60 protein-coding genes and 1 riboswitch (2 of these 61 running past the window's edge) are annotated in these 56,397 nt (G+C 55.5%); of the genes, 20 read left to right on the top strand and 40 right to left on the bottom strand.

The window, feature by feature from the left end; translation table 11 throughout:
- The 5 genes from ACR0CW_RS10550 to ACR0CW_RS10530 all read right to left on the bottom strand — a co-directional run.
- On the bottom strand, positions 1–878 hold the 5' portion of the coding sequence (locus tag ACR0CW_RS10550; protein WP_480787739.1) for an ABC transporter substrate-binding protein. Its footprint begins 403 nt before the window's first position; the window shows 878 of its 1,281 coding nt (coding positions 1–878); its start codon is at positions 876–878; its stop codon lies beyond the left edge, outside the window.
- 43 nt (positions 879–921) lie between these two features.
- Positions 922–1,845: a 3-hydroxyacyl-CoA dehydrogenase family protein gene (locus tag ACR0CW_RS10545; RefSeq protein ID WP_480787738.1), complete on the bottom strand. Its 924-nt coding sequence runs from the start codon at positions 1,843–1,845 to the stop codon at positions 922–924.
- Between the two features lie 3 nt (positions 1,846–1,848).
- Positions 1,849–2,634 (bottom strand): SDR family NAD(P)-dependent oxidoreductase, encoded by a 786-nt coding sequence (locus ACR0CW_RS10540; RefSeq protein ID WP_480787737.1) that lies wholly within the window; start codon positions 2,632–2,634, stop codon positions 1,849–1,851.
- Between the two features lie 11 nt (positions 2,635–2,645).
- Positions 2,646–2,990: a cupin domain-containing protein gene (locus ACR0CW_RS10535; RefSeq protein ID WP_480787736.1), complete on the bottom strand. Its 345-nt coding sequence runs from the start codon at positions 2,988–2,990 to the stop codon at positions 2,646–2,648.
- Positions 2,991–3,051: 61 nt separating this feature from the next.
- A complete protein-coding gene (locus ACR0CW_RS10530) occupies positions 3,052–3,888 on the bottom strand; it encodes a cyclase family protein (RefSeq protein ID WP_480787735.1) in 837 nt (278 codons plus the stop codon).
- 217 nt (positions 3,889–4,105) lie between these two features.
- Here ACR0CW_RS10530 and ACR0CW_RS10525 point away from each other — a divergent pair, with 217 nt between their 5' ends.
- Positions 4,106–4,852 carry an IclR family transcriptional regulator gene (locus ACR0CW_RS10525; protein WP_480787734.1) on the top strand — a complete coding sequence of 249 codons (747 nt, stop codon included), beginning with the start codon at positions 4,106–4,108 and terminating at the stop codon, positions 4,850–4,852.
- A gap of 8 nt (positions 4,853–4,860) precedes the next feature.
- On the opposite strand, the gene ACR0CW_RS10520 is transcribed toward ACR0CW_RS10525, so the two are convergent.
- Genes ACR0CW_RS10520 through ACR0CW_RS10475 form a run of 10 tightly spaced genes read right to left on the bottom strand, consistent with a single transcriptional unit; the run spans position 4,861 to position 13,071 of the window.
- The gene (locus ACR0CW_RS10520) at positions 4,861–5,985 is read right to left on the bottom strand and encodes a cytochrome-c peroxidase (RefSeq protein ID WP_480787733.1); all 1,125 of its coding nucleotides are present in this window, start codon (positions 5,983–5,985) and stop codon (positions 4,861–4,863) included.
- On the bottom strand, positions 5,982–6,359 hold the full coding sequence (locus ACR0CW_RS10515; protein WP_480787732.1) for a FixH family protein: 378 nt from the start codon (positions 6,357–6,359) through the stop codon (positions 5,982–5,984). Before ACR0CW_RS10515 ends, ACR0CW_RS10520 begins: the two co-directional genes overlap by 4 nt.
- Positions 6,356–7,162 (bottom strand): amidohydrolase family protein, encoded by an 807-nt coding sequence (locus ACR0CW_RS10510; protein ID WP_480787731.1) that lies wholly within the window; start codon positions 7,160–7,162, stop codon positions 6,356–6,358. The genes ACR0CW_RS10515 and ACR0CW_RS10510 overlap by 4 nt, the downstream gene beginning before the upstream one ends.
- 21 nt (positions 7,163–7,183) lie before the next feature.
- Entirely contained in the window at positions 7,184–8,050 is an 867-nt protein-coding gene (locus tag ACR0CW_RS10505; RefSeq protein WP_480787730.1) for a dioxygenase family protein, read from the bottom strand.
- A gap of 10 nt (positions 8,051–8,060) precedes the next feature.
- Positions 8,061–9,365 carry a TRAP transporter large permease gene (locus ACR0CW_RS10500; protein WP_480787729.1) on the bottom strand — a complete coding sequence of 435 codons (1,305 nt, stop codon included), beginning with the start codon at positions 9,363–9,365 and terminating at the stop codon, positions 8,061–8,063.
- A complete protein-coding gene (locus tag ACR0CW_RS10495; protein ID WP_480787728.1) occupies positions 9,362–9,913 on the bottom strand; it encodes a TRAP transporter small permease subunit in 552 nt (183 codons plus the stop codon). The genes ACR0CW_RS10500 and ACR0CW_RS10495 overlap by 4 nt, the downstream gene beginning before the upstream one ends.
- Before the next feature lie 30 nt (positions 9,914–9,943).
- Complete coding sequence (locus ACR0CW_RS10490; RefSeq protein ID WP_480787727.1) at positions 9,944–11,017, bottom strand: C4-dicarboxylate TRAP transporter substrate-binding protein; 1,074 nt, start codon at positions 11,015–11,017, stop codon at positions 9,944–9,946.
- A 33-nt stretch (positions 11,018–11,050) separates the two neighbouring features.
- Entirely contained in the window at positions 11,051–11,506 is a 456-nt protein-coding gene (locus ACR0CW_RS10485; RefSeq protein ID WP_480787726.1) for an OsmC family protein, read from the bottom strand.
- Positions 11,507–11,524: 18 nt separating this feature from the next.
- Positions 11,525–12,190: a malonic semialdehyde reductase gene (locus ACR0CW_RS10480; RefSeq protein ID WP_480787725.1), complete on the bottom strand. Its 666-nt coding sequence runs from the start codon at positions 12,188–12,190 to the stop codon at positions 11,525–11,527.
- The gene (locus ACR0CW_RS10475) at positions 12,187–13,071 is read right to left on the bottom strand and encodes a fumarylacetoacetate hydrolase family protein (RefSeq protein WP_480787724.1); all 885 of its coding nucleotides are present in this window, start codon (positions 13,069–13,071) and stop codon (positions 12,187–12,189) included. The genes ACR0CW_RS10480 and ACR0CW_RS10475 overlap by 4 nt, the downstream gene beginning before the upstream one ends.
- Before the next feature lie 83 nt (positions 13,072–13,154).
- Between ACR0CW_RS10475 and ACR0CW_RS10470 the strand changes: the two genes are divergently transcribed.
- From ACR0CW_RS10470 to ACR0CW_RS10445, 6 genes are all read left to right on the top strand, one after another.
- Positions 13,155–13,541: a YciI family protein gene (locus ACR0CW_RS10470; RefSeq protein ID WP_480787723.1), complete on the top strand. Its 387-nt coding sequence runs from the start codon at positions 13,155–13,157 to the stop codon at positions 13,539–13,541.
- A gap of 51 nt (positions 13,542–13,592) precedes the next feature.
- Entirely contained in the window at positions 13,593–14,249 is a 657-nt protein-coding gene (locus ACR0CW_RS10465) for a GntR family transcriptional regulator (RefSeq protein WP_256372824.1), read from the top strand.
- Between the two features lie 900 nt (positions 14,250–15,149).
- Complete coding sequence (locus tag ACR0CW_RS10460; protein WP_480787722.1) at positions 15,150–15,893, top strand: S41 family peptidase; 744 nt, start codon at positions 15,150–15,152, stop codon at positions 15,891–15,893.
- Between the two features lie 290 nt (positions 15,894–16,183).
- On the top strand, positions 16,184–16,513 hold the full coding sequence (locus ACR0CW_RS10455) for a hypothetical protein (protein WP_480787721.1): 330 nt from the start codon (positions 16,184–16,186) through the stop codon (positions 16,511–16,513).
- Between the two features lie 313 nt (positions 16,514–16,826).
- The gene (locus ACR0CW_RS10450) at positions 16,827–17,828 is read left to right on the top strand and encodes an autotransporter domain-containing protein (protein ID WP_480787720.1); all 1,002 of its coding nucleotides are present in this window, start codon (positions 16,827–16,829) and stop codon (positions 17,826–17,828) included.
- Positions 17,829–18,293: 465 nt separating this feature from the next.
- Positions 18,294–18,596 carry a hypothetical protein gene (locus tag ACR0CW_RS10445; protein ID WP_480787719.1) on the top strand — a complete coding sequence of 101 codons (303 nt, stop codon included), beginning with the start codon at positions 18,294–18,296 and terminating at the stop codon, positions 18,594–18,596.
- Between the two features lie 289 nt (positions 18,597–18,885).
- On the opposite strand, the gene ACR0CW_RS10440 is transcribed toward ACR0CW_RS10445, so the two are convergent.
- From ACR0CW_RS10440 to ACR0CW_RS10345, 20 genes are all read right to left on the bottom strand, one after another.
- A complete protein-coding gene (locus ACR0CW_RS10440; protein WP_480787718.1) occupies positions 18,886–19,968 on the bottom strand; it encodes an FAD-binding oxidoreductase in 1,083 nt (360 codons plus the stop codon).
- 5 nt (positions 19,969–19,973) lie between these two features.
- Complete coding sequence (locus ACR0CW_RS10435; protein ID WP_480787804.1) at positions 19,974–21,227, bottom strand: aromatic ring-hydroxylating oxygenase subunit alpha; 1,254 nt, start codon at positions 21,225–21,227, stop codon at positions 19,974–19,976.
- Positions 21,228–21,309: 82 nt separating this feature from the next.
- A riboswitch (cobalamin riboswitch) is annotated at positions 21,310–21,513 on the bottom strand.
- A gap of 318 nt (positions 21,514–21,831) precedes the next feature.
- Positions 21,832–23,334: an AMP-binding protein gene (locus ACR0CW_RS10430; protein WP_480787717.1), complete on the bottom strand. Its 1,503-nt coding sequence runs from the start codon at positions 23,332–23,334 to the stop codon at positions 21,832–21,834.
- The gene (locus ACR0CW_RS10425; protein WP_480787716.1) at positions 23,246–24,091 is read right to left on the bottom strand and encodes a hypothetical protein; all 846 of its coding nucleotides are present in this window, start codon (positions 24,089–24,091) and stop codon (positions 23,246–23,248) included. The genes ACR0CW_RS10430 and ACR0CW_RS10425 overlap by 89 nt, the downstream gene beginning before the upstream one ends.
- Positions 24,091–25,419, bottom strand: a complete 1,329-nt coding sequence (locus ACR0CW_RS10420; RefSeq protein ID WP_480787715.1) for a hypothetical protein — start codon at positions 25,417–25,419, stop codon at positions 24,091–24,093. Before ACR0CW_RS10420 ends, ACR0CW_RS10425 begins: the two co-directional genes overlap by 1 nt.
- The gene (locus ACR0CW_RS10415) at positions 25,416–26,516 is read right to left on the bottom strand and encodes a BtaA family protein (RefSeq protein WP_480787714.1); all 1,101 of its coding nucleotides are present in this window, start codon (positions 26,514–26,516) and stop codon (positions 25,416–25,418) included. Before ACR0CW_RS10415 ends, ACR0CW_RS10420 begins: the two co-directional genes overlap by 4 nt.
- Positions 26,506–28,965 carry a PEP/pyruvate-binding domain-containing protein gene (locus ACR0CW_RS10410; protein WP_480787713.1) on the bottom strand — a complete coding sequence of 820 codons (2,460 nt, stop codon included), beginning with the start codon at positions 28,963–28,965 and terminating at the stop codon, positions 26,506–26,508. Before ACR0CW_RS10410 ends, ACR0CW_RS10415 begins: the two co-directional genes overlap by 11 nt.
- Complete coding sequence (locus ACR0CW_RS10405) at positions 28,962–29,873, bottom strand: UbiA family prenyltransferase (RefSeq protein WP_480787712.1); 912 nt, start codon at positions 29,871–29,873, stop codon at positions 28,962–28,964. Before ACR0CW_RS10405 ends, ACR0CW_RS10410 begins: the two co-directional genes overlap by 4 nt.
- Positions 29,870–31,108, bottom strand: a complete 1,239-nt coding sequence (locus tag ACR0CW_RS10400) for a hydroxymethylglutaryl-CoA reductase (protein WP_480787711.1) — start codon at positions 31,106–31,108, stop codon at positions 29,870–29,872. The genes ACR0CW_RS10405 and ACR0CW_RS10400 overlap by 4 nt, the downstream gene beginning before the upstream one ends.
- 822 nt (positions 31,109–31,930) lie before the next feature.
- Positions 31,931–33,064, bottom strand: a complete 1,134-nt coding sequence (locus ACR0CW_RS10395; RefSeq protein WP_480787710.1) for an alpha-hydroxy acid oxidase — start codon at positions 33,062–33,064, stop codon at positions 31,931–31,933.
- Positions 33,064–33,618, bottom strand: a complete 555-nt coding sequence (gene comE, locus ACR0CW_RS10390; RefSeq protein WP_480741139.1) for a sulfopyruvate decarboxylase subunit beta — start codon at positions 33,616–33,618, stop codon at positions 33,064–33,066. The genes ACR0CW_RS10395 and comE overlap by 1 nt, the downstream gene beginning before the upstream one ends.
- Positions 33,615–34,121, bottom strand: coding sequence for a sulfopyruvate decarboxylase subunit alpha (comD, locus tag ACR0CW_RS10385; protein WP_155150217.1), 507 nt, complete (start codon positions 34,119–34,121; stop codon positions 33,615–33,617). The genes comE and comD overlap by 4 nt, the downstream gene beginning before the upstream one ends.
- Positions 34,122–34,159: 38 nt before the next feature.
- Positions 34,160–34,570: a universal stress protein gene (locus ACR0CW_RS10380; RefSeq protein WP_170332085.1), complete on the bottom strand. Its 411-nt coding sequence runs from the start codon at positions 34,568–34,570 to the stop codon at positions 34,160–34,162.
- Between the two features lie 30 nt (positions 34,571–34,600).
- Positions 34,601–35,581: an alcohol dehydrogenase catalytic domain-containing protein gene (locus ACR0CW_RS10375; RefSeq protein WP_480787709.1), complete on the bottom strand. Its 981-nt coding sequence runs from the start codon at positions 35,579–35,581 to the stop codon at positions 34,601–34,603.
- A complete protein-coding gene (locus ACR0CW_RS10370) occupies positions 35,578–36,339 on the bottom strand; it encodes an SDR family NAD(P)-dependent oxidoreductase (protein ID WP_480787708.1) in 762 nt (253 codons plus the stop codon). Before ACR0CW_RS10370 ends, ACR0CW_RS10375 begins: the two co-directional genes overlap by 4 nt.
- Positions 36,332–37,639, bottom strand: a complete 1,308-nt coding sequence (hisD, locus tag ACR0CW_RS10365; protein WP_480787707.1) for a histidinol dehydrogenase — start codon at positions 37,637–37,639, stop codon at positions 36,332–36,334. Before hisD ends, ACR0CW_RS10370 begins: the two co-directional genes overlap by 8 nt.
- Before the next feature lie 12 nt (positions 37,640–37,651).
- Positions 37,652–38,980, bottom strand: coding sequence for a TRAP transporter large permease (locus ACR0CW_RS10360; protein ID WP_480787706.1), 1,329 nt, complete (start codon positions 38,978–38,980; stop codon positions 37,652–37,654).
- Between the two features lie 12 nt (positions 38,981–38,992).
- Positions 38,993–39,505 (bottom strand): TRAP transporter small permease, encoded by a 513-nt coding sequence (locus ACR0CW_RS10355; RefSeq protein WP_170332094.1) that lies wholly within the window; start codon positions 39,503–39,505, stop codon positions 38,993–38,995.
- A 110-nt stretch (positions 39,506–39,615) separates the two neighbouring features.
- Positions 39,616–40,761 (bottom strand): TRAP transporter substrate-binding protein, encoded by a 1,146-nt coding sequence (locus tag ACR0CW_RS10350; RefSeq protein ID WP_170332096.1) that lies wholly within the window; start codon positions 40,759–40,761, stop codon positions 39,616–39,618.
- A 22-nt stretch (positions 40,762–40,783) separates the two neighbouring features.
- The gene (locus ACR0CW_RS10345; RefSeq protein ID WP_480787705.1) at positions 40,784–40,969 is read right to left on the bottom strand and encodes a hypothetical protein; all 186 of its coding nucleotides are present in this window, start codon (positions 40,967–40,969) and stop codon (positions 40,784–40,786) included.
- 131 nt (positions 40,970–41,100) lie between these two features.
- Between ACR0CW_RS10345 and ACR0CW_RS10340 the strand changes: the two genes are divergently transcribed.
- Positions 41,101–42,129: a LacI family DNA-binding transcriptional regulator gene (locus ACR0CW_RS10340; RefSeq protein ID WP_480787704.1), complete on the top strand. Its 1,029-nt coding sequence runs from the start codon at positions 41,101–41,103 to the stop codon at positions 42,127–42,129.
- Between the two features lie 341 nt (positions 42,130–42,470).
- Here the strand turns inward: ACR0CW_RS10340 and urtE are convergent, their stop codons facing one another.
- The 5 genes from urtE to urtA form a co-directional block, all read right to left on the bottom strand.
- Positions 42,471–43,166, bottom strand: a complete 696-nt coding sequence (urtE, locus tag ACR0CW_RS10335; RefSeq protein ID WP_480787703.1) for an urea ABC transporter ATP-binding subunit UrtE — start codon at positions 43,164–43,166, stop codon at positions 42,471–42,473.
- A 3-nt stretch (positions 43,167–43,169) separates the two neighbouring features.
- Complete coding sequence (urtD, locus tag ACR0CW_RS10330) at positions 43,170–43,910, bottom strand: urea ABC transporter ATP-binding protein UrtD (RefSeq protein ID WP_480787702.1); 741 nt, start codon at positions 43,908–43,910, stop codon at positions 43,170–43,172.
- On the bottom strand, positions 43,907–45,136 hold the full coding sequence (gene urtC, locus ACR0CW_RS10325; RefSeq protein WP_480787701.1) for an urea ABC transporter permease subunit UrtC: 1,230 nt from the start codon (positions 45,134–45,136) through the stop codon (positions 43,907–43,909). The genes urtD and urtC overlap by 4 nt, the downstream gene beginning before the upstream one ends.
- Positions 45,137–45,139: 3 nt before the next feature.
- On the bottom strand, positions 45,140–47,092 hold the full coding sequence (gene urtB / locus ACR0CW_RS10320; RefSeq protein WP_480787700.1) for an urea ABC transporter permease subunit UrtB: 1,953 nt from the start codon (positions 47,090–47,092) through the stop codon (positions 45,140–45,142).
- Between the two features lie 62 nt (positions 47,093–47,154).
- Positions 47,155–48,435 carry an urea ABC transporter substrate-binding protein gene (gene urtA / locus ACR0CW_RS10315; RefSeq protein WP_480787699.1) on the bottom strand — a complete coding sequence of 427 codons (1,281 nt, stop codon included), beginning with the start codon at positions 48,433–48,435 and terminating at the stop codon, positions 47,155–47,157.
- 473 nt (positions 48,436–48,908) lie between these two features.
- On the opposite strand from urtA, the gene ACR0CW_RS10310 reads away from it, so the two are divergent.
- From ACR0CW_RS10310 to ACR0CW_RS10255, 12 genes are all read left to right on the top strand, one after another.
- A complete protein-coding gene (locus ACR0CW_RS10310; protein WP_480787803.1) occupies positions 48,909–49,646 on the top strand; it encodes an urease accessory protein UreD in 738 nt (245 codons plus the stop codon).
- Position 49,647: 1 nt separating this feature from the next.
- Positions 49,648–49,950: an urease subunit gamma gene (locus ACR0CW_RS10305; RefSeq protein ID WP_480787698.1), complete on the top strand. Its 303-nt coding sequence runs from the start codon at positions 49,648–49,650 to the stop codon at positions 49,948–49,950.
- Positions 49,951–49,963: 13 nt separating this feature from the next.
- Complete coding sequence (locus tag ACR0CW_RS10300; RefSeq protein ID WP_480787697.1) at positions 49,964–50,125, top strand: peptidase M23; 162 nt, start codon at positions 49,964–49,966, stop codon at positions 50,123–50,125.
- Positions 50,122–50,427: an urease subunit beta gene (locus tag ACR0CW_RS10295; RefSeq protein WP_480787696.1), complete on the top strand. Its 306-nt coding sequence runs from the start codon at positions 50,122–50,124 to the stop codon at positions 50,425–50,427. The genes ACR0CW_RS10300 and ACR0CW_RS10295 overlap by 4 nt, the downstream gene beginning before the upstream one ends.
- Positions 50,427–52,136 carry an urease subunit alpha gene (gene ureC / locus ACR0CW_RS10290; protein ID WP_480787695.1) on the top strand — a complete coding sequence of 570 codons (1,710 nt, stop codon included), beginning with the start codon at positions 50,427–50,429 and terminating at the stop codon, positions 52,134–52,136. Before ACR0CW_RS10295 ends, ureC begins: the two co-directional genes overlap by 1 nt.
- Positions 52,137–52,257: 121 nt before the next feature.
- Positions 52,258–52,482 carry a hypothetical protein gene (locus ACR0CW_RS10285; protein WP_480787694.1) on the top strand — a complete coding sequence of 75 codons (225 nt, stop codon included), beginning with the start codon at positions 52,258–52,260 and terminating at the stop codon, positions 52,480–52,482.
- Between the two features lie 28 nt (positions 52,483–52,510).
- Positions 52,511–52,963, top strand: coding sequence for an urease accessory protein UreE (gene ureE, locus ACR0CW_RS10280; RefSeq protein ID WP_480787693.1), 453 nt, complete (start codon positions 52,511–52,513; stop codon positions 52,961–52,963).
- A complete protein-coding gene (locus ACR0CW_RS10275) occupies positions 52,947–53,600 on the top strand; it encodes an urease accessory protein UreF (protein ID WP_480787692.1) in 654 nt (217 codons plus the stop codon). The genes ureE and ACR0CW_RS10275 overlap by 17 nt, the downstream gene beginning before the upstream one ends.
- Positions 53,597–54,226, top strand: a complete 630-nt coding sequence (ureG, locus tag ACR0CW_RS10270; protein WP_480787691.1) for an urease accessory protein UreG — start codon at positions 53,597–53,599, stop codon at positions 54,224–54,226. The genes ACR0CW_RS10275 and ureG overlap by 4 nt, the downstream gene beginning before the upstream one ends.
- 272 nt (positions 54,227–54,498) lie before the next feature.
- Entirely contained in the window at positions 54,499–56,013 is a 1,515-nt protein-coding gene (locus tag ACR0CW_RS10265) for an FAD-binding domain-containing protein (protein WP_480787690.1), read from the top strand.
- On the top strand, positions 56,010–56,147 hold the full coding sequence (locus ACR0CW_RS10260) for a DUF2256 domain-containing protein (RefSeq protein WP_480787689.1): 138 nt from the start codon (positions 56,010–56,012) through the stop codon (positions 56,145–56,147). Before ACR0CW_RS10265 ends, ACR0CW_RS10260 begins: the two co-directional genes overlap by 4 nt.
- On the top strand, positions 56,144–56,397 hold the 5' portion of the coding sequence (locus tag ACR0CW_RS10255) for an FAD-binding domain-containing protein (RefSeq protein ID WP_480787688.1). It continues 979 nt past the right edge of the window; 254 of the gene's 1,233 nt are visible here — the first part of the coding sequence; its start codon is at positions 56,144–56,146; its stop codon lies beyond the right edge, outside the window. The genes ACR0CW_RS10260 and ACR0CW_RS10255 overlap by 4 nt, the downstream gene beginning before the upstream one ends.

Raw genomic sequence — 56,397 nt, 5'->3', positions numbered from 1 at the left:
CCGTCACCACGGTCGCCCAGCGATTCAATGACCGATGGGAACAGCAGCGCCTTGCCAATTGTCACAACCTTCGGGTTGAAACCTTGTTGGGCCGCCTGGCTCCAGAAAGTCGCGAAGTCCGGTGGGATCATGTTGCCAGTGACGATTTCACAGCCGGCAGCCTTGAACGCTGCGATCTGGTTTGAGAAGTCGTCGGACAGAGGCTGATAACGACCGGGATCGGTGAGCGTGTATCCGGCGGCGGCGAGCGGTTTAGGCAGTCCCAGTTCCGCATCGCCCCAAGCATTGCCGTCGGCATCGTTGGGGAAGAGACCGCCAACAGTCTTGGTCACGCCCGTTTTGTCCCACATGTCGAGGAACGCGGCGATCACATCTTCAAGACCCCAGAAGAAGTGATAGGTGGTTTCAAAACCTTCACCCGGAATACCATTGCGACCAAAGAAATAAGGCTGCCAGGGGCAGTCGGTCGTGATGCAGGGAACTTCGTTGATCTCTGCCTGATCAGCGACAGGGTTCACCGTGTCTGGCGTTGAAGCCGCAACGATAATATCGACCTCGTCACCTAGGATCAGGTCGGCGGCGACCTCGGCTGCGCGGTTCGGGTTGGACTGGCTGTCTTTTGAGATGATCTCGACATTCCAGGTCTTTCCATTGTTGTCCAACCCGGCCGAAAAGACCTGCTGTATGGCTTGAAGCACGTACTCGTCGGCCTCAGCGAAACCAGCCAGTGGACCGGTACGTGGGCTGACATTGCCAATCCTTAGCGTCGGGTTTGCGGCATAGGCGCGCGTTGCCCGGAGGATGGCCGGAGCAGCGATTGCTGCAGTGGCTCCGGCCAGGAAACTGCGCCTTGTGGCCGTTCTGTAAATCCTTGTCATTGCGTCCTCCCTTCACCGGCCTCCCGCCAGTGTTTGATTGATCTTACAAAGTCTTCTCGAGATTTTTCAGATGTGTCGCGACGCGCTGGCGAACTTGGTCTGCCTCGCCCTCGGCCCACTTCCTGAACCCCTCGCCGGATTTCATGCCCAGCTTACCCGCTTCGACAAGCGACTTCAGGTAAGATGAAGGGCCCTTTTGCGCCTCAAGATCGTGCAGCACGTTTTCGTGGATATCGAGCGTCAGATCGGTGCCAACCAGATCCGCGTTTTCCAACGGACCGAGGACCGCCAATCGCCGCCCAAAGCTGGACTTGATCACAGTATCAACAGCTTCCGCGTCACAGATTCCATTTTCCACCAGACTAACCGCTTCGCGCCACAGCGCATGCTGAAGGCGGTTGCCGATAAAGCCGGGCACGTCTTTCTCGACCATCACCGGAGTTTTCCCGGCATCCTTCAACAAATCGAACATCGTCTGCGCGATCTTGGGGTCGGTCCATTCTGTCTTGATGACTTCGACCAAAGGGATCATGTGCGGAGGGTTCCACCAATGCGTTCCCAACGCGCGGCTTTTCAGTCGCAAACCGGACATGATCTGAGTGATCGGCATGACCGAAGTATTTGATGCGAGAATGCAGGTCTCTGGTGCATGCGCTTCAATCTCAGCAAAAATCGCTTGCTTAAGCTCCAGTTTTTCGGGCGCGGCTTCGAATACAGCGTCAGCATTTCGAACCGCACCTTCAGTCGTCGCAAAGATCTTAATCATCTTGAGGGTTTTTGTGATTTTGACCTCGTCATCCCCCATCGCGGCCATGCTGGCTCGGATGCGGTCAGTCACGGCGGCTCGCGCCTCCACAACGGGGTCTGTGATGGCGACATATTGACCTGCTTTTGCCAAGGTCAGTGCGATACCGTGCCCCATAAGCCCCGCGCCAATTACCGCTATCTGCTGCTTCTTGCGCACCATTCTTTAACCCGCCGTGTATCCGCCATCAGCATGAAGGATATGCCCGGTGTAAAAATCAGATGCCCGCGACGCGAGAAACAGGAGCGGACCTGCAAGGTCTTCTGGCTCACCCAGTCGTCCTTTGGGAACACGGGTCAGGAAGCCATCGCGCACCGCCTTCGCTTCGTCGGTTTCTTCGAACATCCAAGCGGTCAAAGGCGAACGGAATACCGTCGGCGCGATCGCGTTGACGGTAATCCCTGTTGGACCCAGCTCACATCCCAAGGCTTTGGTTATCCCGTTCACGGCAGCCTTTGACGCGCAATACGCCGTGTAACCGGCTGGGTGGCCCAGGATACTACGAGCGGAACTGACGAAAATGATCTTGCCATATTCGCTCACCTTCATGTGCGCCGCCGCCGCGCGCGCTAAAAGCCAGCTCTGGTTCACGTTGGCATCCATCACTGCGTCAAAGGTTTCCGGCGCCATTTCGTTGATCGGCGCAACTTTGTTCATACCGGACGCGACAACGAGAATGTCGAGTTTACCAAAGTTGTTGATGGCTTCATCGACCAAGGCCGCACATGACGCTTCATCAGTCGGTCGTGTGTTTATTGCAACGACCGTTGCACCAAGTGCCTCGCACTCTTTGGCAATCTCATCGAGCGCATCTTGGTTGCCTGCAGCCAGTACCAGATTGCAACCAGCCCCGGCGAGGACACGCGCGGCCACCATCCCGAAGGCACCCGAGGCTCCGGTGATCAGCGCGACGTTTCCCTTTACGTCAAACATCTTGAGTGGATCAGACATTCTTTTCGTCCTCAGCTTTCTGGCGGATACGGAATGACCACCAGCATTTTGCAGGTGTGGTTGGTGCGGTTTTCAATTTTGCGTTTTTCGCCCGGTGCGATCGTGCAGCTATCCATGGGCCCAAGAATGGCTTCTATGCCGTCAACGATGACGGTCATTTCACCTTCCAGAACGACGTAGACTTTCTCAAAAGGGGTAGAGTCCGGCCCTGCGCCACCGCCTGGTAGGAACTGGCTGAAGCCGATCCACTGATTTGTCGGCCCGCCTTCCTCAAACCCCTGCAAGCGAAGCCCATGACATCCAAAATGGTTCGGGGCTTCGTAGGGTCGCGCGTCTTGAAAACGCTTCAGATGCATGTCCGTCTCCGCTCGAGTCTAATGGCGGCCGCCGGCGAACCGGCGACCGGTCCGTGAGTGTTCAGAATTCTTCGCCGGCTTCGATGCGGTAGGACTGGTTCTTGTCGATCATCGCAACCAGTCGGATGATGCAGCCGTCGCCACGGTCCCAATTCCACGGGAAGAACGCGAAAGTGCAACGCTTGCCAGTCACCGCATCCAGATCCCCACCGACATTTTCAATTCCGAGAATACCTTTGGAGAACAGCATGTTGTGCACCGGCTCCCACTCTGGGAAATCAACCTGCCACGGCGTCCCGCCTGACCATTCAAGATACTCTTTTTCGAGATGAGGCATGATCGGACCGTTTCGCTGCGGACCGATGGCAGTTGCCAGCGGGTGATCGTTCGCCTGGGTATCGTGGCCAACGACTTTCACGCCTTTCTCAATCATCCACTCAGCAGCGGAAGGAACGAGACCCGGGCAATAAGCAAAGTAGTCGCCATCTTCATACTGCTTGTGCCAGCCGGTGTTGATAATCAGCACATCGCCTTTGCGGATTGCGTGACCACAAGCCTTCTCCAGATCATCTCCGGTGATTTGCTCCCACTTCTTCTTGGGAACCGAGACGACCAAACCCGAACCGAAGAAATGCGGCAGCGGCACCTCGTCGATGAACGGTGTTCCCTGAACGACATGCGCTGGCGCATCAATATGCGTGGTCACGTGCATCGTCGTGGTAATCGTCTGAGACAATACGCCGGACTTGGCCATATAGTGCTTTCGGTCGATCTGGACGTCCTTGAAATACGGCCAGTTGGGGCACTGAAACCCGTATCTGTGGCTGAGGTTGTAAAACTCGAGCCCCATGTCGTTGTCGGTGTTGCCCTGGAACTCGATGCCGCGGATTTCAACCATTTGGCATATCTCCTCTGTTCGCCGGTGATGCGGCGTTTTTTTCATTTCCAATTGTCTGGGTGGCCTCCCCACCTGTCCCGAATGATGATGCATACGCACCGCATTACGGTCAACTAAAAACTCACTATACGGTTGACTTGCATCGTATTGTGATACACCTTGCAAAAGGTGTTTGATACCCGGAACGGCACCGTCAAGAAACGATAGGGAAGCGTAAATGTCTGATAAAAATGACAAAGGTGGCATTCAAGTCATTTCGAGAGCAGCTTCGATTCTACGTGTTCTGAAGGAAAGTCAATCTGGGATGAGCCTGGGGAAAATTGCCGAACGCGTTGGCCTGCCCCGATCTACGGTACAGAGAATCACAAGCGCCCTCGCGGAAGAGAAGTTTGTTATTGCCGACGCAAATGGAGGTGGGTTGCGACTTGGCCCTGAATTGAGCGTCCTCGCAGGTGCGGCTCACTACAACATTGTCGAACACTGCCGGCTTCTGTTGACAGAGCTGACGCAAAAGACCGGAGAAACGACAGACCTCGCGGTTATGCGTGGCATCGGTATGGTTTTTCTGGATCAGGTTCCCGGTGTTTATCGTTTGACGACGGTCTCGCAAGTTGGAGAAGTTTTTCCATTGACCACCACGGCGAATGGTAAAGCGTGTCTCGCACAGCTCGACAAAGAGGATGCGATCAAGCTGGTTCGAAATGAATGGGACCGGAATGGCGTACAGAGGAACTTGGATGAGTTCTTGTCCGAGCTGGACGTGATCCGGGAAAACGGCCTCGCTTATGATTTGGACGAACATTCTGCCGGAGTGTCGGCAATAGGGTTCTCTTTCTTCGATTGGGTCGGGGATCTGCACGCGATCTCGATACCGGTACCAACGACACGGTTCTCAAGGCAAAAAGACACAATCGAACAAGCGCTGCGAGAGACGGCCGCCAATATACATCAAACATTTCAATAAGACTGGTGCTAAGGCGAGCTCGACAGTGTTCTAAGAAATGCAACTAAGTCTACAATCTCCTGCTCAGACAAATTAAGTTCGGCAAGTACGGCTTCACCATCAGCGTGCAACCTTTCCGTATCGATCTCGCTGTAGTGCCTGATGACGGCATCCAAATCGACCAGACTGCCGTCATGCATGTAAGGCGCAGTTTCGGCCACTCCACGCAGGCTGGGCGTACGAAAGGTTCCAAAATCAGAATGGCTTCTGCGCACGCTGCGAACCGCCCACGCGCCTTGCTTATCTGGATCATCGCTCCATACGCCGTCCAAGGCGTACGGGCTGGATAATAAAAAGTTCAGCCCACCAAACCTCCCTTCGTCGACTTCGGTTTCGTTCAAAAAATAGGGCACGCCGACGTCGTGGAACTCGTTGTTGGAAAATCTTGGGCCGTTATGGCAAAACACACAATTCCCGCGCCCTAGAAAGAGCTGTAAACCTCGCTGGGCGGCTTCGGGATAGTTCGACGCTGCCGCCAGATTACGTTGTTCCAGGGCATCACGAAAGTCGTCAAATCGGGTCCGGTCGGTAGTTAATGTCTCCAGATAGGCCGATATGGTTTTGGCAGTATTGACCAGCACAAGTTCTGGCTCTTGGTTCTGAATATTACCGAAAATGGCCTCAAAACCATCAATATTGGCACTCTCAGAAATGGCCGATTTTAAACTCTCTTTACTGTGCGCCATCTCTTGTTCTTCGATGATCGGATGCAAACTGGCTGCCCAAAGATTGTCGCTCTTGCCGCCCCATCCATACCAGCGGAGACCGGCAAGGTTCCGCAGAGATGGTGAATTCCTATCTAACAGGACACGACCAAGCGCCCGGGCCTCGGACGTGGTAAATGCCTGCCCAGGATCGTGACAGCTCGCGCAGGCAAATGCTCCGTCGACGGACAACACCGGATCATTGAACAATGCCTCTCCGAGCGCGATCGCTCTGACATCGTTTGAAACCCTGTTGCTTGGATCCGAGGAGACGGATGGTGGCCATGGCCCGAAGGACAGCGTTTGTTGAATTTCGTCTTCAGTCAACAGGACTTCTGCGTGCACTGAACCCGTCAGGACTATTAGCGCAGCTGTCAGCAACACCTTCATTTCAACTCAACTTCGGACGTGTACGATACCGGTTCCCCGCCGAAGCCAACATCAACTTGCAGCTCCCATAAACCCGGCATGTGAAACAACATGTCATCGACACGGAACAACCCGTCGCCTAACTCTGTGACCTTAGAGACGTAGTTCATCCCGTGTTGGTGAGCAGGCATGGTTGCATCGACACGAACCGTTTCGACAGCAATGTCATCGCAGATTGAAATTTGAAGCGAAAACGGTTGGGCCAAGGGAATTTCGTCCACCACCATATGCACTTCGGGCGCATCTTGATTTTCCGAATTCAAGCGCTGCCCTGTCGCTTCACAAGCAACAGCCGCGGCAGATGATGCCAGCAACCAGGCAACCCAGCGGATCATTCTGATGCCAGCAAACGTTCTGCATTGGCATATGCAATGTTGTCTGCGATCTGGTCCGGAAGCAAATCCAACCATCCGCGCGAAAAATCGGCATGAGGGCCTACGTAATACCAACGTTCCGGTGCGAACGTATCCGTTCCGACCATGAACCGATCAGGATGGGCTTCGAACGCAGCTTTCCAATTCGGGTCGATATTGCCTCGTGAGACCATGTCTGAACGAAATGCCAGATCGGCCCAAAGCCTGGGATAGGTATCTAGAGCATCGACAACACTGGCTGGGTCGTCAAAGCCAGAATGGGCCCACAGTACCCGAGCTTCTGGCCAAGTTTCGAAAATCAAGTCGACGGCCTCGCGATCACCGTGGTGGTGCAGGATTAGGTTCTTCTCCTTTGCAAGTGCGATCATGCGTTGGATAACCGGCGTTTTGATGTCGTCTCCATAGGCGTGGAATTCACCGATGGCTTGGTATTCGTTCTTGGACAGATTTGCTTCCAGATAGTCGATTACAGTTTCATCGTGCATCCAGGTGTTGATTTCACCGCGACGACGATAAGGGCGCAGTGCCGGAACAACGATATCGGGCGCTGCGGCCAACAACAGTTGAGTGCCATCGTCGTCCGAGCTGGAAACCAATGCTTTACGCACGCCCGCATCCCGAAGGATTTTGGCCACCTGTTCAGGAGGAACCAGTTTGACGGCGTCGTGGCTGTAGTGAATATGCGCGTCGAAGATCGGTCGCTCGTCTGCGATGGCAGTACTGCAAAACAGCACGGCACCTAAAATGAAGATATGTTTCAGCACCTCAAGCCTCCTCAATATCGTTCAACCTCTGGCAAGCTTCACATCGAACTTCACGTGCAAGAAAGGTTCAGTGATCTTACCAGAAAGTTCCATGCCATCAGGGAACTCCGACGCCGGCTGTTCAACATAGGTCATCACCAGATCATCCCGAACACCAAACACCGTATCCTGATCCAGATAAGGATCATCGTCGGGGAAAATCTCGGTCACCAGAGATCGGTACCCCGGAGCCTTGACGATGTAGTGCAGGTGTGACGGTCGCCAGGGATGGCGGCCGCAGGCGCGCAGGATGTCCCCGACAGGCCCATCTGACGGTACCGTGTATTCAACTGGCTTGACGGTAGTGAATGCATACTTACCGTCGTCACCGGTAGTCATAAGGCCGTGAAAAGAATAGGTATCCTGCTCTTCATCCTGACTTGCATACATTCCATTTGGCGCAGTTTGCCAGATGTCGAGCTCTGCTCCGGCAATGGGATTGCCTTCAACGTCTCGGATTACGCCTTCGGCGAGTAACACCGACCCACCATAATGGCGCTTCATATCCCCACCGAATGGCAGTGCGGGCGCGCCGGATACGTGAAAAGGTCCAAGTACAGATGAACTTGTTGCTTCCGGACTGGAATGTAGCATGTCCACCAATGAGGACAGGCCCAACACGTCCGAGGCCAACACGAACTCATGCCTGTCCTCGGATTCCACGGCGGCACATCCCTCCAGAAACGCAATCCCGGCGCGCCACTCGTCATGCGTCAGGTTGGTTTCCCGCGCGAAGTCGTGGAGGTGTTTAACCAGGGAGCTCATGATTTCACGCATCCGCGGATCGGTGTCCTTGGACAAGTACCCCATGAACACGTCGGTGATATTGTCTTTAGTGACAGAGCGCATCTTGGCCTCCTTAAATCAGGGCAAGGCTGAGGATCGGGAACTCGATCAGAATGAACAGGACGATCAGCATCACAAACGCAAAGGGAAGTGCGCCCATGAAAACGTCCTTGAGCGATATCCGGTCATCGTTAATTGTCGATTTGATGACGAAGCAGGATATGCCTAGCGGCGGGGTCAAAAGTCCAATTTCGGCTCCGACCACGGTGATGATCCCAAACCAGATCAGCGACATGTCCAGCGCCTCGGCCATGGGCAGGAACAGCGGTACGACAATCAGAATGATCGACGCCGTGTCGAGCAATGTTCCCAGAAACAGCATCAACAGAACATAGAGCAGCATGATCGACCAGAAAGACGCGGAATTCCCCGCAAGCAGATCCTGCAGTTGATTGGGCAACCCCGCCAGTCCCAGCATGCGGCTGTAGATTGAAGCCGCCGTGATCAGGAACAGGATCGCCGCTGTAATATGCCCGGTTTCCAGCAACGCGTCCCAGAACGCCTTGGGCGTCATGGACTTGCGTATGACTGCGATGATCAACGCGACCAGTGCCCCGGCTGCTCCCGCCTCGACTGCGGTAAGCCAGCCCGTGTAGATCCCACCCAAAACGATGGTGATTATGAACAATGTCGGCAGGGTTTTAGATGCGATCTCGCGCCCTGACATCCATTCGGTGTCCGCGACGACGCGGCCGCCGACGAATGCCGGTGTGAAACGACCCATGACCCAAATCGCGCCTACATAGGCTATTGCCAGCATGATCCCCGGAATAACCCCCGCAAGGAACATGTCCCCTACGGACTGTTCGGCGACAAAGGAATAGATGATCAGCATCGCCGAGGGTGGAATAATCATCCCCAAAACCGACGACCCGGCCACAACCCCAACCGCAAAACGTGGATTATATGCCTGCGCCATCATTTGCGGGACCGAGACCTTGGCAAACACAGATGCGGACGCAATTGACGACCCGGTCACAGCGGCAAAGACGGCGTTGGCTCCGACGGTTGCCATCCCGATACCGCCTTTGACCTTGCGAAACCGCATGGTCATGACTTCGTAGATGTCCCTGCCTAACCCGGCCTTTGAGACGATCAGCCCCATAAAGGTAAACAGCGGGATCGTCGCGAAACTGTATTCCATCGCGCTGTCGCCGACCGCCACCTTCAAAAGGTTGAGCGCAAGTGTGAAGTTGTCCCGCATCAGCCAGATCGACACGAACGAGACCACGCCCAGAGCAATCGGAATGTAAACACCTGCGTAGATCAGGAAGACGATTGCAACAACCGAGATCAGACCAATCTCAATCGGCGTCATTCTGCGGCCTCGTCATACTCTGGGGTGCGAATAAGTTGCGGGCGGTCCTGCGCCGTGACGACCTTGAGCAGGAAGATCACGCAGGCAAGCGCAGTACCGCACGCGATGACCAGTTTGACCGGCCACCATGGCAGCGTGAAAAGACCGGGCACTCCGAAGTAGTCCTGTGTCTCCCACATATGAAGAAATTCTGGGAAGGTTACATAAGCAATCAAAGCCATAAAGATTGCCGATATGGCGTTGATGATGCGCCGCAGGCTGGCTGTCAGACCTGGGCGGCGATGATGCAGCAGATTCAGGAACCCGTCTGAACGCGTTAGTCGATCAACTCTGACCACGTCGGCCAACTGCAAGAACACGATCATCACGACTGAAAACTGGACCATTTCGTAGGTCCCACGCAGAGGGGCCGAAAACAGTCCACGCGCAATGACGTCGACATTCAGAATGACCACCAACGCAAGGACAACGAGCGTACCCAAAGCGTTGGCAGCAATTGCAAGCGAATTGGCGACCCGCGACAGGCCAGCAACTGCGGTCTTCAGCATGAAAGGCCCCTTTCGTGGATCGCCGGACAGTTATTCAGCCGTCCAGTCACGCACGCCGGTGAACCCGGCATCCTGAAGCTTGCCAAGATAAGCGGCCAGCATCTCTGTGCCCTGCTCGCCGTTATCGTTCAGCGTCGCGGCCCATTCCTGCGCGACATTCGGCATGGCGTTTGCCCAAGCGGCACGGTCTTCGTCCGAAACTTCAACGATTGTTCCTCCCGCTTCAACGTAAGCATCCCGCGAAGCAGCGGCGCGGTCCATCGCGATGCCAGCGACGTGGTCACGGTAGTCAATAGCGACGGCCTTCAACACGTCTTTGACCTCATCCGGCAAGGTTGCCCAATAGTCGGCATTGACTGTAATGGTTTTGGAATTCACAGCACCCAGATCAGCCTTGAGCATATAAGGCGCCACTTCCGCAATCTTGAACGTTTTCGCGGCTTCGGGCCAAAGCATGCCGCAATCGACGAGGCCGGTTTGAAGCATATTATAAAAATCGGTCAGGCCTCCGCGCACGCCTGCCGCATCCTTTATACCTTCAAGGTAACGCAAGTTCAGACCTGCTCCCGCGATTTTGCGGCCCTCAAGATCGGCAATCGAAGAAACAGGTTCCGTGCAGAAAATTTGATAGGTGTCGAGCACAACGCCCGTGGCAAGGTAAACTTGGTTTTGAGCCGCAAACTCATTCTGCATCGCAGGATACTCGCGTGCAATTTCATCCACGGCCTTGGCCACAGCGCGGGAATCCGACGCCACGAAGGGTGTCGAACCCGAAATGCCCTGACTGGGCAGTTTCGAGGAATGGAAGATGGTTGTGACGATACCTATATCACCAAGGCCAAGCTGGATCCCTTCCAGAACGCCTTTCGGCTTTACGATCGAACCGCCGTAGTTCTCTTGCCAGTTCATTTTATAATTGCCGGAATCGCCCAGCCGTTTGTCCACTTCTGGAATGAAAAAGTTGCTGAATTCCTTCACCCACAACGCCCGGTCTGGGTAACCATCGATCACGACTGCGGAAATGGTCTCCTCCGCCGCCAGAGGCATCGCTATGACGCCTGCCAGAGCAGCTGCCACAAGGCCGCGTTTGGTCCAGTTTTTCATTTCTCTCCTCCCAGAAAGTTGGGTCTCTTGTCTTTATTTGTTTGTTTTGACCCAGTTGACGGTCAGGTCAGTGCCTGCCGCTTCGAACAGTTTTGCAATGGCGCAATACTTGGCTGTCTCCTCGCCCACGCGCGTCAGCTCTTCCTGACTGGCGGGCGTCTCACAATTTACGGTGAGTTCGATTTCCGGAAACGGAACATCGATCTCTTCCTCCATCAGCACACCGCGTCGATCCAACCTGCATTTTGCGTCAATCGTCACTGTGCCAAGATCAATTCCCAGGCGATGCGCGTTCTTGTGCCCGATGACGTTTGTACAGGCGATCAGGGCTGCCATTGCGGTTTCGGTCGGAGACGGGCCTAGATTTGTTCCACCCCGTTCGACAGGCTCGTCGACAATCACATCCAGATCGCGAATTGGAATCTCAGTCCGCGCATGTGTCGGGCACTGAGCTGTTGTACGGTAAGTGACGACAGGTTTCACTTTCATGGCCACAGCACCACCTCCTCAAGCATAAGAGCACACCTTTTCGAATGGGAAGCGCGGCAGCTTGTGAAACAATCCTGTTTCATCTGCGTAACCCAGATTGCACAAAAAGTTCGACTTGAGCGTTGTACCCGCGAAGAACTCATCATCGACGATCTTGTTTGAAAAGCCTGACATGGCGCCGACGTCCAACCCGACGGCTCGGGCCGCAATCATAAAGTAAGCGCCCTGAAGCGTGCCATTTCGAAAGGCCGTGTCTGCCACGTAGTCGGGTTTGTTTTCGAACAATGGTCGGCGATCTTCGTGCGGGAAAAGGAAGGGCAGTTCCTTCCAGAAGTCCATGTCATAGGCAATGATCGCCGTGACCGGAGCATCCATCATCTTTGGTACATTCTTCGGCTTTAAAGACTTTGCAAGCCGCTCTTTCCCTTCAGGACTTTTCACGAAAACGAAGCGTGCGGGCAACGTATTCATGCTGGTCGCGCCGTTGATCGTGATGTCGTAGATCTCTTCAAGTATGTCGTCAGAAACAGGCTTGTTGGTCCACGCATAGTGCGATCTGGATTCGCGCAGGATCAAGGCGATCGCGTCATCCGACAAGCGTGGAATGCGCTCACGCAGATCGCGATGATCTTGCTGCGCCTTGGCGCGAAGTGCCTCCAGCTCTGCTCCGGTTGGTGCGCTCATGCTGCGGCCACCTTGGACTTGGCGTCTTTTTCGTCAATGATTGGGCTGGCGCAAATTCCGATGCCTTCAATCTCGACCTCAACGGTTTCGCCGGGCTTCAACCATCGGGGATTGGGCTTTTTGGCGTGTCCGACACCGGGTGGCGTACCCAGCGCAATAAGATCCCCCGGCTCCAGAGTAGTATATTCCGAGATCGTCGCGATGACCTGACGAACGCCCCAGATCATATTGGCCGTGTTCGAGCTTTGCAGGATTTCGTCACCCACACGGCTTTCGATCTTCAGACCTGATGCTCCTACGGGCAGTTCGTCTGGCGTTACGGTGAATGGACCGATCGCACCTGTGTCATCAAAGTTCTTGCCGGGCGTCCATTGAACGGTTTTGCGCTGATAATCTCGCAGTGACCCGTCATTGAACACGGTGTAGCCAAAAACATAGTCCAACGCAGCATCTTCCGAGATATGGCGACCGCGTTTTCCGACGATCAGCATAAGTTCGGCTTCGTAGTCGAGCTTCTCGGAACAGGCAGGCCGCACCATAGGTTGCCCTGCCGCCATGATCGAGTTCTTCCCACGCATGAATAGCGTTGGATATTCCGGGATATCGTATCCGCCTTCTTTGATGTGGTCCGTGTAGTTCAACCCCATGCAAATGATCGTTCCAGGAGCGGCAACGGGCAAGGCCGGTGTGATGGAAGACACGGGCACAGTGTCTGCGGCGTCAATTTTTCCGGCAAGTGAGTCGGCCAGTTCGGGCTTGGCTATCAAACCCATCAAATCCGAACCGACAGCAGGGTCCAAAGCCGTTAGATTCACTGCGTTTTCGCTGTTAACAGCAAAAACCGCTGTGCCTTCCGAAGTCTCTCCCACCAGGTATTTCATTTTCACCATCCATCTCAGTTCGCTTGATTTTTGCCGACTATTTTGCATTATGTCAAATAATATCGATATTTTGGAGAGTGCCGATGGTCGCCTGGTCAGACTATAAATCAGAAGCAAAAAACCGTGGTGCACTTGCTTTAGAGCTTTACGTTGCACACAGCACTCCGGCCAAAACCCCGGAAGATGTAAAGGCTTCGCTTCCAGATCACTTGGCGTATCAGGCGCAGCTTGAGCGTTCAGGGCAGCTGGCTTTTGCCGGACCAATGTCGGATGAAACCGGGGAACATATGCAGGGGATGGGCTTGATCATCTATCGCGCCGACAATCTTGAAACCGCCCGAAAGCTGGCCGAGGACGACCCCATGCACAAAAGCGGAGCGCGCAGCTTTGTGCTTCGACGTTGGATGATCAACGAAGGCTCGCTGAACGTTTCAATTGGCCTATCGACTGGAACGAGTGCCCTCAGTTAAGAGCACCCAAGAGTTTGCGCTGGTTAAAAGGAACAGCCGGATATGGATCCCATGCTTGATACAGAGGGCAAAGAAACATCAGCCACTCATGGTGCGTATCGTAGGCTGCGCGAGATGATCCTGACCGGCGAGCTACCTCCTGGACAAAAGCTCAAGATCGAGCAGCTTCGCGGGTTACTGGATACCGGCGCAAGCCCGGTTCGCGAAGCACTTAGCCTTTTGACTTCGGACATGTTGGTCGAGCGGATTGATCAGCGCGGATTTCGGGCAGCGCCAGTCAGCAAGTGTAATTTCGAAGAAATCCTGCTGTTGCGCTGCAACCTTGAGGAAACCGCGTTGCGCGCCTCCATCGCCAATGCGGATGCGGCCTGGGAAGATCGGCTTGTCCTGCGTCACCACCATATGAAAAAAGCTGGCCAGAACGAGGCGCACGATTTTGAAGATGCTCACAAGGCCTTTCATATGGCCTTGTTAGCCAATTCAAAACTGCCGCTACTGCTAAGGTATTGTTCGCAGCTTTACGACCTGAACATTCGCTACCGCTATCTGGCGGCCGGCGGTTCGAGCTACAAAAAGCGAGACATCGCCGCCGAACACCAGCAAATCCTGGACGCGGCATTAAATCACGACGCAGATAGCGCAACTCAGCACTTGATCGATCACTATCGTAGAACAGGTGAGTATCTGAGTAGTCAGATGAATTCTTAATGTGCGACGAAGTTGGTTTCTGAGCGATCTGTTGAACCAATTGTTTGACCGCCCTAGCCACAGGCCTAGACTAGACGACAAACGACCAATTGAAGAGCTTTGGGAAGCACTATTTTCGGCCGAAGGTGAAATATCCGACTCCCGGCTCACTTCCGCAGTTCTTGGTCGTTACCAGACCTTGAGCGACCCGGTGAAGCTGGTTTTTTTACCTATTTGAATACCCAACACCCGTAGATGCCTTCATTGGCAGTTTGACGTCCATTGGGTGTGTGTCGTCGTTGCAGCGAACTGAAAAATCTCTGAAGGGGTGTAATGCGAAGCGCTCTTTGATTGAGTGCATCCCTAATCTGCAGATCAAATGATCCATCGTTTCACCTCGTCAGATAGCCGCCAATGATCCTGCATGTAGAGAACGTCGATTACGAACCTAATATGGACATTGACGAGCGGCTATGCGCACCTTGAAACATGTCGCTCACGGAAGACCTGGACCTAATTTTAGAAACTGCCCTGCCAACCGATCCCAGCTTTCGGCAGATCGAAAGGGCCGTGATAGACAACTGCATTAGCGAAACCCGGCGATACGCTTCGGAGGGCTCTATCGAAGCCTTTCTGATGTCCGCGATGCGCCTATTGGCGCTTCCCCAAAATGGACACACACGGCTGATCCCGAATGATGCGATCTCGGTGCTACCGCTGCGGTTCGTAAGCGTGGGACGTTCAGTTCATGTTATTGGGGCGGCACCAGGGATAACTGCACCGCGAGGAGAGTTGATTGCAGTCAATGGTGCAGCTGTGAGCCAAATCCAAGCTACTGCGGAGAAATTTCTGGCGGGAACGTGCCAAAGGAAACGGGTTATCGGACCGATACTTCTGGCTTGGCCCTACGCTCTGAAACGTTTGGGTTTTTCGTCAAACGGCGGCACGACCGAGTATCGTGTGCAGGACGAAAATGGGCAGATTACAAATCTGAAAGTGGAAAATAGAAATACTGCCCCCGGCTCGATGCTCTACCCAAGAAACGAACACGGCAAGGCTGATCCGGCCTGGGAACCCGAAACCTTTGTGGAGACTAAGGACTGGCAAGATCTCGGGCTATCAATAGCATTGCCAAGTTTCTTTGATCCGAGCGAAAGCGCGCTGCCCAAAGCCATCTCAGCCGCAGTGGAACGCGTGCGCGCCCGCCCGGACAAAACCCTATTAATTGACGTTCGTGGAAACACCGGTGGCGATTTTCTTTTGACCATGCCTTTAATCGATGCAATCTCGCACAGCGCAAGTAAGCAGGTTGTTGTGCTTGTCGATAAATTTACGTTTTCCGCAGCGATAGTGTTTGTAGCCATCCTTAAAAATCGTTTGGGAAACAGGCTCAAACTCATCGGGGAGGAAATGGGCGACGAGTTGACGTTCTTTGCCGAGGGCGGATTGCTCGATTTGCCGATGAGTGGAGTGGTCGTTCGATACTCATCAGCCTTTCACGACTGGAAGAATGGAACGTCTGACGAAACCACACCGCCCGACATCGCGCGACAAATCGTACCTGCAGGAGAACTGAATTTGGACCGGGAATGGGTCGCAAGGCCTGCAGTTGAGGATGCACATGGCGCGTTCTATCAACGAATTCTCAAAGGCATAAATGGTTAGGTGTAAAGAAGATCTACAATAATGTCGGTGTATCGAATGCTGCGCAGGCACAAACGACAATAGTGCGTATTCTGTCGACTTCCATCAATTCAGTTTTGCGGGATGCTGTCGCAAATTCAGTGTTGGCTTGACTGAGGTCTAGCCTATTTCAGAAGCCGTCACAAACCAGCGTTAGCTTGATATCTTTCCACAAAAGCTTGACGTGTCAGCGCAATAAATCTGAACCGCAGATTGCCAGATTGGTCTCACACACAGCGTATCAACCACGCTCAACTGAAGGGGACCAAGAAATGAAGAAGACACTGATTACATCCGTCGCCGCGCTCACCATTGCTCTGAGTGCTGGAATGTCCATGGCCGGTCCGCTGCGTGACCACGGCCAACGCAGTTTTACGGGGGAAGCCCTCAAAACCGCTGCAAAAAGAAACAGCAAATACAAGAAGGCAGATATGTACTATGAAGACTTTACATCATCCACATCGTCTGGCGCGAACTGGAGCTCGGAACTGCCTTATGTTGTAGTCATTCCGGTTGAGGACAATGGCAATTACACTTGGATTTTTGGCAAGACGACGGGTTCCGACCTGTCTGATCAGCTGATCTGGATGAACTACCGGTAGCCGAGTGTTGACCCAGGCAAATCTGCCCTAAAAAAGCGACGTGTCGCTATATAACTCCGGGCCCCGGTCTTTCACTCCGGGGCTCGGCTGCGCTTGTCAACGTCAACCTATTCTGGTTCGAGGGGGGCGTAACCTCATCTATCCGACAGCGACCGTCCCACTGCTAAAAATGCGAGCGGGCGCTAGATTGATGCCTTTTCTCAAAGCCTTGACGTGCCAGCGCAATCAATCTGAGCCGCAGATTGCCAGATTGATTGCACACACAGCCTACCAAACAGGTTTAGCGTAAAGGCACTAAGAGATGAAAAACGTCATGATCACATCCGCTATGACACTCGCCATTGTCATGAGCGCCGGAATGTCCATGGCCGGTCCGTCACGCGACAGCCTAAGCGGGTTTGCACAGGATATTCGTCCATCAGAGAATAGCATCAAGCAGTTCCGCACTGCGACGCAAAGCAACGGTTCCAAAGTCCTCACCGCCGGCCAGGCGCTGCCTGAGTTGTCGACAACCCCAGGACCAACGTTCTGGGTTGAGACCAATGGTGAACGTGACAGCTATGATGTCGGTGCAGGAGAGATGACGACGAACAGCGGCAGCCTGCGTTATGGTGCGAATTTGCCTTTGGGTGAGGTCGCAGGCGGACAGGTGTTCGGCGGGCTGGAATTTGGCATCGGTAGCCTGTCATCGGACGTTGGATCCAACTTTGCCAACGCCGATATCTCGGCCGACGCTTACGATGCAACCCTTAGCGCGCTTTGGGTAGCGGATAGTCAGTTCTATGTCGAAGGGCAGCTTCGCTATGGGTATTTCGACGGCGAGATACGTCCCAACGGCGGGGCAGCCGTGGATGCCGACGGCAGTGGGTATGAGATATCTGTTGAAGTGGGTAAGCCCTTCAAGCTGCAGAACGAATGGACGCTCATCCCGCAAGTGCAGGTCACGTACAGCGATATCGACATGGACGATGTCCCTGATCGGGTCGAGAGTGGTCGGATCGGATCCCTGGTGGAAGGCGACACGTTAACAGCCCGGGTCGGACTGCGCGCTGAACGTGCCATTGCAAACAACTCAATACTCTACGGTCAAATTGATTTCTACCATACGTTCGGCAACACGACTTCGGTGGTATTTGGGCAAAATACAGTATTCACCGAGCGCGGTCAGGACACAGCGGCCCTGACCTTAGGCAGCAATGTTCCTCTGTCGGACCACGCACAGCTCTATGCTGAGATCACCAGTGGTAGCGGATTGGGGAGCAGCTCGGATGACTACAGCTTCGGCTGGAACATCGGCTTTGAGGTCCAGTTCTAAAGCGAAATGGTGTTCAGGCGTCAGCTTGATGTCTTTTCTCAAAACCTTGACGTGACAGCGCAATAAATCCGGGCCGCAGATTGCCAGATTGGTTTCACACACAGCGTATCAAGCACGCTCAATCAAAAGGGACCAAGAAAATGAGAAAGACTCTGATTACATCCGTCACCGCATTCGCCATTATTCTGAGTGCTGGAATGTCCGTGGCTGGCCCGTTGCGCAACCACAGTCAACGCGGGCTTGCACAGGATGTTCGTTCGTCAGTTTCGCAAACATTTGACGTTGCTGGCACAACTGCCAACAACAACCAAACAGACAAAATGTCTGCTTCTGTCCCCGGTTCTGTGTTTATGTGTTCTCGCGGCGGACCCAACAAAGCTTTCGGCTCTGACCATCGCTGTTCATTCGACTTGTATCCGAACATTCCTGGGCACTGATCAATCATCGAACCCGTGTGAGAAAATTGTGCTGATCCAAACACGCTTAACCGAAAGGGACCAAGATATGAAAAAGACACTGATTACATCCGTCACAGCGTTCGCCGCTATTCTGAGTGCTGGAATGTGCATGGCTGGCCCGTTGCGTGACCACGGCCAACGCAGCAATGCACATGATGTTCGCTCAGCAGTTTCACAAACCCGCACGCAAGGTGATACAAAACCCAAATATCACCAAACCATCAAAAAACCTGCCCGCGGTTACGGTTCGACCTCAGAAAACTCGATTGATGAAGATTGCGTTGATGCATGCACTGATGCCTTGTCATAACCACACAGAAGTCTTTCCGGCGGATGCTTGAAGTTGCGTTTCATCGACAAGCATCCGCGCAAAACTCGAATAACTTGGTGATGATGGTAATACCTGAGATCATTTCGCGATCATCTTGGCAGGCATACAGGGACTGTCCGGCTCCCACCTTTGTTGGATTTATAGATATTGAGATCACCCAAAGCCGTTCGAACACTGCCTGAAGAGTTGCCTGTCCAGACTCGAAGCAACGCATCGAAACCGCAGCAAGTGCCAGGCTCACCACGGTTTCGATCGTGACACGATCCACTCAAACCTCGACTTCAACCTTGCCTATAGCGTTCGAACAGCAGGCCAGAATGTAACCCGCCTCGATGTCGTCTTCCGAGATTCCGCCATTGTGAACCATGTGAACTTCGCCAGAGGTTTTCTTGACCTTGCAAGTTCCGCACACGCCGAAAGTACATCCCGACGGAATGTTCAAACCAACCGAGCGCGCGGCGGCGAGGACCGTATCGGTTTCGGCTACTTTGGCAGTCACACCCGAGGTCGCGAACAGGATCTCGGCATTGCTGTCATCGTCGAGGACAACGTCATCCAACTCAGGTAGATCCGCCTCAGTTTCCACCGGCGCGCCAAAGCTCTCCTGATGGTAGTTGTCCATATCAAAGCCAAGACCAGCCAGAGCGTCCCGCACCGCCTGCATGAAGGGCTCAGGGCCACAACAATAGACCTCGCGCTCAAGGTAATCAGGCGCCATCAGACCCAGCATCAACTGGTTGAACTGACCCTGATATCCCGTCCACGGACGGTAGCGATCCGGCTCTTCAACAACGAATTTCAGATCCAAACCATCAGTACGGCTGGCCATCTGCTCTAACCGCTGCCGAAAGATGATCTCGGACGGTCGTTTGGCGCAATTGATGAAAACGACATCCAGATCACGACCTTCATCCCACATACAGGTGGTCATCGACATCATCGGGGTGATGCCGGAGCCAGCCGAGATAAACAGGTACTTTCCTGCCTGGCTTTGGGCGTTGGTAAACAGCCCCCCAGGCCCAATGGCTTTGAGACGCATACCGGGTTGAAGGTTGTCCAGCATCCAGCGCGTGCCGATACTGTCGGCTTGCGCTTTGGCAGTGATGGTTATCGACCGTGGCCGCGACGGCGATGATGAGATCGTATAGGTGCGATGAACGACCCCTCCGGGTTGACTCGGAGCTGGGATTTCGAGCGTCAAGAACTGACCTGGATGATAGGCGAACTGCGCCCCAGACGGGGCACGGAATGAAAAACTGGCGGTGTTCGGCATCTCGGGCACGACAGAGACGCATTCCAGCATTTCGCCATCCTGCCAGATGGCCGAAGAGAGCGTGTTCAGATCTTTCATCAGCCTTACTCCGCCGCCATCGTGTCCGGCGCCAAGCGAGCCGACAACGTGTTGCAATACCAATCCACGAACTGCAGCACGCCGGATTCCTGAATGGGTGAATATGGACCAGGTACATAGGCCGGACTGTTGATACCCTGCTGGTTGTCCTCGACCACCTGCCGGTCTTCGTCATTCGTGGCGACCCAGACTTCGGTCAGACGTTTCACGTCGTAGTCAACGCCTTCAACCGCGTCCTTGTTGACCAACCATTTGGTAGTGACCTCAGTCTCTGTCGGGCTGATCGGAGTGACTCGGAAAACAAGCGAGTGATCGGCAAGGAAGTGGTTCCACGTGGTCGGATAGTGGAACTTCAAAAGCGATCCCGCATCGGCAAAGGGCGACCGGCCCAACCAGCGGCGCACGGCAGACTTTCCGTCCATCGTATAGCTCTCAGCGCCTTCTTTCAGCGGCATACGCGCCAGACGGTATTGACCATCATCACTCAGATAGAACTGCGATGGCATACCCGCAGCCTGACACCGGTCGAAATGGGTCTGCATGTGGGCCGGGGTCTCACCGCCTTCGATCCCTGTAACGCCCGGATCGTCGGGAAAAGTCCGGCACAGAGCAGGATGGTTGCCGCCGCAGTGATAGCACTCGCGGTTGTTTTCCCAAACCAGCTTCCAGTTGCCGTTCTCGATGATTGAGCTTTCAAAGGCGACCTTGGCATTCCCCAGATCATGCGGCTCAAGATACGGGCGCGCTGTATTGGCGAAGGTGTCGAAATCTGGCGCGTCATCCGCAAGACATATATAGACCAACCCGGCAAGCTCGCGGCAATGGACAGTCTTCAATCCATGCTGTTTGGGATCGAAGTCCGACCCCATGTCACGGGCCCATAGCAATGAGCCGTCAAGTTCGTAGGTCCACTGATGATACGGGCAAACCAGCTTCGGCGCATTGCCTTTTGCAGCCTTGCAGATGATCGAACCGCGATGACGGCACGTGTTGTGAAACGCCCGTATCTGGTCATCGGAGCCGCGCACAATAATCACTCGGTAGGCACCTACATTGTACGTAACGTAGTCGCCCGATTTCACCAATTCACACGCCGGGATGGCAAACAGCCAGTCGCGATAATGGATGGTTTCAAGGTCGGTCTGAAAAATCTCGGGATCGGTATAAAACGCCTGTTCCAGAGCATAACCCAGGTTTCGACGCGCCAACAGGCTTTGGATATTGTTCACTTCTGGCTCTCCTGCCGCGCCCCGCGGCATTGCTTGGGCAGATGACAAGGAGGAACCGTCCGGAGGCGCGCGAGGATCACGTCCGAAACTCGTGCCCCCACCGCCACCCGCGGTTTGACATATCTGAGAGGCTGGTTTCCGGACTTGAAAGGGACTTGCGCCCGGTTGCGACACCTTCCCGGGATCCTCGTCCCAGTGGTTGATTGTCGAACCTGACCTTCCTTACCGTTGCGGGGGCAGTGCCGGACTTACACCGGCTTCCCAATTCTCCGCTGCCTGAGAATCAAACAGCGGCACCTCACGAATACCAAGTTATTTCAGTCGCTTTTAACCGCTGAAATACTTGCGACATTCGCGGACGCAAAACAGACATCGGATTCCTCGCACGCAAATCAATACGTGCGATTGTTCTCCTACATCCAATCCTCAAATGGTTTGGCCCAGACCGATCAGTTCCGACAAATGCCTCTAATGAGCCCAAGCTGCGCTTTAGATTTTCTCTCAGTGCGGCGGGTAGATCTACTGGTAGTTGGTTATTGCAAGTTGCTGGACTTTTCTGCCGACTAGCCGGCAGGTACAAAACTGTGCTCGACTGCTGTTTCCCGTCGGAACACGGAAGGGAAACTACCGAGGATCAACAACCCAACAAGTGAGCAAGTTTTACTCGGTCAACTTTGGAATTGTGGCGTTTGTCCATTGGTATTTTTCTCACGTGGATCACTTTGGCAATACCCAGTTCCTGCGCCAGACTACTCCAGTTTGATAGCTGACCCGCGTCACCTTCAATGCATAAAGCGGGGCTTTCTTCGAAGTTCATAAGCGCACTGTTCGTCACGCCCGGCCATTGCCGGGCTGCAATTTCGATTGCGAAAGGAAAGGTGCGACCAGTCGGGGTTCTTACATCGCTCCCCAGTCTACCCAGCAGCCACAAACGCCCCCGTTCATCCAAGTGACCCGCGTCGCCTGTTCGATGCCATATCGTGGTGCCGTCTTTGATTTTGTTTTCCTTGGAGTGCGAGGGATCAAGATAGCCATCATTTACATGATCGCCCGCGACCTGAACTTCATCGTTTCGAATTCGGAGTTTGATTTGCGAAACCGGAAACCCGACAAGAAGCCCCTTGCCTGCTGCCATTTCACGTTGGTCAACTTCGGAGATGTCACGTACATCAAGATGCGCAATCGGTTCAGCTTCGGTTGACCCATAGACGCAGACCACGTCCAGACCAGTATTGGCGAGCAGCCTCTCAACCAGGTCAGGAAACACCGGGCCGCCGCCGGTGAAAACCGTGTGCAGTTGGCCGGTATCTTTACACTGCGCAAGTTTTTCGCACAAAGACGGTGGGATCAAAAGCCGTGTAACTTGCTGCTTCGATATCCAGCCCGCTAACTGCTCGGGAGATAGTCGATCCAGATTGCTCATTTTCCAATTCGGCAGAACAGTCGTACGCCCGGCCGCAAGGTTTATCAGGGTGAAAACCGGGAACGCAACCAGATCCCGTTCGACTGCATCACTGTGTAGAAGCGGCGCAATGGCATCATGTTGCGCCATCAGAAACGCGTGACTGCGGGGTATGGCCTTGGCTTGACCTGTGGTGCCGGAAGTGAAGGAAATGAGCGCCGTGTCACTGTCATGAACAGCCGCGACTCCGGGGTCACTGCGGGCACTGCCTGGTAGTAAAAGACGCAGCTTAAACAGTTCCGGCACAACGAACTTCAGCAAAGCAAAGTGACCTGATGCGCAAAAGGCCTTGGGTTGGGTCGTTCTCGCTGCGTGACGCAACCCCGCGAGTCCCATCGCCGGTTCAGGCAAAACCACTGTTGCGCCCAATGACCATAAGGCCGCAAGGCTAGCGTAAAGATCAGCGTTGACCGGCATCGCCAGTAGAACGTAATCGCCTTGGCCAACTCCCTTGCGCTTCCACTTACTGGCCAATTGCTGTGCTCGTATCTGCACCGCACTAAAGGTGATCTCGCGACCGTCGCCCTCAACAATGGCCGTCCGGTCCGGGTGTCGATCAACCGCAATGGCAAAATGGTCCAGCAGGTTAGCCATCCAGACGCAGCCCAAACAGGTTGTACCGCCGGAATACCGTTGCCCCTTCGACAACGCTGCGATTGGCGGATTGGTTGTCATCATGGATCAACGCGTGGATGGCGGACTCATAGCCAAGCTTCAGGGCAGACATATGGAATTGACTGGCCAAATGGCGACCTGCGCCACGTTCAAGGCTTGCATAGGTCTTTAAGATTGCCGCTGTCGGGTTTGGGCCTTCTGCATAGTTCGGAATGCCAAACAGAAAGCCCGCCAATGAGCCGTCCGGACGCCGGGCAAAAAAGATAAGCTCGCGCTTCAACATCGGAACGACAGGCATGTACATAGCAAGAAAATCACGCTCAGAGATAGGCTTATAGAAGGCGTTTCGGGAAAAAGCCTCAACAGATAGATGATACACTTGCCGGAATAATTCTTCGGGGTTGGTTCCGTCCCAGGGCTCGACATTAAATGCGTCGGTTGCAGCAGGAGAAGACTTGGTCGTTTTTGCCAATGGCACACGTGCCGAGAAATACTTACTGATGGTGGTAAATCCCGCTGCCTTAAACACGTCGGGCTCATGTGATTTGTTTGTCGGCTCCATCAAAAAGGGTGCTGAACCGTCACTGTACGATACAAACCGGTAGCTGTGCCAAGTATCTCCGGACATCGGGCCAATGATCCGATCAACCCCGGCATGCCGGACACGTTCAATTGCCATTTGCAGAGCTTCCAAGCCGGCCTCTGGGGCCTCACACGAGAAGTCGCCGATTGTTGCAGCTGGGACGCCAGCCCAATCGGGGCCCTGCAGATAAACAGACAGTTTGGCACCGTCAGTCTGAATGCTCTCTTTCGTCATCATACAACTCCGGTGACAAATCCGTCGCCAATAGATCCTGCTATGAACCAAATGTAGTAGGCAAGCGGGGGTAGAACCGCCAAAAGCGTGAGCCTCGAAACACGGTTCTTTTGGAGTAATTGCGGAAAAACCAGGGGCACAATCGCCATAATTGCGAGTGATACAAGCGAGAGCGCGGTCAGGGGTTCAGCCCAGTTCGATTGATCAGAATTCAGGGAAACCGCCCAGATACGAATTAGAAACAGGACCGCGGCAACCAGCGGTATCGCAATAGGAATAGTGCGCAGCGCCACAGCAGTGAGCCCCATGGCCAACCCCATCGCACTGACTCCAAAAAAAGATATCGCATCCCATCCCGTTGCATTTCCCACCGCAAGCCAACCGAACCCCAAAAGCCCCAAGGCGGCTACGATATCCAGATCGGGATACTTACTGTCACAAGGAGAAGCAGTGCGCGCCCAACCGTGTGCGGCAAGAACCATGATAGGCAGTACTGTGTTCTGCAGTTTTGCGGCTGCCAGCAGCAGAAAAACCGCAACAACATAGACACGGGTCGTATGTTTGGTGAATCCCAGCTTTGTTCCCACCACGCCGAAACTGACCAGAGCAGCAAAGAACAAAATGGTTAGCACGGCCAGCTCTGCCAGTGAGCTAAAGTAATGGGCTTTCAGAAAAATCAACAAGCCGAGCGGCAAGAACAGATTGTCAAAGCCCCGCCAGCTTTGTGCCTCGACCAATGTGCCAAAGGCCGCAACCATAAGGGACAGCATCATGATGTTGGACGGCGGGAGTTTCGACAAAAACAAAAAGCAGATGATGGAAACCAACAGCGTAACGACAAAAAATACTACTGACCCTTCCAGGCTCTTGTCGCCATCTTCAACCACGTACCGCTTGGTTCCATATGTCGTTCCGGCAAGCGCAGCCGCAGCATCCGCCAGTGTCAAAACGGCGATCGGAAGCACGTAATACAGAGTGTTTTCCCCGGCCAGCAAAAAACAAAGTCCAACGGAAATCGCCAACAGGAAATCACCATATGAGGTGCGTTCGACGCTGTGCAAAGCTGCACCCAGACCGCGTGAGAACCGGGGCAAACGTAAGATCGACATTACAAGTATCGTTACCCCGATCAGCATGTAGACCGGCCAGCGATCCGGGAAAATCCACGGCAGAACCAGCGTGAACAGCCCGGTTCCGACATGCATTAGTTTACGTTGTACTTCTGCGTTTAAGCCAACCTTTTGCGCCAGCCGTCGGACAACTGCCATCAATCCCAACAGGGCCAGAACAGAAGCCAAGGCCAGCAGGATCTGGACCATGACACTCACGCGAGCACCTCTTCCACGACAAAGTCTGAATAGAAAAAGGCCATGTCCCGTGCTTTTAGCCGAGCCTCAATCTCGCGTTGTGTTTCAACTTCGCCTCTAAATGAAGCGGGCAAACGGCGCGGTGCCATCATGTTCCAATAAACAAGACGAGCCTTTGGCGCGGCAGCTGACAGGATTGATCCGTAGACCTGCGCAAACACATCAGGCGACATATATTCGAAAATGTCAGACAGGTTGAACCCGCTGGCTTTTTCACCGGTTGAAACGAAGGCCTCTAACGATCCGGGCCTGATATCGAGACGATCGAGGCGAGCGCGGATGGTATCATAATGCTCAGGCCGCCAGGCCATCGGCAGCGCGTCGCCATGCGTACCCTTCAGAATCCAGTGCAAATAGGGATTTTGCGACGGATCAGTATCAACGCCTGCGTGGCGAATGCGACGCGCCACATGCTGGGCAGGGCTGCCTTCAACGTGATCGAAGAACGCCTTGTCGCGTCCCATGCGCCCCATCACAAAGCGAGAAAAGAATACATTCAGTAACAGCCGCCATCTGAAGGTATTAAAGCGCGTATCGAAGAAAACCTCGCGCGCGTCCGGCGACCGGGGTGCAAAGACTTCATCAATCGTACGTCTGGAATGTACAAACGGCAAAAGCCGTGTGCGGAAAATACGAAAGTACCGCTCGAACTTGCCGACCCCGCCTATCCCGTAACGCTCCACATCAGGGGCAAGACCGGCCCAGAAGACGCTTGTTTCAGGATCAGTGGCCTTCAAAGCCCTCGTCAGCAGCTCTGCTCGCCTCTTGCTGGGCCGCGATCCTGTCAGTTCCAGAAATTCGGGGTGTGTCAAAGACTGGAAAGCCCCGATCCTTAATTTTAGACAGGCAATCTGCGCCGGTGAAAGATCGACAACCACAACTTTCGCGGGGTCCAGCGTTAGCATAGCCAGCGCGTTATCCCCTGCAGAACAAATGGACACCAGCGTGCCCCCCGCGCAATCGCCCAGCGCGTCGGTCAGAACGTCCGCATCCTCCCACAACTGAGCATATCGGATATGGTCGAAATCTGCCTTGCTCTCGATTTCACTATACCCCATCGCACCGTTCCACCTTGCCACTTGCCCCGTCGACCGACAGGGTTTCACCATCCTTGATCCATTGCGTGGCCCCTTTCAGGCCAACAACACAAGGGATGCCCAATTCGCGCGCCACAATTGCGGAATGCGACAAAAGCGACCCCCGTTCCACAACAATGGCCGAAGCGTTCGAAAACACCGCAATCCAGCCCGGATCGGTGTGACGCGCCACAAGGATGTCGCCGGGTTGCAGCGCCTCAGTCCGCGGGTCAAGGATCACACGGGCTTTTTCAGTTACTTGCCCGGCTGAACAACCGGTGCCAGTTTTCACACGCTCCGGATCGCTATCGAACTCTTCCGTATCCGCCCAGATCGGAGAAATGGCGGGACCTCGGATTTCGATACGTTCCGGCGGGTCCGGACGCAGGGACGCTGCAGCATCTTCGCGTTGGCGTTGCGCAACTATGGTTTTCAGATCAGGCGAAAGACTGAACCCTTCTACGGCTCCCAAGACCTCATACGTCGTCAGATGAAACACGTCGCGGGGTTCGACAAGCAACCCCCTTGCAGAAAACTCTCGACCGATGCCAAGAAAAACACGCCGGGCATGGCCGAAGATACGGGTACGTTCAAAGCGCAGGTTCTCTCGGTCACGAACGCGGGCCTTGACCCAGCCTATGATCCATTTAGACAGGTAGCGTTTCAGCGGATTGGCAGGAAACAGGGTTTTCCAGTCCGGCTCAGTGCTGGTGTGTCGCTTACCCTCGGGACGAGCTGCACTGGCTGCGATGGCCATCAACAGGCTGGTGGGATCATCGCGCAACGGTATACTCTCGAGCTTCAACTCCTCAGTGCATCGATCCCCGAATTTGTCCAAGTAAGACCGAACTTCAGCCTCGATCTGTGGAAAGGGGGCAAGGGTCTCAATCCGGCATTCCGCACTCAACTGATCAGTAATCCCGGCCTCGCGGACCAAGTGAGCCATGTGGGCAATTCGCTGCGCCGGTTCGGCTGAGATGATATCGCCTTGACCGATCATGACATCGTTATGCAGCAACAGCCCGTCTTCACCCAACCACTTGAGCAGCAGGTTGCGTGATGCGCCAAAAGCGATCATGCACAGGAAGTCATTTACAAGCGGTGCGTCCCAGCGATCCAGCAGGGTACTTTCGATATGGCGATACTCAGCAGCCAGTTCGGTCGCGTTCGCTGCTTCTATGTCGAGATCACGATCCAGAATGTTATTTAGTCTGCCATAGAAGTTGCGCCGGGTACGCGGCAATCGCACGGCCTGCCAGATCAGGCTGCCCGCAACCGCAGCCAGTTTGGCGTATTCCAAAATCTTGCGCGCGCCTTCGGCAGGAGCAGGACCAATCCCGTCCGTGATTTCACGCGGCATGGGCTCGGACACACCCATCATCGTTTCCATGTAATCGCGGTTCAGCGAGAACCCCGGCAGCAGCGCCAGAGCCCGGTACCAGTTGACCAGATTGTAATAAACACGCCCATCAATGCGCCCAAGGAAATTGTCGAAGATGGCCGAGTTCTGCGCGACGGTTCTATCCGAAACACCCAAAAGCCGCACGAAGGCGCGATAGACCCGAGAGTAGACATGCACGGCAAAGGAATAGGTCAGTGGACTGACCATGCCCGGATAGCTTTCGACGATATTCGAATTGTCAAAAATGGTAAGCGCATCATCCGGCACCGCAGCTGGTCTCAGCTCGGTCGTAATTGGTCGTGCCTGGAGTATGTGCAGCCCATCCGCATCGAACGCCCATTCGATGTCTTGTGGGATACCAAAAGCCTCTTCCGCTTTGCGCGCCAGCATTGCCACCTGAAGCGCCTGGTCCGGTGTCAAAACTTGAGCCGTGGCTTGGGCGCATTCAGGCTGCCTGTCTTGATCAATAGTCCAATCCTCACCATCAACCTCACCTGCCACCAGGGCGTCGCCTAGACCTTTGACGGCGGACACGACTACCGTGTTTCGTTGTCCGGTCACCGGATCGGCCGAGAAAGCGACACCGGCGGTCGTCGCATCAATCATGCGCTGTACAATGATGGCGGGGGCTTCTGCCTCGCCCCCGGATTTGACCGAGCGATAGGTAGCAATAGAATCCGTAAATCCTGATTGCCAAACCTGTTTCGCCGCCGACAGCACCTTGCTGCCGGTGACGTTCAAGACTGTATCGAACTGCCCCGCATGACTGTGTTCGGCACCATCTTCAGCCCGACCGGAGCTGCGCACTGCATAAGGTCCCGGACCCAACGTATTCAATGCCGCGCTGATCGCATCACTCAGCCCGCGAGCTGCAACGGGCCCTGTCTTACCTGCGCGGAAAGCGGCATCGGTTATGACAAAAAACGCAGGTGGATTGAACCCGTGACGGGCGAGGTTTGATAGCGCAGTGGCTTTTCCTCCGACCACCGTCGGATCAGTTGCATCGGATTGATAGACGATAAAGGTCACCTGAAGCCTCCGATCAGAAACGGCAAAAAGCCCGCTGTGGCATAACAAAAAAACACCCACAGTCCCGCGATTGTATCCATCCTGTCCTGTGCCTTAGGCGTTGGTGCCGTCATATAACTGCGTGCAGCAAGACCACAGGGCACCAAAGCAGCGGCCCCGACCACGACGGTTATCCATCCAACATCAGTTGCAAACCCTGTGCCCACCAGAAACCCAAAGGACAGCACAACACAGCCCAGCCAAACAATGGCGGCGCGCCGATACCCCCAAAGACCCGAATAGGTGTCTACGCCGTCAATTTCGTTTTCGGGCGACCATAGCTTGCGTCCGATCTCGAGAACGCAGCCATTCACAAAAGACAGCGTTAGAAACAACCAAAGTTTTGATGCAGCCCCTCCGGCCGGAAGCCATTCGATGCTGGTCAGCAGCAAATCGATCAGCGGCATAATCGCCATATGACTAATCAGATACAGAACCGGTCGCACCTTAAGCCAAGCTGGTGCCCCGAATTCGGTCGTCATTGCCGCCAGCCATACCCAAACCACAAGAAGACACCACAGAACCGGAGGATACCACAACCATGCAGCGGCGGTAGCCAGCGGTAGGGTCAGCAAGCCAAGCACCAACACCTCAGCCGGGGACACCAGCCCTCGTGGAATAGGGCGCTCGGGGCGGTAGCGACGGTCATCCTCGGCATCCTTGAATTCGTCGCAAACGCGCATCTGGAAAAACAACGCCATTGCAAGCACGAAGCCGACCGCAAAGGCGGGCCATTCGGGCAATGGGCGATCAGCAAGCCGGGCTGAGACGCAAATACTTGCTGCTGAAAACACCAACAAAAGCGGAACGGTCTTCTTCAGTGGAAAGCGTTCGGACTGATAGATCCACAATCGAGCCAGCAGAGTCATCTTTGGCGGGCCAGACTTTCATGGGCCCGCGTGAAATGCCCCGCAGCAATTGCGGCAACAATCGATATCTCTCCGCACAGGCAGATAGCGGCGGCCACTTCGGCCAGCGCCGTGCCGTGGCCAGCGCCCTTTAGTCCCAGAATGTTCAGCGCGGCACTCTGGCTGGGCAAGCCGGTACCGCCACCCACGGAACCAACAAGGATATTCGGGAGCGTCACCGAGCAGAAAAGGTCTTCCCCTCGGGGCTCCATCCGCGTCACCCCCATCGCGCTTTCGGCAACGCAGGCCGCGTCCTGGCCGGTCGCGATGTAAAAGGCCGCAAGCCCATTGGCGTAGTGAGCCTGAGCCCCAAGCTGACCCGATAGATGTGACCCGAGATTAGCGACCCGGCCATAGGCCATCATGGCATCCACGGTGGTGCCGAGCGTCTTTTCCACCACATCCGCAGGCAGGGTCACCGACGCGCTTACCTTCCGGCCTCGACCCGTCACCAATCCAAGCGCCGAGGCTTTCTTGTCGCCCGAAAAATTCCCCTCAATATACCAGTTTTCAATTGGCACCGGACAACTACCGTTAATGGCACGGCACAACGCATCCGTTGCGATGGTAACCATGTTCTGACCCGCCGCATCACCCGTGGTGTAGCGGCAAATCAGAAAGACAATATTCGTGTCTATGAAAGGCTCCAGCGAGACAAGTTTGCCATGCCGTGTTGTGGCCTCAGCCGCCGCCTTGAGATCATCGACATTGCTGACCACCCAATCGACGAACTGACCGGCCTGCAAAAGGCTTTCGAACACAAAGGCAGGTGTGCGCAATACACCTTCATATAAGACAGCCGTGCTGACCCCACCAGACCGGCCCGCGGCAAATGCCCCGCGCGCGTACGAGGCAACAAGCGCGGCCTCAGTCGTCGCCAGAGGCACATAAAAATCCCCGTTGGCGTTCATACCATTCAAGCGCAATGGTCCAACGATGCCCACCGGCACTTTCACGGTTCCAATGAAGTTCTCAATATTGGCGCTGTAGGTTTCAGAAGCTTCGACTGTTGCAGAATCCGCGATCAATGCTTGATCTGCGTCGCTTGACCCGGGTTTTAGGTGATCCCAGAACCGCGCAACCGTCTTACTGTCAGCCTTGCGAGAGGGGCGCAAAGGCGAAAAAACTTCGTCGCTTGGCGCCATCTGCTGTGGCGTGCGTTCAGCGTCATATCGCGCTTTTATACGCCGCAGCATTTCCCGCACATGAAATGGAATAATCAAAAGTCAGCTCCGACAAACGCTGTGTAAAACGACTGCAGACTTAATTCTGCGATGGCTGCACCCTAACAAGAAAGAAAGCAATATCCAGCGAATACATCCAGTTGGCGATTGTGAGCGATCCTGCCTTCTCTAAGTACAGCCGGCCGCTAAGTCAGGAAACGGAGGATCAAATGAGGGATCCAAGCGACACAAGCCGGAAGTTTATGTGCCGCCTTGTAAGGCACTGTGGGGCGACACATAGTCTTGCCATTCGGCGACCGGTAAACCATTGATTTTGTGTCATTCGATTATTCATGGACGCACTGGTTTTGTCTTTTGCGACGCAAAGATCTGCCGTCACATCAGAGTGATCCAATATTCCACGCCGCACTGACCTCCCGCAGTCAGTCAACGTTATCAAGAGCGGTCAGACCGATTTCAAAATGGTTTTGGTGAGTGCTGCACCCAATTTCAGGCAGAGGCGATGTATCTGGATAAGATCAAGATTTCTACTCTGCGGGCGCTTTCGCATTCGACCTCGAATTTAGAGTTCAAATGCCGATGGCAGGAACATTTCAAAATTTTTGCACGCGCTTTGAGCCTCATCGAGGTGATCCATGATCCAGGAGGCAAGGTCGTATGTAGTATGAGAAGGCGGACAGGACGAGAGTGTCGTCAGTGCGCAACTAAGCTAATTGCAACTCCAAATCATAAGGGTGAGCCTCAAAACCCCTGATACAAGACATTTCGGATGTCTCGTAAATCAAATTAGACTTGTCAGTTTGTAAGAAGCAAACGCCGCCGCACTAAAGGGGTTCAATGCCCAGCAAAGTCGCGCTTGCGCTGCCAAAGAGAATGGTCACCATTCAGCTTAGTCTGTCCGGTTTGGGCCATGGCAATACTCAACTCTTGGCTAAGAACATCCCACATTTGTTCTAAACCTGCCTCTCCGGCAGCTGCGATCGCAAACTGCAGTATCCGTCCAACAAAGACAAAGTCGGCCCCAAGTGTCAGGGCCTTAAGAACGTCCTCTCCTGACCATATCCCACTGTCGTAGAATAGGGGAAAATCCGACCCAAGGTCTGATCGAATATTTGAGAGCATCTCGATCGGCGCGGGGCTTGCCTCCAGCTGCCGTGCGCCATGGCTTGAGACTTGAATAGCATCAACGCCTGCAGACCGCAGCGCGCGGGCGTCCTCGATGTCCAGCACCCCTTTCACCACCAGTTTTCCAGGCCAGAGATCCCGCAGCCGGGCCAGCGTGTCCCATGTGGCCCGGGCTCGGCTCTCGGTGCGGTCGAAGTCATAACCCTCCATCTTGAAATTCGCCATTTCTGGCCTGCCTGCGAAAAGCGTCTTAAGCGACCAGCCGGGGTGCATGGCAAAGTCGAATAACTGTCTGGGGCCGATACGGAAGGGCATCGTGAAGCCGTGGCTCAGCTCACGCGGCCGGCGGCCGACTTCGGGGACATCCACTGTCAACACAAGGGTTTGGTAACCGGCCGCCTTGGCGCGTTCGGCCAGCTTAAAAGTGCCGCTACCGTCGCCACTGAAGTAAAGCTGGAACCACGCATATCCTTGCGCTGCCTCCAGGATGGTTTCGAGCGGGGTGGAGGCAACGGTTGAGACGCCGTGGGGTACACGGTAGCGCGCCGCCAGCCGTGCCAGCATCAAGTCGGCACCTGGAGCGGCCAGATTGCACATACCCATGGGGGCGATGCCAAAGGGGCGGTCTGCGTCGGCGCCGAAAACCTGTGATGCCAGGGACCGTCGGCTGACGTCGCGAAGGATGCGGGGCCGCAGGGTGACCGCGTCCAGCGCGGCACGATTGCGCGCTGCCCCGGTTTCACGCCCCGCGGCACCATCAATGTAGTCAAACACCATCCAAGGGAGCCGCCGCCGGGCAAGGCGGCGGGCATCCTCGGCGGAATGGATGGCGTTTTCGCCCATCAGTTGGCAACAGCCTTCATGAACCGATCGCGGATTACCACCGGGTCCATAGTGATCACAGGCATCTTTGCATTGCCACTGTCACACTTGACGACCAGCACTGTGGCCTCGCCGCTGGACAGTGCTTCTTCCAACGCTGGTCCGGTGTCCTTATCCTGCACCTCCACCACTTTGGCGCAACCAGCTGCCCGGGCCATCGCGGCCAGATCGGTGCGCTGGCTGGTGTAAGTTGGTTGATCACCGGTAGAGCCATAGGAGCCATTGTCGATGATCATCAGGATGTAGTTGCCGGGTGCGTTGTTACCGATAGTGGGCAGGGTCCCGAGGTTGGTCAGGATCGAGCCGTCACCGTCAATCACGATCACTGGTTTAGGCTGTGCGAGCGCCAACCCAAGCCCGATGGAGGAGGCCAGCCCCATGGTTCCCAACATGTAGAAATTGCTTGGCTGGTCATCGATCGCATGCAGTTCCTGCGACGGGATGCCAATGTTACACACAACCAGTTCGTTACGAAGAATTGGCGCGATCTCTTTAAGGATTTCGGAGCGGATCATTGGTCGCCATAGCCTCCCCAGAAATTGGCGTCAGTCAGGATGGCAACGGGTTTGTTGCACATGAAGGTGTATTTCAGAATGTTGTCCAACTCCTCGACGTCCTTCTGCCAATGAAAGTGGTAGGTCGGTATATTGAGTTGCGCCAAAAGCGCCTTGGTGTGAACCGCCATTTCGACCTGACAAGCCACTGGCTCGCGCAATTCGCCGCGGTAGGAGATCAGCATCGGCAGCGGCATCCGGTAGTACTGGATCAATGTGGCCAGCGTGTTGATCGTTACGCCGATGGCGGTGTTCTGCATGATGATTGCGGGCCGCTTGCCACCCATCCAGGCCCCGGCACACAGCCCCATACCTTCATCTTCCTTGTTGGAAGGTATGTGGAAGATGTCGTCACGCTGATCAATCTCTTCGATCACTCCCGCCAGCTGTTTGCAGGGCACCGTTGTGACGAAAGAGACGTCATTGGCCGCCAGATCGTCAGCGATCCTTTTGTCTATGTTCATAGTTGATTGCCTTTGTTGCGGATGTTCTTTGTTCAAAGTCATGTGGTGCGGCAAACATGTACAGCACAAGGTGCATGCCGGACCACTCGTGCGGCAGTCGAGCCCAGGAAAAAGTCGCTGAGACCTGGTTTGTGAGAACCGACGACGATGCAGTCCACACCGTTTTTTGCGGCGTATTCAACGATGCCACGGTATGAACGCCCCTTGACGATCACTGTCGTGACATCGCTGTAGTCTGCAGTTTTTTTGGCAAGCTGCTGGTGGGCCATGTCCAAACCATCGCGCACAGCATCCTCGTCCAAAAAGGTGCTGACGGAACCGTGCGGCGCCTCATAGACATGCAACGCGGTGATCCGCCCGCCCGGATTGCTCAGGGTGGCAGCGGCTTTCAGCGTGGTTCCGGAAACCCCGTGATCCAGAGCCATGGGAACCAGGATATTGTTATACATGGTAGCTCTCCATTCGATTGGCGCGTGGCTTCAGGCCCAAGGGTCAAGAATGATCTTCGGGGCCGCGACCGCGCCTTGCCGCAAATCGCGGAAGGCCGCAGCCCCGTCTGACAGCGGCCTGTGTTCGGGCCAGTCCAGCGGGCCCAAGCGACCATCAAAGATGGCATGCGCGGTGTCGCGAAAATCCTGTGCGGTGTATGTATAGGTGCCGATGAAAGTGATTTCCTGTAGCGTCATGCGGCGCACATCCAGACCACCTGAGTCTTCTCCCAAACCAACATGAACGATCACCCCGCCAGGTGAGACAGCAGTAGAGGCAGCCGCTCGCGTTGCTCTGTAGCCTACTGCGTCCACGACCAATGGAACCATGCCCTGAAATTCAGCGGCCGTCTGCTGCTTGCAGCGGTCTGCCAGAAAAGCCCTTCGTGCCGCATTGGGCTCTTGGATAGTCACATCCTCCATCCCCATCGCCCGCAATGCCAGCGCTGCGGCCAACCCGATCGCGCCCCCGCCAATCACCAGTGCGCGACGCTCCATCGCGGGATGCAGCGCCTCTAGTGCCAGCCGGGCCGCGTGCCAACTTACGGCCAGCGGTTCCGCCAGAGCGGCTTTTTCCAGCGGCACTTCATCGGGAACTGTAACAAGGTTGCGCTCTGGCATCGCGACGAACTGGGCAAAAGCCCCTTCGCGCGGAGGCATTGAGATGATTTGGCGGGCGGCGCAGAGGTTTTCGCGCCCTGAGGTGCAGCCGGCGCAGACACCGCAGGTCACCAGCGGGTTGATCGTGACACGCCGGCCCGCCAGCGGTCCTTCTTCGATCACGCCGGCGGCTTCGTGGCCCAGAATCAAAGGAGCGGGCCTGCGGTTATCATGTCCCAAATAGGCATGCATGTCAGACCCACAGATGCCGGAGGCGGCAATGCGGACAAGATGCTCCCCGGTTTGGGGCGCGGCGATTGGCACATCTCGCACACAGAGCGTCTCTACACCTTCGTAAACCAAGGCCTTCATTTCGCTGTAAACCCCCCGTCTACCATCAGGACTTGGCCGGTCACATAAGCTGAAGCCTCGGAACACAGGAACAAGAGCGGCCCATCGATGTCTTCCAATCGACCATTACGACCGATGCAGGTTTGTGCGGCGTTACGGGCTGCGCGTTTCTCATCGCTAAACACGGCTTCGGTCAGTTCGGTCGGAAAGAACCCTGGCCCGATCGCATTGGCGGTGATGCCAAAGCGTGACCAGGCCTCTGCCATTGCTCGGGTCAATTGGCCTATGCCACCTTTGCTGGCCCCATAAGCGATGCCGCCGGGAAAGGCGCGGGTGGTTTGGAGAGATGCGAAATTGACAATCCGACCCCAGCCGCGCTCCCGCATTGCAGGCGTCAATGCTTGACTAAGAAAGAACGGGGCCGAGAGGTTCAAATCCAGAGTTTTGTTCCATTCACCGATCGTTACATCATCAGCAGCCTGCCGTGTGTTGATGCCTGCTGCGTGGACCAAAATATCCGGTGGGCCAAAGGGCGCTGAAATCTGATCTCTCAGCGCCTCGAGTCTGTTGTTATCCGCAACATCAGCCGCCACATGCGCAGCGGATGAGCCAATCTCGGCGCTTAGGCTGGCCAATGCCTCCTCTCTGCGCGCAATCGCTACCACTTTTGCCCCGGCGGCTGCGAGGGCAACCGCCGCTCGTCGGCCCAACCCAGAGCTGGCACCAGTGATACAGGCGGTGCGGCCAGTCAGATCGAACAGGGCGCTCGGGTTAGCCATTTGCGGTCAGGTCAAAGGTTTCGTCCGGGAAGTATTTGGCCAGCCGCACATCGGCAGCGCGGGCGTGGCCCTCCATCCCTTCCAACCGGGCGATCCGCGCAGTGGCCTCGGCCACTGGTTTCGAACCGTCACGGGATGCGCGCTGCCAGGTGACTATCTTCATGTATTTGTGGACCGAAAGCCCGCCGGTGTAGCTGGCTGCGCGCGAGGTGGGAAGCACGTGATTTGTGCCAGCAGCCTTGTCTCCATAAGACACCGTGGTCTCCTCGCCCAAAAACAGTGAGCCATAGCAAGTGAGTCGATCCAGCCACCATTCCAGATCCTCAGCTTGCACGGTCAGATGTTCGGGCGCGTATTCATCGGAACAGGCCGCCATATCTTCTCGGTCCGTACACAGGATCACCTCGGCATAGTCGCGCCATGCGGCGGCGGCATTCTCGCGGTTCACTTCTGGCAAATCATCAATGTAGCCCGGCACCAGCCGCATAACCTCTTCCGCCAGGGCGCGGTCATCAGTTACCAGCCAGACCGGAGAGTTGTAGCCATGCTCGGCCTGGCTCACCAGATCGGTAGCGACGATGTGAGCATCTGCGGTGCCGTCAGCCAGGATCAGGCTGTCGGTGGGGCCTGCGATCATGTCGATGCCGACGCGACCAAACAGAATGCGCTTCGCCTCGGCGACAAACTGGTTACCAGGACCCACCAGGATGTTTGCCTTGGGCAGGCCAAAGAGGCCAAAGGTCATCGCCGCAACCCCCTGCACACCGCCCATTGCCATGATCTTGTCGGCACCGCAGATGTGCGCGGCATAGATGATGGCAGGAGCCACACCCACGCCGGGACGCGGCGGTGAACAAGCGGTGATATGTTTGCAGCCTGCCACTTTGGCGGTGGTCACAGTCATGATGGCGCTTGCAATATGGCTGTAGCGCCCGCCCGGCACATAGCATCCGGCCGCATCCACCGGGATCGCCTTTTGTCCGGTGATAAAACCGGGCGAGATTTCCATCTCCACGTCATGCACCGTGCCTTTTTGCAGTTGGGCAAAGCGACGTACATTGTCGTGGGAAAACCTAATATCGGCCTTCAGCTTTTCCGGCACCAAGGCGCAGGCTGCTTCGATCTCTTCCGGAGTCAGCAGAACGTTGCCTTCATATTGGTCGAATTTCGCGGCGTACTCCAAAGCCTTGGCATCGCCTCCGGCCTCAATATCGTCGAGGATGCCCTGCACGATCTTATGAGTTTCAGACGCGTCCGACTTAGGGGTCAGGGTAGCCTTTTTCAGATATTCACGGGTCATTTCCAAGGGGTCCTACTTGTAGATATCAGGAAGCAGCGTGGTTGAGATCGGCGGGAAATAGGCGATTAACAGCACCACGATTAGCATGGTCAGAACAAAGGGCACAGCACGGGCAGCAATCTTGAGAATAGACTCGCCAGTTATGCCCGATACGACAAAAAGGTTGAGGCCCAGCGGCGGGGTGATGAACCCCACCCCAAGCGCGGTGATCATCATGATGCAGAACTGGATTTCATTCATGCCGATGTTATCCGCCAAAGGCTTCAGAATAGGCGCCAGGATCACGATGTTTGGCGTGGTTTCCATCACGCAGCCCGCAGCGATCAGGATGCAAATCATCAGCAGGATCAACAGGGCGGGATCATCCGTAAGACCGGTGACTGCGGTCACAAAGCCCTGAGGCACACCCATGATTGCCAACGCCTCGGCCAACGGGGCAGAAAAGGCGATGATCGGCAGGATCACCCCATTCACCTTAGCGGAGCTAACCAGCATGGCCGGAAAGTCCGCCAGTTTCAGGGTGCCAAGGATGAAACCCATCACGATTGTAACGACAACTGCAGTGGCACCGGCTTCGGTTGGTGTCAGACGTCCGGAGAATATGCCATAGAAGATGATCCCCGGAACGATGAAGGCGTACCAGCCGGATTTAAGGGCATTGCCAAGATTGCCCAGCCATTCGCCAAACCCCATGTTGCCGCCGGTCTCATAGGTATAAAGCCGGTTCATAATGATGTTGGTGATCAGGATCGACACCAGGATCGCCAGACCCGGGATCAGTGCAGCCAGAAACAAGGTGGACGCTGAAATACCCAAAACCAATCCAATGATTATGTAGGCAATGGAGGGCGGGATAAGGATGCCGGTACAAGCGCCCGCCGCCACTAAGGCACAAGCGTAAGGGCGCGGATAGCCGCTTTCGACCAGGCGGTTAATGGTCATTCGTCCTACAGCTGCGGCACCGGCTGCGTCAGATCCCGAGATCGCCGCAAACATACCGCAGACCAGAACTGTGGCTGATCCGAAACCACCTCGGGTCCAGCAGGTTAATGCCTCGGCCACATCCAGAAATTTTTTACTGAGGCCGGTTCGGACCAGAACGTCTCCGGTCAGAATGAAAAGCGGCACCGCGGTCAGCGCAAAGGCATCGATGCCAGTGAACAGGCTTTCGCCGATAGCGCTCAGCGGCAAGTCTCCGGACATGACCAACATGGTGATGGCCGCGGCTCCAATCGCGGCCCAAACCGGCACCGCGAGCGCGATCAGAGCTACGAACATGATCACCGGAACGTAGAAATCCCAGCCGAGCTCGACCGTTTGATTAAGTGAATTCCACAGCATCGCTCAGGCCTCTCAATCAAACAGCTTGTCGCCTTCGAAGACGGGCGTGCCATCACGAAGGCTGCGCAAATCGCGCCGGAAAGACTGGAGCAATCGCCAGATCATCAAGGTGAATCCCAGCGGTACTGCCGCCAAGAACCAGACCATCGAAATCCGCAGGCCATGGCTGACGGAGCCGAACTTGGCTGAGACATGCACCGTTTCGAAGGACCAATAAAGCGCTACCAACGCGACTACGAACATCACCAGATCACCGAAGATGTAGATCAGAGCCTTGGTCCGCGGGCCAAGGTAATGCAGGATCACGTCGATACGGATATGAGCGCGCTCTTTGACCGCCGCCGCAGCGCCGATCCAAGCCAGATAAATGAAGGAATAGCGGACGATTTCCTCGCCCCAGATCGAGGAATAGGCAAACAGCTCGCGCCGTATCACTTCAATCGCCATCGTGACGACCAGCATTGTGTAGAACACCAGAAGCAGCCAACGCTCTGCGTTCTGGTCAATGGTTCGCAGGATGTTCATTGCCATTCCCGGTGTTCAGGCACACCCTTGCGTCCAGCTTGGCAGGCTGCAGCGAAGGCGGCTGTTGAAGAATAGGGCGGGCGCTTTCCAGCGCCCTGGCCCGATAATGTTCAGGCGTCGTGCACGTAGTATTTACCTTGCGTGCCTGCGGCCTCCTCGAGCTTGGCGAAATTGTCCATGGAGCCAGCAAGTTCAGTCTTGAAGGAATCCCATTCGCTAAGCTGATAGCCGCCAGCCTCTTTCCACTCGCCCAGTTGGTCATCGCTGAGGGCATGGAATTCGACACCGGCCTTGGCCAGTTCCGCCATTGCATAGGCACGGGCCGAAGGCACTTTGGCCAGGTTCTGATGCGCCGTCAGCTCGGATCCCCACATCACACCTTCCTGAACATCGGCAGGCAGCGAATTGAACCACTCGAGGTTACAGGAATAGACTTGGCTGTCCGGCACTGCCTGAGTGAATGTCACGTGGCTCAGTATGTCTTTGAAGCCAAAGACATAGAGTGCCCCGACAGATGGATCGAGCGCATCCGCAACGCCCTGTTTGATCGCCGAAGGCGTCTCACCCCAGGCCACAGGTGTCGGGTTGGCGCCAACCATGCGGTAATACTGCTGCAGCATTTTCGATCCCGGTACACGGAACTTCACTCCAGCCATGTCGCCGGGTGACATCACGGCATTGCCGCCTTTGCGCACCGCGACAACACGGGGGTCGATGTTCACATAAAACAGAGCTTTGAACCCGTTGGCTTCAACGTTGGGGTGTACCTCAGACTTCCAGAAGTCTGAATTCACCAAGTTGGTGAACCGCTGGTTGGAGCCGCAAAGATAAGGCATGTTGATCAAATCAACAGTGGAAGCAAACGGCGCGAAATTCGACAGCGAATGCTGCGCCGCCTGAATGGTGCCGCCCTGAACCTTTTGCACCAATGCACCACCGGCACCCAGCTGGCCTCCCGGCGCCAGTTTGACATAGATTTTCCCGTTGGTGGCGTTCTGGATGTTTTCCTTCAGATCCAACTGCATAATCGGATAGCTGCGCGATGCCCCCAATACATAGGCAGTGGCAACGGTCATGACATGATCTGCTGCACTCTCGCGCTCTTTCTCTTCCTTAGCGGTTTGTGCAGCGGCTTCTGAAGACCACAGCACACCGCCAGCACCGGCCACCACAGCCGCAGTGAATGAACCGGTTGAGGCCAGTTTCAGAAAATTCCGGCGCTCAGCAGATTTGAGGCCATCCTTGGCATTCGTCATTGTCTTCCTCCCTATTGATCCGTCAGCTGCCGTTTTTGTTCTTTTGGTCAGCTTCGCGTTTGAGAATGGCCGCTACGAAAAGGATCGAGGCGGCAAACAGAACCAGCATTTCTCCGACATCTCCTAAGAAAGCACCGCCGCCAAAGGCGCCCAACGCGACATTGGCAAAAAACATCGCAAAGACGGCAGCAGCAGCCCAAAGGAACATCTTAGAACTCCGGAATCGTATCTCGAATCTATTTGTAAGCGCTTACATTGATAATGCAAGCGCTTACATTCGTGGATGGCAGGCGCAGGTTTTTATGTTATGACAAGGTTCAAAGTCACAGCGGGCAACACATGGGAAAAAACCGTTCAGTTCCGACACTTAACGATGTCGCCAAGGCGGCGGGCGTATCAACCGCCACGGTTTCTCGATGCCTGAATTCACCGGATCAGGTCATTGAAGCTACCCGACAGCGTGTCATGCTGGCCGTCGAATCGCTGGGCTACACGCCAAACTTCGCGGCCCGGGTTATGGCGGCGAAGCGCAGCTACACTATCGGCGCCATTATTCCCACTATGGACAACGCTATCTTTGCCCGCGGGTTGCAGGAGTTTCAGGACCAACTTCGCGAGAGCGGCTACACACTTCTGGTGTCCAGTTCAGCGTATGATCCCGAAGTGGAATGGGAACAGATCCGCGCACTGGTTGCACGCGGCGCAGACGGTCTGCTGCTGATCGGGTACGCACGCGACGCCGAAATCTACACGTATCTGGAGCGACATCAGGTTCCGTCTCTGGTCGCCTGGTCCTACGATCCAGAAGCGCATCGTCCCTCTGTTGGTTTCGACAACACGGATGCCATGGGAAAGCTGGCGCAAGCTGTCATTTCAGCGGGCCACCAGCGGATCGCGATGATTTCGGGCCAGACTTTGGGCAACGACCGGGCGCAAAGTCGTGTGGATGGCGTCAGACAGACCATGGCAGAGAGCGGTCTGGACGCAAATTCCCTGACACTGATTGAAACGGACTATGAGATTGAAAAGGGTGCCGGGGCTTTTCAGCAGCTCATGTCGCTTTCTCCGAGACCGACGGTTGTTATGTGCGGGAACGACGTATTGGCAGCGGGAGCCCTGCGTGAGGCGGGAAGGCTGGGGATAAAAGTACCTGAGCAAGTCTCTGTAACGGGCTTTGACGATATTGAGCTTGCTGAGATCGTCAGTCCGGCATTGACCACTGTTCATGTTCCCCACCGGGAAATGGGACGTAAAGCTGCGCGTGAGTTGACTGCCATGGTTGAAGGTAATTCGGATGGCCGATCAATCTGTATAAATACACGGCTTGTGAACCGCTGTTCCTTGGCAAGACCACCACGCCAACCATAGCCAATGGCAGTCAGGAAAGCTTCAGACAGCAAGAAAACGTGCTTAAACCAGATGATCCTGAGAACATATCTAACCATTGCAAAATGGATACAACGTTCTGATTGGTCAGCAGCTACAACTCGCGGCAGCTCTTTCATGAGGCACTGCCGTGAGTGAATGCTCCGTCAGTTTGCCAATGGCAGCTTTGATGAACGCTGCAATACGGAGGCTGGATGAAGAGAATAAGAAGAAAATACAGTTTCAGTTGAACGTGTTCAGAGGATCAGACTATATCCCGAGCTAAGATTAAGCCAAATTTTGAGTTTCATCCTTCAATCCCGAAACCAATCTCAGTATCAGCACTAGACTGTTACGGCCTGCAGTAACTCATCGCGTGTCACGTCTTTCCTGGCGCCGTTGATCAAGACTTCTCCTCGTCGCAACGCGATAAATCTATCGGCAAGATCATAGGCAAAGTCAAAGTATTGCTCCACTAAGATGATTGCCATTCCGCTCGTGGCTCTGAGGTGCCGGATGACTTCACCTATCTGTTGGATGATGTTGGGCTGAATACCTTCTGTCGGCTCGTCCAACAGAAGAAGGCTTGGTCGCGTTATCAGTGCCCGCGCGATCGCCAGTTGTTGCTGCTGACCGCCAGAAAGGTCACCTCCGCGACGGTTTTGCATCTGCTTGAGAACCGGGAACATGTCAAAAATTTCACTTGGAATGAAATGCTCGCTGGCGGGCAGACAGGCGTACCCCGTTTCAAGGTTTTCGCGAACTGTGAGCAAAGGAAATATTTCACGACCTTGTGGAACATAAGCCACGCCTTTCCATGCCATTTGATGAGCAGGCAGGACACCCAAAGGTTCCCCGTCCAGTTCCAGATTGCCAGCCGAACGCGGATGCGTACCTGATATTGCCTTCATCAGGCTGGTTTTCCCGACACCATTGGTCCCCATGACGCAAGTCACTTCGCCTTGTCTGGCTTCCATGGAAATCCCGTTGAGGATTTGCGAATGCCCATAATGTAGAGTCAGATCAGTCAGCTTCAGCATTGTTTAGCGCCCTAAGTATACGTCGATGACGTCCTGGTTAGATGTCACGTGATCAAGGCTCCCTTCAGCCAAGACGGACCCTTCGTGTAAAACCGTGACTTTGCAATTCAGGCGCCGAACAAATTCCATATCGTGTTCCACCACGACAACGGCGCGGGTTCTGGCGGCTTGTAACAGCAAGTCGGTGGTGTGTTCGCGCTCCTGCGGTGTCATGCCGGCGGCAGGTTCGTCCACCAGCAAGAGTCGTGGTTCCTGGGCCAGCAGCATGCCAATTTCCAGCCATTGTTTTTGACCGTGGCTCAGTTCACCAGCCTTGCGGCTTAGGTCTTGATGCAGACCGATTTCGACGGCCAGTTCTTCGACTTTCTGCAAATCGTCAGTGGTGGTCCGATAGAAAAGCACGTGAAGCCAGCCACGTTTGTTCTGAAGAGCCATCAGCAGATTTTCATGCACGGTCTGGTCTTCAAAAACCGTTGGTTTCTGAAACTTCCGCCCGATCCCAGCCTGCGCAATTTTTGCTTCGGAAAGTCCCAACAAAGATACGGATTTCTCTCCCCAGATGACGCGCCCTTCATCGGGTCGGGTTTTACCCGTGATGATGTCCATGAAGGTGGTTTTCCCTGCCCCGTTCGGGCCGATCACTGCGCGAAGTTCGACCTCGCCGATCTGGAACGACAAGTTGTTGATAGCTCGGAAACCGTCGAAAGTGACCGAAACACCGCTAACCTCAAGCAAAGTGTTCATTCCATGGCCTCCTTCTCTAGTAGGGCGCCGTCATCCGGTCCTAGATTTGCCCCATGCCTGTCCGGGTGGCGGCGATCGGTCCACAAGTCGAACAATCCTCCAATGCCCTGCGGGGCGAACAACGTAACCAACACGAAAGTTACGCCCAGTAGCACCTGCCACCAGTCGACCCATTTGATCGTGTAAAACCCAAGCGAAATATCCGGGGCCTGCCCGCCCGTGAACCACGTACTGAGAAGGCTGACAAAAGCTGCACCGATTACCGCGCCGTACAAGCGACCTCGTCCACCGATGGCGACCCAGACGGCCAGATAAATCGAGGCGATTGGGGCCATCTCCTCGGGATTGATGATGCCAGCCTGCGGGTAGTAAAGCGCGCCGGCAATGGCCGCGATGCAAGCAGTCAGGGTGAAGACGGCCAGCTTGTAGACCTCGACCGAGTAGCCAAGGAAGCGTACCCGTGCCTCGTTATCGCGAATGCCGCGGATGACCGAGCCGAACTTGCCTGACACGATCCATGCGGCCAGCATGTAGCCCAGACCCAGCGCCAGTGCCGAGGCCCAGAGGAACCAGATCGACACGACGTCCTGTGAGGTGGTGACACCTGGAAGATTCTGCAAGCCGGACAGCCCGTTATTGCCGCGCAAGCCGCTGTCGTTCTGGAACAGGTACAGGGCCAGCGCCAAAGTCATGGCCTGCGTCAGGATCGACAGATACACACCGGTTACACGACTCCGGAAAGCCAACAATCCGAAGATCAGCGCCAGCAGGCCCGGGATCAGCACGACCAGGATCAGTTGTAGTGTCAGGCTGTGGGAAAACGCCCAGATCAACGGAAATTCCGACGATCCGACAACGCCAAAGACTTGTGTTGCGATGGCGTCCACCACCTCAGCCGAAGTCGGTGGAATTTCGGCCTGTGCCAGCGAGTCGACCACGATCAGACGGGTGCGTTCGTACATCAGCCACATACCGATCATGTAGCCCCCTAGCCCGAAGAAGGCGAAGTGGCCCAACGACAGGATGCCAGTGAAGCCCCAGACCAGATCCATCGCCACTGCGATCAGGCACAGGCACAGGGTTTTGCCCAGCGTTTTGACGAAGCTGGTCGAGATCACACCGATCCCGAATCCCTCGGACAGGATGGTCACGCTCAGGGTGAACAGGGACAGGATTGCAAGAAAGACCAGCACGGATGGGTTCTTGGCGATAAAGCTGCGTTCCATGGCTCAATCCCCCGCCGCGCGGCCCTTGAGGGCGATGATGCCCCGCGGCCGAAACTGGATGAAAATGATGATGAAGATGATCATGTAGGTTTGCGCCGCGAGGGTGTTCGACGGGTTCATCCACTCGATCCCTTTCTGCAGGAAGCCGATCATTCCGGCACCCGCCAGCGCGCCCCAGATGTTGCCGACACCGCCGACAACGACAGTCATGAAGCTTTGTACGATATAATCGTTGCCCAAATCTGATGTGACCTTGGCAAATAGGCCGATGGCGACACCCGCAATCCCGGCGATGCCGGAGCCCAGCCCAAATGTAAGCATATTCACCCGCCCCGGATTGATGCCCATCGACCCCGCCATACGTGGGTTCTGCGTCACTGCGCGCATCTCAAGCCCAAGCCGGGTCCGTTTCATGATGTAGAGGAACAGCCCCAGAAAGATCATCGCCAGCACGAAGATCGCGATGCGGATATAGCTGATCGCGACCACGTCGTTCAGCACCCAAGCCCCGTCCAGCCAGCCGGGCGCGGTCAGCGGGCGTGCCTGCGTGCCAAAGATGTTCTTGGCCAGTTGTTGCAGGGCGATTGAGATGCCGAATGTCGCCAGCAGCGTCTCAAGCGGGCGGGCATAGAGCCAGCGGATCACCAGCCGCTCCATCGCGACGCCCATGGCGAAGGTGACCGCAAAAGCCATCGGGATGGCGACGATGATCGACAGCGTATGGCCGGGGATGAACTGTTGTACCACGTAACCGGTGTAGGCGCCCATCATGATGAACTCGCCATGGGCCATATTGATCACGCCCATCACGCCGAAGGTGATGGCCAGACCAATGGCGGCAAGGAAATAGATCGACGCCAGTGAGATCGCGTCCAGCGTCAGGTCGAGCGTCTGGTTTAGGCCGACCTTCAGTTCGATCTGCTCCAGGGCTTTTTCGGCTGCCTTGGTAACCTCGGCAGACGGCTCGCTGTACGTTTCAAAGAATATATGCGTGCCAACTGCAGCGTTGATGTCTTCGTCCGTGAATAAGGCTGGCACAAGCCCGGCCTCTGCCAGGGCGGCATACGCACGCTCGCGCGTTGCGTCTGAATTCAGTTGAGCGACTGGAATGTCACTTACACGACCCCCGACAATATTAGCCGATAGTGCCGCTCTGATATCTTCCGCAGAAACACGCGGTGGGGCGAGGTTTCCCGCAACGAGCAAGTCATATGCTTCGTCAGACGTTAAGGCGTCTGAGCCCGCTTCAAGAACAACTGCGACGTTCCGGTCCGTGGGCAATTCGATTGCGGCGTGCCGGGAGGTGACGACCAAAGGGTTCAAAGCGGCACGAACATCTACGCCCAGATCGCCGGACATTTCTTCGATCGCGGCCACGCGGGCTGCGGTATCTTCGTCAAATCCAATCGTCAGCAATCGTTCAAGCCGCTGTTTTTGCGCTTTCAATTCCGTGTCCGGTTCATCGTCTATCGAAGCCCGCAGCGGCTCTAATAGTGCACTTTCGGGATCACGCTGAATGGATTGCAGGGCCGCCAGCCGCTTCGCGCGGTTGGGATCGGTCAGTTGGAACTGCACCAACGCTGTCCCAATCATCGCGCGGATACCGCTGTTGGGCTTCAACTGCTTAAGCTCGGACTTCTCGAAGGTGCCGACGATCTCACCTGTATCGAAATCGGTCAGTTCATACGACCGCCCCTCACCTTTCTGGCCAGAAAAGAACAGACCGTCAGACTTGCGCATCCACATGTTCTTGGCGGCCCAGGTCTCAAGCATTACTTGCGCCTGAGGCAAACCGCTCGACGCAATAGCATCAATCGCCGGTTTGATCGTCTTACGCGAGCTTTTGGCGATGATCTCCTGATGCTCTTGCAAGATCGGTTGCAGACCGACCTCTTGAGCGTTGGCAGTCAGGCAGGCGCACAGGATTGCGAGGCCCGCAAGGAAAAGTCGTACCATGTGGTGAAACCCGAATGTCTTTTGTGGCAAGGCGGGCAAACAAACCCGCCTTGCGTGGTCGGTTAGTAGTTCGATAGGGTCTGAACGCAGGTCTTGGTCTCGGTGTTGTACATACCGCAACCCAGCTCTTTCCAATCAGAGACCAGCACAGCCGACTCCGGAAGGAAGTCAGTCCACGCGTCACCCGGCACGACATCAGTTTCGCTGATGATATCGAACTGGCCGTCTTCCTGAATCTCACCGATCAGAACCGGTTTCGCCAGGTGGTGGTTCGGCAACATCACAGCAGTGCCACCGGTCAGGTTCGGGAACTCCTGCCCGTACATCGCAGCGCGCACGGCATCGACTTCGGTCGAACCGGCCTCGGTCGCGGCGTTCACCCACATGTTGAAGCCGATGTAATGCGCCTCCATCGGGTCATTGGTCACGCGCTCGTCGCCCATGGTGGCTTTCCAGGTGTCCACGAATTCCGCGTTGGCTTCGGTATCCGCCGACTGGAAGTAGTTCCAAGCGGCAAGGTGACCGACGAGGTTGGTGGTATCCAAACCGGACAGTTCTTCCTCGCCGACCGAGAATGCTACGACTGGAATATCGTCCGCCGAAACGCCAGCGGCGGCCAGTTCCTTGTAGAAACCTATATTGGCGTCGCCATTGATGGTCGAAATCACACCGACTTTCTTGCCGTCCGCGCCCAGCGCGACCACGTCAGCCACGATCTTGGACCAGTCGGAGTGGCCGAAAGGCGTGTAATTGACGAAAATATCGTCATCCGCGATGCCGTTCTGCTTCAGATAGCTTTCAAGAATATTGTTGGTGGTTCTAGGGTAGACATAGTCCGTGCCGAGCAGAGCAAATTTCTCGACCCCCAGTTCCTCCAGAAAATAGTCTGTCGCAGGGATTGCCTGTTGGTTCGGCGCGGCGCCGGTGTAGAATACGTTTTTCGAGGACTCCTCGCCCTCATACTGAACCGGGTAGAACAGCAGGCCGTTCAGCTCTTCGATGACCGGCAGCACCGATTTCCGGCTAACCGAGGTCCAGTTGCCAAAGATCACGTCGACCTCATGGACGGTCAGCAACTCGCGCGCTTTTTCAGCAAATAGCGGCCAGTCGGATGCGGGGTCGACCACAACCGCCTCAAGCTGCTTGCCCAGCAGGCCGCCCTTCGCGTTTTGCTGATCGATCAGCATCAGCATCGTGTCTTTCAGTGTGGTTTCCGAGATCGCCATCGTGCCGGACAGCGAATGCAGCACTCCAACCTTGATCGTGTCTTCGTCCGACAAGGCAGCGGTGGCCATGGCAGCAAAGACAAGTGATCCGGCGAGCGTGGATTTGAGCGATTTCATGTAATCCTCCTGGCGGGGCCGGGAGAGAGGGCTTGCGCAAAGGCACACTCTTCTTCTACCTGATCCCCGCAACTGTTGTTGCGTTCCGTGTGGCGGTTGTGTTCGAGGTCCAATTCGCGCAGCCGTCACACACCCCCGGGTCGTTTCCGCGGTGGCACCCTTACGGTTTCTGCATCGCAGCAAGCTTGGCAACTTACCATTTATCCAATTCGGGAAATCGGCGATATGCGCCTATTTTTTCATCCAAGACCGGGGTCGCTGTCTAAAATTTAGACGCACGATGTCGAAATAAGCAGATTTAGCCACTGTAGATTAGTGTTCCGCCCCTTCAACAGAGAAACAGGTGCCACCAAACCAAGCTCTAAAGGTGCCCTATTACCCAAGTTGAAGCCATATTGCCCACGCACAGTGCTGTTCCACCGCGTGCTGCAGGCGCCGTCAGCTTGAGCACCAAGCAATTGGGCGACAGGACGGTGCTGAACAAGTTTCGCCAGTCCGGGTCTTTTAAGTGCCTGTTCCCCAGAACCAATACACCTGATCTTGACGCGGTTCTCCTAAACACGGCCGGCGGTGTAACCGGGGGCGATTCATTTCGATTTTCCGGCAAGGCGGCGAAAGGAACCGCGCTGACTTTGACAACACAAGCCTGCGAACGCGCGTACAAGGCTCAGCCGCAAGAATGTGGCCAGATTACCAATCATCTGACTGTTGAGACTGAAGCCCGGCTGAACTGGTTGCCGCAAGAGACCATTCTGTTCAACGGCAGCGCTCTGGACCGACGCCTGAAAATCGAGATCGCGCCGGATGCCGAGATGCTGATGGTAGAGCCTCTCATCTTCGGGCGCATCGCTATGGGCGAGACGCTTACCGATATCCGCCTAAACGATCGGATCGAGGTACAACGCCAAGGAAAGACGGTGTTCCTTGACGCGATCCGGTTTTCTGGTGATTGGCACAAGCATCTGTCCAAGCCGCATATTGCAAACGGCACAGGAGCGATGGCGCTGATCGTCTTTGCTTCGGAGTCGGCCGAAGGTCATCTGGATTCCATTCGCAAAATGCTGCCCGAGGACGCAGGGGCAACACTAATCCAAGATGGCCTTCTGGCTATCCGTATTCTGGCCGACAACAGCTTGGCTCTTCGCCGCACATTGATGCCGATTTTGCGCCGGTTGAACAAAGACACATTACCCCGATGCTGGATGCTCTGACATGAATCTGACACCTAGTGAAAAAGATAAACTGCTGGTCGCCATGGCTGCCGAGGTCGCCCGAAAGCGACTGTCACGCGGCGTCAAACTGAACCACCCTGAGGCCATCGCCCTGATCACCGACGCCGTAGTCGAAGGTGCGCGCGATGGACGTTCAGTCGCCGACATGATGCAGGCCGGGGCCGAGGTGATCACCCGCGAGCAATGCATGGAGGGTGTGCCTGAAATGATCCACGAGGTTCAGGTCGAAGCCACCTTTCCAGATGGCACCAAGCTGGTGACCGTCCACAATCCCATTCGCTGAAAAGGAAACCAATATGACACGCATGCTTTTCCCCGCCCTGATCTTCGCTGGCCCCGCAGCAGCCCATAACGGAACGCATATCCACGCGCACGGCACCGATTACGCCGCGATGTGCGTTGGGCTGGCAGTTGTTTCGCTGGCCGCTGTCGCGCTGATCACAAAGCTGAACAGATGATCCCCGGAGAGCTATTCCCGGCTGATGGTGAAATTACCCTGAACCCCGGCACTGATGCGATCACTTTGATGGTCGCCAATACCGGCGACCGCCCGGTTCAGGTCGGCTCACACTACCATTTCGCCGAAACCAACCCCGCGCTCGACTTCGACCGCGCTGCTGCGCATGGCCTGCGCCTGGACATTGCTCCAGGCACCGCTGTGCGGTTCGAACCGGGGCAGGCACGCGAAGTTTCACTGATCCCGATCAGCGGTGCGCGCAGGGTCTACGGCTTCAATCAAAAGGTCATGGGGGCACTCTGATGCCAGCAAAAATCAAGCGCTCAGACTATGCCGCGATGTTCGGCCCTACTACCGGGGATAAGCTGCGGCTGGCCGACACCGATCTTGTGATCGAGGTCGAACGTGATCTGACCAGCTATGGCGAAGAGGTCAAATTTGGCGGCGGCAAGGTAATCCGCGACGGAATGGGACAGTCTCAGGCCACGCGCGTCGAAGGAGCTGTGGATACGGTCATCACCAACGCTCTGATCGTTGATCACTCGGGCATCTACAAGGCTGACGTTGGCCTGAAAGACGGGCGGATCGCAAAGATCGGCAAGGCGGGAAACCCCGATACACAACCCGGTGTCGACATCGTCATAGGACCCGGAACCGAGGCCATTGCTGGCGAGGGTCGTATCCTGACGGCAGGTGGGTTCGACAGTCATATTCACTTCATCTGCCCGCAACAGATCGAAGACGCGCTGCATTCCGGCCTGACCACCATGCTGGGCGGCGGCACCGGGCCTGCGCATGGGACATTGGCCACCACTTGCACCCCCGGTCCGTGGCATATCGGGCGGATGTTGCAGGCGGCGGATGCTTTCCCGATGAATCTGGCCTTTGCGGGTAAAGGCAATGCCTCGCTACCTGCCGCGCTAGAAGAACAGGTTAAGGCCGGGGCCTGTGCGCTGAAGCTGCACGAGGATTGGGGCACCACCCCCGCTGCCATCGACTGTTGCCTGTCGGTGGCCGACGCGATGGATGTTCAGGTGATGATCCACACCGATACGCTGAACGAATCCGGCTTTGTCGAAAACACTGTGGCGGCCATGAAAGGCCGTACAATCCACGCCTTCCACACCGAGGGCGCAGGTGGTGGCCACGCCCCAGATATCATCAAGATCTGTGGCGAGAACCATGTGTTGCCGTCCTCGACCAACCCGACGCGACCCTTCACGGTGAACACAGTCGAAGAGCATCTGGACATGCTGATGGTCTGTCATCACCTCGACAAGTCCATCCCCGAGGACGTGGCCTTTGCCGAGAGCCGCATCCGGCGCGAAACCATCGCGGCCGAGGACATACTGCATGACATGGGCGCCTTCAGCATCATCGCTTCTGACAGTCAGGCGATGGGGCGCGTAGGCGAAGTTCTGATCCGCACCTGGCAAACCGCTGACAAAATGAAGAAACAACGCGGTCGTCTACCCGAAGAAACCGGTGAGAACGACAACTTTCGCGTCCGCCGCTACATCGCGAAATACACCATCAACCCAGCTATTGCCCACGGCCTCAGCCATGAAATCGGTAGCATCGAAGAAGGCAAACGCGCCGACTTAGTCCTGTGGAACCCTGCCTTTTTCGGAGTGAAGCCCGAGATGGTGTTGCTGGGCGGCACGATTGCTTGTGCACAGATGGGCGACCCCAACGCTTCAATCCCTACACCGCAACCCGTTTATAGTCGCCCCATGTTTGGCGCCTACGGACGGTCGGTGGAAAACTCGGCGATCACATTTGTCTCGCAGGCCGCCTATGCGGATGGGATCGGTGATACACTGGGATTGGCAAAACAGACCGTCGCCGTCCAAAACACGCGAGAGATCGGCAAGCAGGATCTTCTGCTGAACAACGCGACGCCGCAAGTCGAGGTTGACCCGGAAACCTACGAGGTACGGGCAGATGGCGAACTGCTAACCTGCCAACCCGCCGAAACGCTGCCAATGGCGCAACGATACTTTTTGTTCTGATCAAAAAATGTGCTGGGTTGCGGCCCGCGCAAGGCAGAAATGACCAAACACGCTCTTCTAAGTGAGGCCACAATGACAAATATTAAAACCGATGGGAGGACCAACATTTACGAGGGTCCAAATGGCACACTCAACGGCACAAACACACGCACGCTTTTCGTTACCCGGTTTGATAGCATCCATCGGGTCATCAGTTTACTCGGCCCTGATCAGCGTGGCCGAAGCTCAATCACGCGTCCGGCAAGTCGAATTACTGCAATCGCTCAGCGACGAAGAGTTGAAAAAGCGCGGCCTGACGCGCGAACGGATCGTGCATCGCGTATTTTCGGACTCAATCTGGCTCTGACCATTCCCGCTGCAGAGGAGGTGACGGTATGACCGCCCTGCTCTGTACTGCACGTCAGTATTCGGATCACACGCATAGCGATCCGGCAGACTGCCTGTCGTTAACCTATGATGACCGCTTTCTGCGTCGCAAGGTTTTGACCTGCGAAAGTGGCGAACAGATTCTCATCGATCTGGCGCAAACGACTTCGTTGAACCACGGCGGCGCCTTGGTTTTGGAAGACGGTCGCGAAGTGGAAATACAGGCTGCACCCGAAGCGTTGCTGGAGGTTAAAGCCCCGGACCTGACGCGCATCGCATGGCATATCGGCAACCGCCATACGCCTTGTCAGATCGAAAAGTATCGCCTGTTGATCCAGGTCGATCACGTTATCCGAGACATGCTGCTCAAAATTGGCGCCACGGTGCGAGAGGTGTGCGAACCGTTCACTCCGGAAGGCGGAGCCTATGGCCACGGCAGGACCCATGGCCATACCCACTGACGCCGATATCCTGATGCTGACCCAATGGTTGTCTCCTGCCTATCCTGTAGGGGGGTTCGCCTATTCTCACGGGTTGGAGGCTGCAATTGACGAGGGAGCTGTCACAAGTTCACAAGACACCGAAGCTTGGATTTCGGACGTGCTGGAACACGGGTCTGGATGGAATGATGCTGTGTTCGTTGTGGCGGCATACAATGCGCAGGATAGAGATGAACTGACCAACGTCGATGTTATCGCTCGGGCTTTTTGTGCGTCATCCGAAAGGCTCATGGAAACCGAGTTGCTGGGTCAGGCCTTTGGAACCGTCACAGGAGATGTCTGGGAGCTGGATCTGAGCCAGATCTCGTACCCTGTCAGCATAGGCCAAGCAGCCAGGTTGCAGAACCTTCCCATATTGTTGACGACTAAAATGTTTCTGCAGGCGTTTGCCAGTAATCTTGTTGCCTGCGCAACGCGCCTTGTACCCTTAGGCCAGACTGACGCGCAAAGGCTGATCCGTACTCTAACGCCATTGTGCGAGCGGATTGCACAAAGTGCCCAAGAGGCTGATTTGGATCAGCTAAGTTCAACGGCGTTTCTGTCGGACATCGTCTCAATGAAGCACGAAACACAGTATTCAAGGATTTTCCGCACATGACGAATATGAACGGCCCGCTTCGCGTAGGCATCGGAGGCCCTGTAGGAGCCGGAAAAACCACTTTGACCGCTGCATTGTCCGAAGCGCTGCGCGATGTTTGCTCAGTAGGTGTTATTACCAATGACATCTATACGCAGGAGGATGCCGAGGCGCTCATGCGCATGCAGATCCTGCCGCGCGACAGAATCATCGGCGTCGAAACCGGTGGCTGCCCGCACACAGCAATTCGCGAAGACGCCTCGATCAATTTAGCCGCCGTCGCCGAAATGCAGACACGTCATCCTGACCTCGACGTGGTGTTGATTGAAAGCGGTGGCGACAATCTATCGGCCACTTTCAGCCCGGAATTGGCGGATCTGACCATCTATGTGATTGATGTCGCCGCAGGCGAGGAAATCCCCAGGAAAGGCGGGCCAGCGATTACGAAATCGGACATCCTCATTATCAACAAGACCGATCTGGCGCCGCATGTTGGCGCTTCGTTGGAGATTATGGAACGTGATGCGAAGAAAATGCGCAAAGGACGACCCTTCTTATTCTCGTCACTTCGTAACAGAAGTGGAGTCGACGCAATTGTGGATCTGCTTGTGAAAGGAGGGGGTTTAAGTATTTCAGAAGCGAATTAGCCCCCGAGACGAAGAGGTCAAAGCCACCGTCGGCCAAGCTCCCTTTCTGTGCATGCGCGGCGCGAACCGCATATTCCTGACATTCAGGGCGAAGTGACAAGTGACGGGTATTCGCACAGAGTGAGGCGACAATAACTGCCATTCGAGATCGGATACGGTGTCATTATTTTCACGCTTCGTATTCCGCCGCTGACGCATAGCGAAGACAGCCTCGAAAATGATCTGCTCGCGAGCGTTCTCCGTACCACCAGTCAAGAACTGTTGGAGAGATCATGCAGGTTGTCTGGTTCAAACGCGATCTAAGGGTGCAGGACAATTCTGCCTTAGCGCAGGCCTCTCGCGTTGGGCCAGTGTTACCGCTCTACGTTGTTGAAACCGAGCTATGGCAACAGGCTGATGCCTCAACGCGTCAATGGAACTTTGTAGCGGAAACGCTTGCCGAATTGCGGAAGGATCTTGAGGCACTCGGGCAGCCGCTTGTTGTACGCGTGGGCCAAATTCGATCGGTTTTTTCTGCGCTAAAGGCACAGGGCCTGATTGAGGCACTTTGGTCGCATGAGGAAACCGGCAATCACTGGACCTATCAACGCGATCTTCAAGTTGCTGCATGGTGCCGGGATCATGGCATTCCGTGGGTCGAAGTGCAAAATCATGGCGTATTTCGTAAGCTCAAATCGCGCGACGGTTGGGCGGCGCGTTGGGACAAATTTATGGACCTGCCCACCACGTCGCCGACGCCGCTGGCCCCGATCGAAGTTGATCTTGGCCAGATTCCAACAAGGCGCGACCTTGGTTTGCAGGATGATATGTGCAACGGACGTCAAATTGGGGGGAGGCGTGCGGGTCTGGAGAGGCTAAACAGCTTTTTGACCCACCGCGGCGAGCAATATCAGCGCGCCATGTCGAGCCCCGTCGAAGGGGCCGAGGCGTGTTCGCGGCTATCTCCCTATCTTGCTTGGGGCGCGCTTTCGATGCGCGAGGTGGCCCAAACGTCACAACGGCAGAGACGCGCATTGCCACCCAGGGCAAAGGACTGGCACAAATCCTTACGGTCGTTTTCGGGCCGGCTGCACTGGCATTGCCACTTCATCCAAAAGCTTGAGGATGAGCCGCGTATCGAATTTGAGAACTTACACCGGCTCTATGACGGACTCCGGCCCAAAACGCCCGATGCCGATCTCTTGGCCGCCTGGTCGAACGGTGAGACGGGTTATCCATTCTTGGATGCCTGCATGCGGTCGCTGCGAACCACTGGCTGGCTGAATTTTCGGATGCGGGCGATGGTGATGGCCACGGCCAGCTATCACCTTTGGCTGGATTGGCGCGCACCCGGGCTGCATCTGGCGCGGATGTTTACCGATTATGAACCCGGAATCCATTGGAACCAGGTACAGATGCAATCGGGAACCACGGGCATCAATGCCGTTCGCATCTACAACCCGGTGAAACAAGGGTATGGTCAGGACCCTACGGGGCGATTTATTCGAACATGGCTACCTGAACTGGCTCCGATTGCGGATCGGTATATTCATGAACCCTGGAAAGCAGAAAATGCCAGGCAGATCATCGGGATCGCCTATCCAGAGCGGATATTTGATCACTTGGCAGCGGCCAAAGCCGCGCGCGAACGGGTTTGGGGCATTCGTCGAGGCGATGACTTTCGCAAAGAGGCCCGGGCCATCGCCCGCAAACATGCCAGTCGAAAAACCCGGCGCAGCACCCAGACCCCCCTCCGCGCGCCTACCGATCCCGAGCAGCTGAACCTGCCCTTCGGAGACCCAACATGAAGATGCAAAAAAAGGCCCATTTACCCCAGAAAATCTGCCCGGTCTGCCAACGCCCGTTTGCGTGGCGCAAGAAATGGCAAAGAGTATGGGACGAAGTCAAATACTGCTCGAAAAAATGCAGGTCTGCAGCGTGACCGATACGTTTTCAGACCTTGAGGCCTTGCACGAAGCCCTTGATTTTCAGCCCACGCGCGCGGCTGGTCTAAGAAGGTTGGAGCAGTTCGTGGCACGTACCGGGCGGCATTATGCGCACACGCGCAACTACGACTTCGGCGCAGACAGGCGCAACAATGTCTCTGGTTTGTCGCCTTGGCTACGGTATCGTTTGGTGACGGAACAAGAGGTGTTGGAGCGGGTGCTGGCTGCGCACAGCCCCAACATGTC

It is taken from the genome of Ruegeria sp. CH6 (assembly GCF_056537005.1).
The sequence above is the reverse complement of the archived record's forward strand: the minus strand, read 5'-3'. Positions and strand labels throughout refer to the sequence as shown.

Bases quoted from the DNA above. Each gene is read 5' to 3' on its own strand.
- ACR0CW_RS10350 (WP_170332096.1), bottom strand. From the start codon at position 40,761: ATGACGAATGCCAAGGATGGCCTCAAATCTGCTGAGCGCCGGAATTTT.
- ACR0CW_RS10495 (WP_480787728.1), bottom strand. From the start codon at position 9,913: ATGCTGAAGACCGCAGTTGCTGGCCTGTCGCGGGTCGCCAATTCGCTT.
- ACR0CW_RS10475 (WP_480787724.1), bottom strand. From the start codon at position 13,071: ATGAAATACCTGGTGGGAGAGACTTCGGAAGGCACAGCGGTTTTTGCT.
- ACR0CW_RS10430 (WP_480787717.1), bottom strand. From the start codon at position 23,334: ATGACAACCAATCCGCCAATCGCAGCGTTGTCGAAGGGGCAACGGTAT.
- ACR0CW_RS10295 (WP_480787696.1), top strand. From the start codon at position 50,122: ATGATCCCCGGAGAGCTATTCCCGGCTGATGGTGAAATTACCCTGAAC.
- urtD (WP_480787702.1), bottom strand. From the start codon at position 43,910: ATGAACACTTTGCTTGAGGTTAGCGGTGTTTCGGTCACTTTCGACGGT.
- ACR0CW_RS10405 (WP_480787712.1), bottom strand. From the start codon at position 29,873: ATGACTCTGCTGGCTCGATTGTGGATCTATCAGTCCGAACGCTTTCCA.
- ACR0CW_RS10470 (WP_480787723.1), top strand. From the start codon at position 13,155: ATGGTCGCCTGGTCAGACTATAAATCAGAAGCAAAAAACCGTGGTGCA.
- ACR0CW_RS10400 (WP_480787711.1), bottom strand. From the start codon at position 31,108: ATGCTGCGGCGTATAAAAGCGCGATATGACGCTGAACGCACGCCACAG.
- ACR0CW_RS10485 (WP_480787726.1), bottom strand. From the start codon at position 11,506: ATGAAAGTGAAACCTGTCGTCACTTACCGTACAACAGCTCAGTGCCCG.
- ACR0CW_RS10545 (WP_480787738.1), bottom strand. From the start codon at position 1,845: ATGGTGCGCAAGAAGCAGCAGATAGCGGTAATTGGCGCGGGGCTTATG.
- ACR0CW_RS10455 (WP_480787721.1), top strand. From the start codon at position 16,184: ATGAAGAAGACACTGATTACATCCGTCGCCGCGCTCACCATTGCTCTG.
- ACR0CW_RS10425 (WP_480787716.1), bottom strand. From the start codon at position 24,091: ATGACGAAAGAGAGCATTCAGACTGACGGTGCCAAACTGTCTGTTTAT.
- ACR0CW_RS10375 (WP_480787709.1), bottom strand. From the start codon at position 35,581: ATGAAGGCCTTGGTTTACGAAGGTGTAGAGACGCTCTGTGTGCGAGAT.
- ACR0CW_RS10265 (WP_480787690.1), top strand. From the start codon at position 54,499: ATGCAGGTTGTCTGGTTCAAACGCGATCTAAGGGTGCAGGACAATTCT.
- ACR0CW_RS10520 (WP_480787733.1), bottom strand. From the start codon at position 5,985: ATGAAGGTGTTGCTGACAGCTGCGCTAATAGTCCTGACGGGTTCAGTG.
- ACR0CW_RS10395 (WP_480787710.1), bottom strand. From the start codon at position 33,064: ATGGGCGAAAACGCCATCCATTCCGCCGAGGATGCCCGCCGCCTTGCC.
- ACR0CW_RS10515 (WP_480787732.1), bottom strand. From the start codon at position 6,359: ATGATCCGCTGGGTTGCCTGGTTGCTGGCATCATCTGCCGCGGCTGTT.
- ACR0CW_RS10535 (WP_480787736.1), bottom strand. From the start codon at position 2,990: ATGCATCTGAAGCGTTTTCAAGACGCGCGACCCTACGAAGCCCCGAAC.
- urtC (WP_480787701.1), bottom strand. From the start codon at position 45,136: ATGGAACGCAGCTTTATCGCCAAGAACCCATCCGTGCTGGTCTTTCTT.
- ACR0CW_RS10370 (WP_480787708.1), bottom strand. From the start codon at position 36,339: ATGGCTAACCCGAGCGCCCTGTTCGATCTGACTGGCCGCACCGCCTGT.
- ACR0CW_RS10415 (WP_480787714.1), bottom strand. From the start codon at position 26,516: ATGGGGTATAGTGAAATCGAGAGCAAGGCAGATTTCGACCATATCCGA.
- ACR0CW_RS10355 (WP_170332094.1), bottom strand. From the start codon at position 39,505: ATGAACATCCTGCGAACCATTGACCAGAACGCAGAGCGTTGGCTGCTT.
- ACR0CW_RS10530 (WP_480787735.1), bottom strand. From the start codon at position 3,888: ATGGTTGAAATCCGCGGCATCGAGTTCCAGGGCAACACCGACAACGAC.
- ACR0CW_RS10305 (WP_480787698.1), top strand. From the start codon at position 49,648: ATGAATCTGACACCTAGTGAAAAAGATAAACTGCTGGTCGCCATGGCT.
- urtE (WP_480787703.1), bottom strand. From the start codon at position 43,166: ATGCTGAAGCTGACTGATCTGACTCTACATTATGGGCATTCGCAAATC.
- ACR0CW_RS10275 (WP_480787692.1), top strand. From the start codon at position 52,947: ATGGCCATACCCACTGACGCCGATATCCTGATGCTGACCCAATGGTTG.
- ACR0CW_RS10300 (WP_480787697.1), top strand. From the start codon at position 49,964: ATGACACGCATGCTTTTCCCCGCCCTGATCTTCGCTGGCCCCGCAGCA.
- comE (WP_480741139.1), bottom strand. From the start codon at position 33,618: ATGATCCGCTCCGAAATCCTTAAAGAGATCGCGCCAATTCTTCGTAAC.
- urtA (WP_480787699.1), bottom strand. From the start codon at position 48,435: ATGAAATCGCTCAAATCCACGCTCGCCGGATCACTTGTCTTTGCTGCC.
- ureE (WP_480787693.1), top strand. From the start codon at position 52,511: ATGACCGCCCTGCTCTGTACTGCACGTCAGTATTCGGATCACACGCAT.
- comD (WP_155150217.1), bottom strand. From the start codon at position 34,121: ATGAACATAGACAAAAGGATCGCTGACGATCTGGCGGCCAATGACGTC.
- ureG (WP_480787691.1), top strand. From the start codon at position 53,597: ATGACGAATATGAACGGCCCGCTTCGCGTAGGCATCGGAGGCCCTGTA.
- ACR0CW_RS10490 (WP_480787727.1), bottom strand. From the start codon at position 11,017: ATGAAAAACTGGACCAAACGCGGCCTTGTGGCAGCTGCTCTGGCAGGC.
- ACR0CW_RS10260 (WP_480787689.1), top strand. From the start codon at position 56,010: ATGAAGATGCAAAAAAAGGCCCATTTACCCCAGAAAATCTGCCCGGTC.
- ACR0CW_RS10540 (WP_480787737.1), bottom strand. From the start codon at position 2,634: ATGTCTGATCCACTCAAGATGTTTGACGTAAAGGGAAACGTCGCGCTG.
- hisD (WP_480787707.1), bottom strand. From the start codon at position 37,639: ATGACCCGTGAATATCTGAAAAAGGCTACCCTGACCCCTAAGTCGGAC.
- ACR0CW_RS10440 (WP_480787718.1), bottom strand. From the start codon at position 19,968: ATGAAAGATCTGAACACGCTCTCTTCGGCCATCTGGCAGGATGGCGAA.
- ACR0CW_RS10480 (WP_480787725.1), bottom strand. From the start codon at position 12,190: ATGAGCGCACCAACCGGAGCAGAGCTGGAGGCACTTCGCGCCAAGGCG.
- ACR0CW_RS10360 (WP_480787706.1), bottom strand. From the start codon at position 38,980: ATGCTGTGGAATTCACTTAATCAAACGGTCGAGCTCGGCTGGGATTTC.
- ACR0CW_RS10450 (WP_480787720.1), top strand. From the start codon at position 16,827: ATGATCACATCCGCTATGACACTCGCCATTGTCATGAGCGCCGGAATG.
- ACR0CW_RS10500 (WP_480787729.1), bottom strand. From the start codon at position 9,365: ATGACGCCGATTGAGATTGGTCTGATCTCGGTTGTTGCAATCGTCTTC.
- ureC (WP_480787695.1), top strand. From the start codon at position 50,427: ATGCCAGCAAAAATCAAGCGCTCAGACTATGCCGCGATGTTCGGCCCT.
- urtB (WP_480787700.1), bottom strand. From the start codon at position 47,092: ATGGTACGACTTTTCCTTGCGGGCCTCGCAATCCTGTGCGCCTGCCTG.
- ACR0CW_RS10380 (WP_170332085.1), bottom strand. From the start codon at position 34,570: ATGTATAACAATATCCTGGTTCCCATGGCTCTGGATCACGGGGTTTCC.
- ACR0CW_RS10435 (WP_480787804.1), bottom strand. From the start codon at position 21,227: ATGCCGCGGGGCGCGGCAGGAGAGCCAGAAGTGAACAATATCCAAAGC.
- ACR0CW_RS10285 (WP_480787694.1), top strand. From the start codon at position 52,258: ATGGCACACTCAACGGCACAAACACACGCACGCTTTTCGTTACCCGGT.
- ACR0CW_RS10465 (WP_256372824.1), top strand. From the start codon at position 13,593: ATGCTTGATACAGAGGGCAAAGAAACATCAGCCACTCATGGTGCGTAT.
- ACR0CW_RS10340 (WP_480787704.1), top strand. From the start codon at position 41,101: ATGGGAAAAAACCGTTCAGTTCCGACACTTAACGATGTCGCCAAGGCG.
- ACR0CW_RS10345 (WP_480787705.1), bottom strand. From the start codon at position 40,969: ATGTTCCTTTGGGCTGCTGCTGCCGTCTTTGCGATGTTTTTTGCCAAT.
- ACR0CW_RS10525 (WP_480787734.1), top strand. From the start codon at position 4,106: ATGTCTGATAAAAATGACAAAGGTGGCATTCAAGTCATTTCGAGAGCA.
- ACR0CW_RS10505 (WP_480787730.1), bottom strand. From the start codon at position 8,050: ATGCGCTCTGTCACTAAAGACAATATCACCGACGTGTTCATGGGGTAC.